The organism is Pseudomonas fluorescens, from assembly GCF_005938625.1.
Lineage (GTDB): Bacteria > Pseudomonadota > Gammaproteobacteria > Pseudomonadales > Pseudomonadaceae > Aquipseudomonas > Aquipseudomonas fluorescens_BD.
In genome coordinates this window covers 56,784-111,605 of sequence record NZ_VCNJ01000005.1, presented here as the reverse complement: position 1 = coordinate 111,605, position 54,822 = coordinate 56,784, and the positions used below count along the sequence as shown (strand labels likewise).

Below are 54,822 nucleotides of genomic sequence, written 5' to 3'. Positions count from 1 at the left end.
GCGATGTGGTTTTGTACGACGACGGTCCCGGTGCCTACGCCGCGCGGGCGTGGTGGTTGCTGGCGTGGCTGGGCAAGCGCGATGGCGTGTTCATTCTCGATGGCGGACTCAAGGCGTGGCATGCGGCGGGGCTGCCGCTGAGCCTGGATGCGCCGACGGTCATGACGGGCAACTTCAGTGGCCAGCCGGATGTGCAACTGCTGCTTAACGCCGAGCAATTGCAGCAACGCCTTGGGCAGCCAACGCTGACCCTGCTCGACGCCCGCGCCTTGCCGCGCTTCAAGGGGGAAGTTGAGCCGATCGATCCAGTGGCGGGACATATTCCCGGCGCGCAATGCGCGGCGTTCACCGACAACCTCGGCAGCGATGGGCGATTCCTGCCAGCGGAGCAACTCAAGCAGCGTTTTGCCGCGAAGCTCGGTGAACGTTCGCCAGCGGATCTGGTTGCCTATTGCGGGTCTGGGGTGACGGCGTGTCACAACCTGTTTGCCTTGTGCCTGGCGGGTTATCCATTGGGTTCGTTATACGCCGGGTCGTGGAGCGAGTGGATCAACGAGCCTTCGCGCGGTATCGCCATCGGCGAATAAGATCAAAAGATCGCAGCCTTCGGCGGCCCCTGCATTGGAATGCATTTTCCTGTAGGAGCTGCCGAAGGCTGCGATCTTTTAGCTTTCCATCCGGGCGCTGCGGTACGCGGCGGGTCCAACGCCATAAGCCTGCTTGAACTGCCGGCTCAAATGGCTCTGGTCGGCAAACCCCAATTGTGTGGCGACCTCCACCGGCAGGCAGCCGTGCTGCAGAAGTGCGCGCGCCTGAGCGATACGTTGCTGCATCAGCCAGGTGTGCGGCGGCATGCCGGTGGCGCGGCGAAACACCCGGGCGAAATGGAAGGGCGACAGATTGACCGCTGCCGCCAGTTCTTCCAGTGACGGTGGCGCCGCCAGTTGCGCGTGCAGCAATTCTTTGCCCAACAGCACCGCGCGGTGTTCCTTGCCGGTTCGACCGGGCACCGGCACTGCCGCATGGCGCTGCAACAGCAGCAACATCATTTCGCGCCACACTGTTTGCTGTTGCAGCGCGGTGGCCGGGCTTTCGAGCAAACGGTGCAACTGCGCGAACCCGTTGACCAGATCCGCATCCCTATACAACGTGGCGCCGAACGCCGGCAGGTTGGTGGTGGACAGCTCTAGCTCATCCAGCAACGAAACGATCTGTGAGGTATCGGGATAAAACGCCCGATACAGCCAGCCATCCTCGGTGCCCTTATGCCCGGTGTGCAGTTCGTCGGGATTGATCAACACCAGCGTGCCGCTGCCGGCCAGATGTTCGGCGCCGCGATAGCGATAACGCTGGGCGCCGGCCATGATCATGCCGATCACGAATCCGTCGTGCACATGCGGGGCGAAGCGCTGCTCGATGTAGCGCGCCGAGAGCAACTCGACCCCGGCCAGCGGCGCGGTTTGCCAGAAACGGATCGACTCGCCCTGATCGCTCATGCGGGCACGCGCGCCAGCCACTGCGGGATGCGTCGTTCCAGGTAATAACCGGGCTGACGAATCGAGCCGTCGACGAAGCCGACATGCCCGCCGCGTGCCTGCAATTCAAAGGCAGTCGAGGCCGACAGCTCACTGGCCTGCGGCAAGCTGTGCGGGAACACGAACGGATCGTCCGCCGCCTGAATGATCAGCGTCGGCGTGCGGATCTCGCCAAGGAAGTAACGGCTCGAAGCGCGCCGGTAGTAATCCTCGGCATCATTGAAACCGTGCAACGGCGCGGTCACCCGGCCATCGAAATCCCAGAAGGTGCGCATGTTTTCCAGCGAGCCGAGGGCTGCCAGCGCGGCGAGTCCGTCTTCGCGACCGTCATGCTGAAACTGCCGTTGCTTGTTCTTGATATAGGCGACCATCTCGCGCATGAAGTGCGCCTGATAGACCTTGGAAAAGCCTTGGCCGATGCGGTCGGCGCATTGATCAAGGCGAAACGGCACCGACACCGCCACAGCGCCGAGCACGCCACTGGCGCTACCGGTTTCGCCCAGATGTTTGAGCAGCACATTCCCGCCCAACGAATAGCCAACGGCATACAACGGTGCCAGCGGCCGCTTGGCGCGCAGGTGTCTGATGGTTTCGGCGAGGTCTTCACTGGCACCGGAATGGTAGCTGCGCGGCAGCAGATTCGGTTCGCCGGAGCAGCCGCGCCAGTTCAACGCGACACTGGCCCAGCCTTGATCGGCCAAGGTCTTTTGGATACCCGCTACATAAGGTGAATTGGAAGAGCCGGTCAGCCCATGCAGCACCAGCACCAGAGGCGCATCGGCGGTGTGCGGGCCGTGCCAGTCGAGATCGAGGAAGTCGCCATCTTCAAGCCACAGGCGTTCGCGTTCACGCTCGATATGCACGGTTTTGCGCCACAGCGGCCCCCACAAGGTTTGCAGGTGCGGATTGCCGAGGCCGAAGGCGGGGGTGAAGCGTTCTGAAGGAGGGGACACGATGATTCTCGATGCAGCGCGGCGGCCTCGTTCGAAGCGCGCCGCTTGTTCAAACCGGTCGGTTAACCGGCGATCTCTGCCGTACGTTGCCACAGCGCGTAATAAACCCGGCCGGATTTCTGTTCGCGGTGCAGGCGCCAGTTGCCCGGCAGGCCCAGCGTCGATGGTGCCGTTTCGCTTTCAGTGTAGATCCACGAGTCGGGCGCCAGCCACTGACGCTCTTCGAGCAAGGTGCAAACGGCCGGCAGCAGGTTCTGGTTGAACGGCGGGTCAAGGAACACCAGGTCGAACGCGCTGGCGGTCTGGGTTTCCAGATAACGCAGGGCGTCGGCGGTTTGCACCTGGCCGTTGCTGCAGCGTAGGGTGCCGAGATGTTCCTTCAGGCTGGAGACAGCGATGTTGCTCGCGTCCAGCGCCTGCCCCATGGCCGCGCCACGGGACAGTGCTTCGAGAAACAGCGCGCCGCTGCCGGCGAATGGATCAAGGACCTTGGCCCCTTCAACGTAAGGTGCGAGCCAGTTGAACAGGGTTTCACGCACGCGATCCGGCGTCGGGCGCAGGCCCGGTGCGTCGGGAAAGCTCAGCTTGCGACTGCGCCATTGACCGCCAATGATGCGCAACTGGTTCACACCGTTGTGGACGTTATGCGCAGGTTTTTTAGGGGAACGAGTTGCCATTAATGCTCCGGAACCCCGAGCGGTTGCTCGGCAGGTTTATCAGATGGGGCCGGTAACGGCTTTTGCGGCACGGTTGGACCCGCGGTAACAATGACCATTTTGTCCGTGCTCAGGTGTTTGTTCAGGGCGTCGCGGACTTGCTCCACCGTCAGGCTCTGCGACTGACGCATGAAATCATCCAGGTAGCTCAGCGGCAGATTATAGAAGCCCATGGCGCCGAGTTGGCCGACGATATCGGCGTTGCTCGCGGTGGACAGCGGGAAGCTGCCGGCCAGCTCGCGTTTGGCGTCATCGAGTTCTTTCTGCGTCGGCCCGGTTTTCAGGTAGTCGGCGAGCACGTCCTGCACCAGTTTCAGGGTGCCTTCGCTCATTTCCGCGCGGGTCTGCAGATTGATCATGAACGGGCCACGTGCCTGCATCGGGCTGAATGCCGAGTACACGCCGTAGGTCAGGCCGCGCTTCTCGCGCACTTCGCTCATCAGGCGCGTACCGAAACCGCCGCCACCGAGGATCTGGTTGCCCATCGACAGCGCCGCGTAATCCGGGTCGTCACGGTCGATGCCCAGTTGCGCGAGCATCAGGTTGGTCTGCTTCGACGGGAATTCGATATGGTTGACGCTGGCTTTCGGTTCCTGCGGCTGAGCGATCTTTGCCAGCGCCGGGCCTTTGGGCAGGGCGCTGGAGACCTGATTGGCAATTGCCTCGGCCTCCGCACGCGACAGGTCGCCGACCAGCGCGATTACCACGTTGCCAGCCGCGTAGGCTTTGGCGTGGAACTCACGCAATTGCGCGAGGGTAATCTTCGGCACGCTTTGCGGATTGCCGTCGCTGGAATGCGCGTACGGGTGATCGCCGTAAAGGCGCTTCATCATCTCAAGGCTGGCGAGTTTGCCGGGGTTCTGTTTCTGGTACTCGAAACCGGCGAGCATCTGGTTTTTGATGCGCGCGAACGAGTCGGCCGGGAAGGTCGGTTTGCCGATGACTTCCGAGAACAGCTTCAACGCCGGTTCACGCTTGTCGGCAGCACTCAGGCTGCGCAACGAGGCCAGCGCCATGTCCTTGAACGCACCGTTGCCGAAATCCGCACCGAGGCCTTCAAAGCCCTGAGCGATGGCGCCGACGTCTTTGCCGGCGACACCTTCGTTGAGCATTGCGTTGGTCAGTACCGCCAGCCCCGACGCGTTGCCGTCCTGGCTGCTGCCGGCAGCGAAGATCAGGCGCATGTCGAACATCGGCAACTCATGGGCTTCGACGAACAGCACTTTGGCGCCTTCGGCGGTGTTCCAGGTCTGTACGTCGAGTTTGCGGCTGGCCGGGGCCTTGCCGTCGAGTTCGGTCAGCGATTGCAGCTTCTGGCTGGACTTGGCGTTGTCCAAGGCTTCGCTGGCATTGCTGTCAGCGCCTGGCGACAGGTACAGAGCGGCAGAGCCGATCACCGCCACGGCGATCAGGCCGAGCAGCAGGCGTGGGGATTTGCGCTTACTCATGAGTCGTCTCCAGTGGCAGGACGTGGGCGACGCTGAGACGTTCGCGGGTGAAATACAGCTTGGCGGCGTTCTGGATGTCTTGCGGGGTCACGCTTTCCAGATCGGCGAGTTCGGTGTCCATCAGTTTCCACGACAGGCCGACGGTTTCCAGTTGGCCAATCGCCGTGGCCTGGCTGGTGATCGAATCACGTTCGAAGACCAGGCCGGCGATTACCTGCGCACGCACGCGCTCCAGTTCTGCGGCGGACGGCGCGGTGGTTTTCAGCTGTTCGAGCAGCTTCCACAGGCCGGCCTCGGCTTGCGCCATGGTCTTTTTCTTCTGCGTGTTCGGGGTTGCCGACAGGGTGAACAGGCTGTCGCCACGGGTGTAGGCGTCGTAGCTCGACGAACCGCCGGAAACCAGTTCCTCGCCGCGCTCCAGTTGTGTCGGGATGCGCCCGCTGTAGCCGCCGTCGAGCAGCGCCGAGATCAGGCGCAGGGCGTTGACCGAGCGCTTGTCTTCAGCGGTGGCGATGCTTGGCACGTTGAAACCGAGCATCAGGCTCGGCAATTGCGTCTGCACGTGCAGAGTGATCTGGCGTTCGCCGGGTTCGGCCAGTTCCAGTGGTTTTTTCGCCGGTGGCACGTCGCGCTTGGCTATCGGGCCGAAGTAGCGTTGGGCGAGGGTTTTCACTTCATCCGGGGTGACATCGCCGACCACCACCAGCGTGGCGTTGTTCGGCACGTACCAGGATTGGTACCAGTGGCGCAGCTCTTCGACTTTCATGCGGTCGAGGTCGGCCATCCAGCCGATGGTCGGCGTGTGGTAGCCGCTGGCCGGGTAGGCCATGGCCTTGTAGCGCTCGTAGGCCTTGGACATCGGCTTGTCATCGGTGCGCAAGCGGCGCTCTTCCTTGATGACTTCGATTTCCTTGGCAAACTCGTCGGCCGGCAGGCGCAGATTGGCCATGCGATCGGCTTCCAGTTCGAAGGCAACGCCCAGACGGTCGCGGGCCAGCACTTGGTAGTAAGCGGTGAAGTCGTCGCTGGTGAAGGCGTTCTCTTCGGCGCCCAGATCACGCAGGATCAGCGACGCTTCGCCGGGGCCGACTTTCTCGCTGCCCTTGAACATCATGTGCTCAAGCGCGTGAGACAGACCGGTCTGGCCCGGAGTTTCGTAGCTGGAACCGACCTTGTACCAGACCTGCGACACCACCACCGGCGCGCGATGGTCTTCGCGCACGACGACCTTGAGGCCATTGTCGAGGGTGAATTCGTGAGTCGGTTGCGGGTCGGCCGCCAGGGCCGAAAGGGGCAGGCAGACTGTGCTGAGCAGCAGGCCTGCAGCGCGGCGGGCTAGAGCATTCATTCGTTTTTTAACCTGTTGGGCTGCCCGCTTGGTCTTAGCGTCGGCGGGCGAGAGGGTGCTAGGATACTGATCCGTTTTACTGGCGGCCACGCCTATCAAGCCACTGATCGGTCGATAGGTTGTATGGGTTCCCGGCAGAAGCTTTGAGTTTGTCAGCTAAACTCTGCGTTTTCGCCGACGATGCCGTTCCAGTCCTTCGTATTAATCGACCTTTGAGGTGCCTCTGGCGCCTCGACAAAATGTTGCGCGTGAACAAGCTGGATGAAACACAGTCTGTTCTGCATCGAATATTTATTTGCCGGGGCGCCCTTATGGCGCGTCGCTACCGTGAGATAGCCGTCCTCCATGTTTGGTTCCAACGACGACAAGAAGACCCCAGCTGCGGCTGGCGAGAAGAAAAGCCTGTTCGGATGGCTGCGTAAGAAACCGCAGGAACCCGTCGTCGAACAGCCGCCCGCGATTCCTGAACCCGCTCCCGCGCCGGCTCCGGTAATAGAAGAAGAGCCGGCACCGATTGTGCTGCCGCTTGCCGAACCGGTGTTGCAACCGGCTGAGCCAGAGTCTGAAGCGCCTGTCGCGGCCGAACTGCCGCTGACCCCGGCGGCCGAGCCGTGGCTGACCTTGCCGGTGGCGGAAGAGCCGGTGGCATTGGTTGAAGAGGCTGCGCCACACGTTACGCCAGTGATTCCTGCGCCTGCTGCGTTTGTGGCCGAAGTTGCTCCGGCTGTTATTGAGCCGCTGGTCGAGCCTGCGCCGGTTGTTGCAGAACCTGTAGTCGCTGAAACTATTGTTCCCGAGCCTGTTGCTCCAGTAGTTGTCGCCCCTGTTGCCCCGGTCATTCAACAGCCCGAGCCTGCACCTGCACCTGCACCTGCACCTGCACCTGCACTTGTCGCCGCTGCGCCAGTCGAAGTGGTTGCAGAAGCGCCCGTCGAAGCCCCGCGCACTGAAGAAACCAAAGCCGGCTTCTTCGCCCGCCTCAAGCAAGGCCTGTCGAAAACCAGCGCCAGCATCGGCGAGGGCATGGCCAGCCTGTTCCTCGGCCGCAAAACCATCGACGACGATCTGCTTGATGACCTCGAAACCCGTCTGCTGACCGCTGACGTCGGCGTCGAAGCCACCACGCAGATCATCCAGCGCCTGACCCAGAAGGTTGCTCGTAAGGAATTGGCCGACGCCGACGCGCTGTACAAATCCCTGCAGGCCGAACTGGCCGCGATGCTCAAACCGGTCGAACAACCGCTGAAAATCGTCTCGCAGAACAAGCCGTTCGTGATTCTGGTGGTGGGCGTCAACGGCGCCGGCAAAACCACCACCATCGGCAAACTGGCGAAGAAGCTGCAACTGGAAGGCAAGAAAGTCATGCTCGCCGCCGGTGACACCTTCCGCGCCGCCGCTGTGGAGCAATTGCAGGTCTGGGGCGAACGCAACAAGATTCCGGTGATCGCCCAGCACACTGGCGCCGACTCGGCTTCGGTGATCTTCGACGCCGTGCAGGCCGCCAAGGCCCGTGGCATCGACGTATTGATCGCTGACACCGCCGGTCGTCTGCACACCAAAGACAACCTGATGGAAGAGCTGAAAAAGGTTCGCCGGGTCATCGGTAAGCTCGACGCCGACGCGCCGCACGAAGTGCTGCTGGTGCTCGACGCCGGTACTGGCCAGAACGCGATCAACCAGGCCAAGCAATTCAACCAGACCGTCGAACTGACCGGCCTGGCGCTGACCAAACTCGACGGTACCGCCAAGGGTGGGGTGATCTTCGCCCTGGCCAAGCAGTTCGGCCTGCCGATCCGCTACATCGGCGTCGGTGAAGGCATCGACGATTTGCGTACCTTTGAAGCCGAACCCTTTGTCCAGGCACTGTTTGCCGAGCGGGAGCGTTCATGATTCGTTTCGAACAGGTCGGTAAACGCTACCCGAACGGTCACGTCGGCTTGCATGAGCTGAGCTTTCGAGTCCGTCGTGGCGAGTTCTTGTTTGTTACCGGCCACTCCGGTGCCGGTAAATCCACCTTGTTGCGCCTGTTGCTGGCGATGGAACGTCCGACCAGCGGCAAACTGCTGCTGGCCGGGCAAGACCTGAGCACCATCAGCAACGCGCAGATTCCGTTCCTGCGCCGGCAGATCGGCGTGGTGTTCCAGAATCACCAGTTGCTGTTCGATCGCACGGTGTTCAACAACGTCGCCTTGCCGCTGCAGATTCTTGGCTTGTCCAAGGCCGAAATCGCCAAGCGTGTCGATTCGGCACTTGAGCGCGTGGCGCTGTCGGATAAAACCGATCTGTACCCGGGCGATCTGTCCACCGGTCAGCAACAGCGCGTCGGCATCGCCCGCGCCATCGTGCACCGCCCGGCCTTGCTGCTGGCGGACGAGCCGACCGGTAACCTCGACCCGCGTCTGGCGGCCGAGATCATGGGCGTGTTCGAAGACATCAACCGTCTGGGCACCAGCGTGCTGATCGCCAGTCACGACCTGGCGCTGATCGCGCGCATGCGTCACCGCATGCTGACCCTGCAACGCGGCCGATTGATTGGCGACGGGGAGGCCGGAGAATGAGTGCGACACGCAGTCCGAAAGTTTCCGAGCGCGTGGCCCCGAAAGCCGCCGATCCGCAGCCGCCGAAGAAGAAAAAACACGACGAAGACGATGGCCCGGACTTCGCCACGCTGTTCCGCGCCTGGGTCGAAAGCCATCGCGCCAGCCTGCTCGACAGCCTACGTCGCTTGGGCAAACAGCCGATCGGTAGCTTCTTCACCTGCATGGTGATGGCGGTCGCACTGAGCCTGCCGATGGGGCTTTCGCTGTTGCTTAACAACGTCGAGCGTCTCGGCGGTTCGTGGCAGCGGGCGGCGCAGATATCCTTGTATCTGCAACTCGACGCTAGCCCGGCGCAAGGCGAGTCGCTGCGCGAGCAGATCAAAGGCATGCCCGGCGTAGCTGATGCAGAATATGTCGGCCGTGATCAGGCGCTGGAGGAGTTCCAGCAACAGTCCGGACTGGGCGAAGCCCTGCGCGAGCTGCCGGAGAACCCGTTGCCGGGCGTGGTGCTGGTTACCCCGAACGAAGTCGACAAGCCAACGCTGGAAGCATTAAGACAAAAACTTTCCGAGCTGCCCAAGGTACAACAGGCGCAACTTGATCTAGTCTGGGTCGAGCGTCTGGCTGCCATCCTCAAGCTTGGCGATCGTTTTGTCTTCGGTCTGACGGTGCTGCTGGTTTCTGCATTACTTTTGGTGATAGGCAATACCATTCGTCTTCATATTGAAAACCGCCGCACAGAGATAGAAGTGATTAAACTCGTCGGCGGCACTGACAGCTATGTGCGGCGCCCCTTCCTTTATATGGGCGCGCTATATGGCTTCGGTGCGGGACTATTGTCCTGGGGTGTATTGGCGTTCGGCCTGAACTGGCTGAACGATGCGGTGGTTGGACTGGCCGGCTTGTACGGCAGTGATTTCGCGCTGGCCGGAGTGCCAGTTGCCGACGGTCTGTCGCTCTTGCTTGGCGCGGTGCTGTTGGGTTATATCGGTGCATGGATTGCAGTCGCACGTCATCTCAGGGAGTTGGCGCCGAAGTAGAATCTTTTTTGCGCGTGATTGACCTCACGGTTTTTTTGGGAACTTGTACTTGAGTTCCCGGTCAATTTTTCGCAGTGCCGAGAGGCACGAGTATGTAAGTGGGAGGTTTTTTCGTATGACCAATTCTTTGCAGCCTGCGTATGCGTTGGTTCCGGGTGCGAACCTGGAAGCTTACGTGCACACCGTCAACAGCATTCCATTGCTGACGCCGGAGCAGGAGCGTGAACTGGCCGAGAGTCTCTACTATGAGCAGGATTTGGGGGCGGCTCGGCAGATGGTGCTCGCCCACCTGCGTTTTGTCGTACATATCGCCCGTAGCTATTCCGGCTACGGTCTGGCTCAGGCTGACCTGATCCAGGAAGGTAACGTCGGCCTGATGAAGGCCGTAAAGCGCTTCAACCCGGAAATGGGTGTGCGTCTGGTGTCGTTCGCCGTGCACTGGATCAAGGCGGAAATTCACGAGTTCATCCTGCGCAACTGGCGCATTGTGAAAGTCGCGACCACCAAGGCCCAGCGCAAGCTGTTCTTCAACCTGCGCAGCCAGAAGAAGCGTCTGGCGTGGCTGAACAACGAGGAAGTCCACCGTGTGGCGGAAAGCCTCGGCGTTGAGCCGCGGGAAGTGCGCGAGATGGAAAGTCGCCTGACCGGCCATGACATGGCCTTCGACCCGGCTGCTGAAGCCGACGACGACAGCGCTTTCCAGTCGCCGGCCAACTACCTGGAAGACCACCGGTACGACCCGGCGCGTCAACTGGAAGATGCCGACTGGAGCGACAACTCCAATCACAACCTGCACGAAGCGCTGGAAGTGCTGGACGAGCGTAGCCGCGACATCCTCTACCAGCGCTGGCTGGCAGAAGAAAAAGCCACGCTGCACGACCTGGCGCAGAAGTACAACGTGTCGGCCGAGCGGATCCGTCAGCTCGAAAAGAGCGCGATGAACAAGCTCAAGTTGTCGATCGCCGCATAACCGGCGAGCAGGCAATAAAAAACGCCCCGATCAGCGATGATCGGGGCGTTTTTCATTTCTGGCTTCACACAAAACCTATGTGGGAGCGAGCTTGCTCGCGAAGGCGGAGTGTCAGTCACCGCCACTGCTGAATGACCCACCGCCTTCGCGAGCAAGCTCGCTCCCACAGGGATCTTCAGGGTTTGGAAGATCTTTGATCGGTTATCGAGACCACGGTGCTCGCCGCGAATCATTGAGCCCCAGCAGATAGCTATCCCCACCCAACTGGCTCATCTGCTGCCGAATCCACCCGGCCCGGCGCGAGACATAAGCGGTCGGATGGCTGGCACTCCAGACGCGAGGATTCGGTAGAACAGCCGCCAGATAACTCGCCTGCTGCCGCGACAACGATTTCGCGCTCACGCCAAAGTGATGTCGGGCCGCAGCTTCCGCGCCAAACACCCCGTCATCCCACTCGACGCTGTTCAGGTACACCTCAAGAATCCGCTGCTTGGGCCAGAATACTTCGATCAGCGCGGTAAACCAGGCTTCCAGGCCTTTACGCAGATAGCTGCGACCCGCCCACAGAAACAGGTTTTTCGACACTTGCTGGCTCAAGGTGCTGGCCCCGCGAATCGAGCCGCCGAGTTCGTTATGGGCGAGCGCTGCCTGGATCGCACTGAAGTCAAAGCCCCAATGCTCAGGAAACTTCTGATCCTCACCGGCCATGACTGCGACTTTGAGATCGTCCGAGATTTCGTCCCACGGCTTCCAGGTGCGCTGCAGATCAATCGGCTCGCCATCGACCCAGGATTCGACCTTGCGCTCGACCATTAACGCCGTGCCCGGCGGCGGCACGAAGCGAAACACCAGCACCAGCAAGATGCTGCCGCCGGCGAACCAGAGCAGGGCCTTCGTAAGACGACGGAAAATAGTACGCAGCATAGAGATGGCTTGGCCGAACCGGTGGAGCGAGCCATTATACAGACCCTGCCGATCGCGTCTGACTGGAGTTCCCAATGCTGCGTGGCTTTTTGATGCTGGCTGCTTTTTTCGGTTTCACCGGTGTTGTGTTGGGCGCATTCGCCGCCCATGGCCTGAAAAACCGCCTGACGCCCGAGTATCTGGCGATTTTCCATACCGGCGTCACTTATCAACTGGTGCACACTTTGGCGCTGTTCGGTGTAGCGCTGTTGGCCACGCAAATTCAGGGGCGACTGGTCGCGTGGGCCGGTTTTTCCTTCGCTGCGGGCATCCTGTTGTTCTCCGGCAGCCTCTACGTGCTGACCATGACCGGTATCAGCAAGCTTGGCATCATCACCCCGTTCGGCGGTCTGGCATTTCTGGCCGGTTGGGTTTGCCTGGGTCTCGCCGCCTGGCGCTTGCAACCAACCGCTTGACGCTTGGTGCTGACCTTTAGGTCATGATCGGGCTAGAATGCCAGCCCCTAAAAATGATGGCGGCGTTGTGCATGCGCATTCAATTGAACGGCGAATCCCTTGAACTGCCCGACGGCGAGACCGTTGCGGCCCTGATCACCCGTCTGGAACTGACCGGACGCCGGGTGGCAGTCGAACTCAATCTGGATATCGTCCCGCGCAGCCAGCATGCCGACACCACGCTCAATGACGGTGACAACGTCGAAGTCGTGCACGCCATCGGCGGCGGCTGATTGTGCGGCCCGCAAGGGCACAGAATTCTGCAAGACCCTCACCCCTAAAGAGGATTCCCCATGAGCATCGTTCGTAGCGACAAGCCTTTTGTGCTGGCCGGTCGTACTTACCAGTCGCGTTTGCTGGTCGGTACCGGCAAGTACCGTGACATGGAAGAAACCCGTCAGGCCATCGAAGCCTCGGGTGCCGAGATCGTCACCTTCGCTGTGCGCCGCACCAACCTGGGCCAGATCGAAGGCGAGCCGAACCTGCTCGACGTGCTGTCGCCGGAGCGCTACACCTTCCTGCCGAACACCGCCGGTTGCTACGACGCCATCGAAGCCGTGCGCACCTGCCGCCTGGCCCGTGAGCTGCTCGATGGCCACAACCTGGTGAAGCTGGAAGTACTGGCCGACCAGAAAACCCTGTTCCCTAACGTCATCGAAACCCTCAAGGCTGCCGAAACGCTGGTCAAGGAAGGTTTCGACGTGATGGTGTACACCAGCGATGACCCGATCATTGCTCGTCAACTGGCAGAAATCGGCTGCATCGCGGTCATGCCGCTGGCCGGTCTGATCGGTTCCGGTCTGGGGATTTGCAACCCATACAACCTGCAGATCATCCTCGAAGAAGCCAAGATTCCTGTGTTGGTCGATGCCGGTGTCGGCACTGCCTCCGACGCCACCATCGCCATGGAACTGGGTTGCGATGCGGTGCTGATGAACTCGGCGATCGCCCACGCCCAGCAGCCGGTGATGATGGCTGAAGCCATGAAACACGCCATCGTTGCAGGCCGTCTGGCCTACCTCGCTGGCCGTATGCCGAAAAAACTCTATGCCAGCGCCTCTTCGCCGCTGGATGGTCTGATCAAGTAAGAGCCATTGATGACTGAATCGAACGACACGCCTATCCAGACGGAAGAAGGCGACGAGCGCCAACACCGCCGCATCAAGAGTTTCGTGATGCGTGCCGGGCGCATGACCGAAGGCCAGCAACGCGGTCTGGATCAGGGCGCGCCGCTGTACGTGCTGCCGCTGGCCGACGCCCCGGTGGATTACGATCAAGTGTTCGGCCGTGCGGCACCGCGCTCGCTGGAGATCGGTTTCGGCATGGGCCACTCGCTGCTGGAAATGGCCACGGCGGCCCCGGAGCAGGATTTCATCGGCGTGGAAGTTCACCGTCCGGGTGTCGGCGCGCTGCTCAATGGCGTGCTGACGCAGGGCCTGACCAACCTGCGGGTCTACGATTGCGACGCGATCGAAGTGCTTAACCGCTGCATCGCCGACAACAGCCTCGATCGCCTGATGCTGTTTTTCCCGGATCCATGGCACAAGAGCCGTCACCACAAGCGCCGTATCGTTCAGGCGTCGTTCGCTGAACTGGTGCGCAGCAAGTTGAAGGTCGGCGGCATTCTGCACATGGCCACCGACTGGGAACCGTACGCCGAATACATGCTGGAAGTGATGAGCGTCGCTCCGGGCTATCGCAACCTCGCCGAAGACGGCAAATGCGTGCCGCGCCCGGCCGAACGCCCGATCACCAAGTTCGAACGCCGCGGCGAACGTCTTGGCCATGGCGTGTGGGATCTGAAGTTCGAAAAACAGTCCTGAGTCCTAGGCAATACCCCCCTCTAGGAGCTGCGGCACGCTGCGATCTTTTGATCCTGATTTTCAAGATCAAAAGATCGCAGCGTGCCGCAGCTCCTACAGTTGTTTTGAGTACCCGAGAATTACACGGGCGAAAGAAATCGAGCAGGCACCTGCTCAGTCAGCCAGACGCCATTCTCGGCCTGATAGAACTTGAAGCCCTGCTCGTCCATCTGCTGCGCCGCAACCTGCAGAACGACTAACGTTCCGTAGCGTTGACCCACGGCCGAGGCGGTGGCGATCTCCTCGGACAAGTGCACGTGATGGCGTTGCCCGGGAATCAGTCCCTGTTCGTGGATCGAGTCGAGAAAACGCGTCGCGGTCCCGTGGTACAGCGTTTGCGGTGGCTGTTTCTGCTCGAATTGCAGGTCAACGCTTTTCGTCGAGTGCCCCTGAACCGCGCGGATAGAGTGGCCGTCTGCAGAAATCGCAAAACGCTTCTTGTCACTGCTGGCCACGACGCTTTCAATCAGCTCGCGACTCAACTGCCTGCCGTCACCCGCAGCCCCGCTGATGAGGGTGTCGATACTCGCCCAGCCCTCAGCACTAAGCGCCAAGCCGATCGCCTGAGGTTCGTGACGCAACACGAAGCTGAGAAATTTGCTTGTCTCGTCCAGCAACTTTTTACTCATGAACGTCTCTGATTCCCGGCAAAAAATAGAACGCCAACCCTTGTAGGAGCTGCGGCACGCTGCGATCTTTTGTTCCTGATTTTCAAGATCAAAAGATCGCAGCGTGCCGCAGCTCCTACAGTTGTTTTGTGGTGTTAGCGGCGGTCGGCGACTACGCCGATGAGGACGAGGACTACCAGCAGCACCGGCGCCAGGCTGTAGTTGTTGAACTGGCTCAGGCCTTTGATTACCCACGGCGTGGCGTAGATCAGCGCCGCGCCGCTGCCGATCACGCACAGCAGCGACATCAGCGGTATGCGCAGGGCGCCGGCGATGCTGCCCAGGCGTTGCTCGACCCAGCCTTTGAAGTCGGCGCCGAACAGCACCAGCAGGCAGCCGACCAGCGCCAAGGCGATTTCCGAGAGGTTGCTGCGGCTCCAGCGGGAGACGGTGGCGAGCAGGTCGAGTATCAAATCCATGGGTTTTCCTTGGGGCTGAAGTTGAGGGTTGGGCTCAGTTCAGAAATTGTTGCAGCAAGTCGTTGAGGAACAGCTGTCCGCGCTCGGTGGCCGCCAGACGTGACGGTTCGACCTGCAACAGACCGCTTTGTTCTGCCGCTGCCCGGCCTTCGGCGAGGCTTTGCAGCGACAGGCCAGTGCGCTGCGGATACAGGCGCGATTCGACGCCAGCGGTCAGGCGCAAGGCGTTCATCAGAAACTCGAACGGCATTTCGTCATTGGTTAGCGCTTTCTCGCCGGCCTGAAAGCTTTTCACCGGATTGAGATAGTCCTTCGGCAGACGGGTCTTCCACGTACGCACAATGCGCCCGTCCGGATGGCTGAGCTTGCCATGCGCACCCGCACCAATGCCGATGAAGTCGCCGAAACTCCAGTAATTGAGGTTATGTCGCGCCGGGCGTCCGGCCTGTGCATAAGCCGAGACTTCGTATTGCGCGTAACCGTGCTCGGCCAACAATGCCTGCCCGGCTTCTTGAATGTCCCACAGCGTATCGTCCTCTGGCAGCACCGGCGGCTGATTCCAGAACACTGTGTTCGGCTCCAGCGTCAGTTGATACCAGGAGATGTGCGTCGGATTCAGCTCGATAGCCTGGCGCAGGTCGCTCAAGGCATCGTCCAGCGACTGATCGGGCAAGCCGTGCATCAAGTCGAGGTTGAAGTTATCGAACCCGGCCTGACGCGCCATGCCTGCCGCGCGCACCGCTTCGTCCCCGTTGTGAATTCGGCCCAGCGCTTTGAGCTTTTCCTGCTGGAAGCTCTGGATACCAATCGACAGGCGATTGATCCCCAGTTTGCGGTAGGCGACAAACTTCTCTTGCTCGAACGTTCCCGGGTTGGCTTCCAGAGTGATTTCGATGTCGTCAGCAAACGGGATCCGCTGCTCGACGCCTGCCAGCAAACGCCCAAGCGCTTCGGCGCTGAACAGGCTCGGCGTGCCGCCACCAAAAAAGATCGAGCTGATTTCACGCCCGTAAACCGCGTGCAGATCCTGATCGAGATCGGCCAGCAAGGCGTCGACGTATTCCTGCTCTGGCAAAACCGGACTGGCGGTGTGCGAGTTGAAATCGCAATACGGGCATTTGCGTACACACCACGGGATGTGGATGTACAGCGCCAGGGGCGGCAGCGTTGGCAACGGCGCCCGAGGCGAAGAGGCGGCGCCGCCGACAATCAGCGACGACGCAGAAGAGTCACGGGTCATTTCAAGCCCAGACGCTGGCGCAGCAGATCCATTGCACGGGCGCGGTGGCTGATCTGGTTCTTGTCGGCCGGGCTCAGCTCGGCGCTGGACACGTCGCGTTCCGGCACCCAGAACAGCGGGTCATAGCCGAAACCGTGCTCGCCGCTGGCGGCAGTGAGGATGCGCCCGTGCCACAAGCCTTCGCAGAGGATCGGCAACGGGTCATCGGCGTGACGTACCAGCGCCAGCACGCAAACAAACTGCGCGCCGCGCTCGGCTTCCGGCACATCCTTCAGCGCGTCGAGCAGTTTGGCGTTGTTCGCCGCATCGCCCTTGCCGTCGGCATAACGCGCCGAATAGATGCCCGGCGCGCCGCCGAGGAAATCCACCGCCAGACCGGAATCGTCGGCCAGCGCCGGCAACCCGGAAATCCGTGCGGCGTTACGCGCCTTGAGAATCGCGTTCTCGACGAACGACAGACCGGTTTCTTCCGGTTCGACCTTGCTCCACTCGCCAATCGAGCGCAGTTGCACCGAGTCGCCGAGCATAGCCTGGAGTTCTTTGAGTTTGCCGGCGTTATGGCTGGCCAGTACGAGCTGCTTGATGTTCATCATTCGCCGGGAAAGAGTTCTTGGTTGAAATTGATGGTGTTGATCTTGTCGCCGTTCTGCACCTTGATTTCAAAGGTGCGGGTTTCCTGCTGTTCCACCGGGTACTGAGCGATGTAGTAGATCGCGCCCTGTTCGGTGATCTGGCGGAAGTTCAGCGGCACGCTCTGGCTGGTCAGGTCTTTGACCGTGCCGGTGACGCTGGCGATCAATGGTTTGCCGTCCTTGATCACCGAAACGTTGATCACGCCCTGATTCTTGCTACGCACCAGCTCTGCGGCCTTGGCGATGTCCGGTTGCAGGAACGTCGAGTTGAAAGTGTTGTAGTGCACCGTCACGTCGCCAAAGGTTTCTTTGCGCTCACCTTTGATGACGTCGGCCGCCAGAGCGCTGGCGCTCAGGCAGGCAGTCAATAACAACAACGCTAAACGACCCATGATCGTGCTCCTCGAAATGACGGGATTCAGACCGCGACTTTGTGGTCTGCAAGCTGCGGGCTGCTGACGCGGTAGATACCGATCTCACCTAACAGATTAGGCCATAGCTTACTGGCCCACCCGTGACGGTGCTGTTGATCCACAGCAAGCCGATCAATGACCTTCGCATCACGTTCGCGGCAAAGTTCTTCAAAGTCTTCGAAGGTGCAGAAGTGGATGTTCGGCGTGTTGTACCAGGTATACGGCAGAAACTCGGACACCGGCATGCGGCCCTTGCTCGCCAAGTACCAGCGGCAGCGCCAGTGGCCGAAGTTCGGGAAAGTGATGATGCACTGACGGCCGACCCGCAGCATTTCGTCGAGGATCTTGTCCGGGTAGTGCACGGCTTGCAGGGCCTGGGTCATGACGACGATGTCGAAACTGTTGCTGGCGAAGTTGCCCAGCCCCTTGTCTAGATCCTGCTCGATGACGTTGATGCCTTTGGCCACGCACTCGGCGATGTTGTCGGCGTCGTTTTCCAGGCCATAACCGGTGACGTTCTTGTTGTCGCGCAGCCAGGTCAGCAGCTCGCCGTCACCGCAACCGAGGTCGAGGACGCGGCTGCCGGCGGGGATCCATTCCTGGATGATTTCCAGATCAGCTCTCATGGCTTTCTCACAGCGTGATGCGGTTCATGTAATTGCCGAACGCCTGCAAGTAGCGAGGGATCGGAATCAGGAAGGCGTCGTGGCCCTGCGGTGCGTCGATTTCCAGATAGCTGACGTCTTTGCGCGCCGCCATCAACGCATCCACCAGTTCCCGCGAACGGGCCGGGGAGAAACGCCAGTCGGTGGTGAACGACATCACGCAGAACCTGGCCGTGGCGTTCTCGAAGGTTTTCGCCAGGTTATCGTCGAAGTTCGCCGCCGGATCGAAGTAGTCCAGCGCCTTGGTCATCAACAGATACGTGTTGGCGTCGAAGCGTCCGGAGAACTCTTCGCCCTGATAACGCAGGTAGCTTTCGACCTGGAACTCGACACTGTGGAAGTCGTAGTTGAGCTTCTCGCTCTTCAGGCCACGGCCGAATTTCTCGCCCATCGAGTCGTCGGACAGGTAAGTGATGTGCCCGACCATGCGCGCCAGCATCAAGCCGCGCTTGGGGATCACGCCCGCTTCCTGGAACGAACCACCGTGGAATTCCGGGTCTGTGAGAATTGCCTGACGCGCGACTTCGTTGAAGGCGATGTTCTGCGCCGACAGCTTCGGTGCCGAGGCGATGGCCAGACAATGACGCACGCGATCCGGGTAAGTGATGGTCCATTGCAGCGCCTGCATGCCGCCGAGGCTGCCGCCGATCACTGCTGCCCACTGGCCGATGCCGAGCAGGTCGGCGAGACGCGCCTGGCTGTGCACCCAGTCTTCCACGGTGAGCACCGGGAAGTCGGCACCGAACGGTTTGCCGGTCTCCGGGTTGATACTGCTCGGGCCGGTGGAGCCGTTGCAGCCGCCGAGGTTGTTCAGGCTGACCACGAAGAACTTGTTGGTGTCGATCGGTTTGCCGGGGCCGATGCAGCTGTCCCACCAACCGGGTTTACGGTCGTCGACGCTGTGATAGCCGGCAGCGTGGTGATGGCCGGACAAGGCGTGGCAAATCAGCACGGCATTGCTCGCCTGCGCGTTCAGCGTGCCGTAGGTTTCGTAGATCAGGTCATAGGCGGCCAGCGACCGGCCACAGGCCAAGGCCAGCGGTTCGCTGAAGTGCGCGGTTTGCGGCGTCACCAGACCAACAGAATCGGGGGGAAAGGCAGTTGGCATCGACCCTGCTCTCGTTGAAATGAGGCGTAAGTCTAAAGACCGGGGGGGTTAGCGGCAAGCAACTACCTGCGCTCGTTCCCACGCTCTGCGTGGGAATGCCTCATTGGACGCTCTGCGTCCGCTTCGGCGGGGGACGCGGAGCGTCCCGGGATGCATTCCCACGCGGAGCGTGGGAACGATCAGCGCACCAGGTCAGGCAAATCCGGCAACTTCTTCGGCGAACAAATCTTCACCCGCTTCTGCCGGTTCAACTCACCGCTGAGCAAACTCACCTGGCTCTTGGACACCCCAAACGCCTTGGCCAGAAAGCCCATCAGATAAGCATTGGCCTTGCCCTCGACCGGCGGTGCGGTCAGACGGATCTTCAGGCGATCCCCGTGCAGCCCGGCGAAGTCATCGCTACGGGCTGCCGGTTGCAGGTGACACTCGAGGATCAAGTCGTCACCGTCCCAACGAAACCAGCTCACATCAGCAGACGGAGGATTTCCGGCATCATCGTCATCGCCGCCAGATTATTGATCACCAACATGTCGATCAGCTTCAGCGCGAGGAAGGCGAAGATCGGCGACAGATCCAGACCACCAAGATTCGGCAGGAATTTGCGGAACGGCGCCAATGCCGGCTCGCAGATCTGGTTGACCAGTTCAGCGCCCGGATTGTGGCTGCCCGGTGCAACCCACGACAGAATCACGCTGATGATCAGGGCGAAGAAGAAGATCTTCAGGAACAGCGCGGTCACGCCGATCAGCGACCAGATAAACAGTTGCAGCGGATTGCCGGTGGTGCCGTAAGTCAGCAGCAGGGTCAGCGCCATCAGCGCCAGTTGCACCAGAATCGCCAGCACCAGCGACGACATGTCCAGACCGAACATGCTCGGAATGATCCGGCGCAGTGGTTTGAGCAGTGGCTGGGTCGCTTTGACGATGAACTGGCACAGCGGGTTGTAGAAGTTCGCCCGCACCAGTTGCAGCACAAAACGCAGCAGCACAATCAGCAGGTACAGGCTGCCGAGGGTTTGCAGCACGTAAACCGCTGCAGTGTTCAATCCAATCATGTAAGGCTCCTTATTTGCCCAGTTGTTCGGCCATTTCGGCCGAGCGGTGCGCGGCGGCGCCGAGTGCGGTTTCGACCAGGGCTTCAAAGCCATTGGCCTGGAATGATTTGATCGCGGCTTCGGTGGTGCCATTTGGCGAGGTCACGCGGCGACGCAGTTCGGCAGCATCGACATCACTGGATACGGCCATGTGTGCCGCGCCCAACGCCGTTTGCAAGGTCAGTTGTTCGGCGATTTCCTTCGGCAGACCGAGTTTGACGCCGGCGGCGGTCATGGCTTCGATCAGCAGGAAGAAGTACGCCGGGCCGGAACCGGAAACGGCAGTGACCGCGTCCAGTTGCTGCTCTTCGTTGAGCCACAGGGCAATGCCGACGGCGGACAGCAGCTCTTCGGCTTGCTGACGCTGCTCGGCGGTCACTTCGCTGGTCGCGTACAAACCACTGACGCCCTGACGCAGCAGCGCCGGGGTGTTCGGCATGCAGCGCACGATTGGCTGCTCACCCAACCACGCGGTCATGCTCGCGCAAGTGATGCCGGCGGCAATCGACACCACCAGTTGATTTGGTTTCAGGCTCGGGCGCAGGGCTTCGCACACCGCTTTCATGGCTTGCGGCTTGACCGCCAGCACGATCACATCGACGCCGTCGATGGCCTGGGCGTTATCGGCAAAGGTTTCGATGCCGTGCTCGGCGCTGACCTTGGCGCGGGTTTCTTCGCCCGGATCACTGGCGCGGATCTGCGCCGCTTCCAGCCCTTTGGCGCGCAGGCCGCCAATCAGACTGGCCGCCATGTTGCCCGCACCGATAAACGCAATACGTGTGTTGCTCATGTGTGGTCCTTATCTGGAAACGTTCAAGATTGGGAATAGTCGCGCGCGCCAAACAGGGCCGTACCGATACGCACCCAGGTGGCGCCTTGGGCGATGGCCGACTCAAGGTCGTGGCTCATGCCCATTGAAAGTGTGTCGAGCGGTAGTTCGAGGCTGGCCTGCAATTTCTGCACGGCGGCGAAGGCCGCGTCTTGCTCGGCGCGGTCGTCGGTTGGCTCCGGAATCGCCATCAAGCCACGCAGTTTCAGACGCGGCAATGCGCTGATGGCAGCGGCCAATGCCGGCAGATCGTCAGGCGTGCAGCCGGATTTACTCGCCTCACCGCTGACGTTGACCTGAATGCAGATGTTCAGCGGCGGCAGTTCAGCCGGGCGCTGTTCGGACAGACGTTGAGCGATTTTCAGGCGATCCACGGAATGCACCCAGTCGAAATGCTCGGCAATCGCGCGAGTCTTGTTCGATTGAATGGGGCCGATGAAGTGCCAGATCAAGGGCAGATCCGCCAGTTCGAGCTGTTTGCTCAAGGCTTCCTGCAGATAGTTCTCGCCAAAGTCGCGCAGGCCGGCGGCATACGCTTCACGCAGCGCCTCGGCGGGTTTGGTTTTGCTCACGGCGAGCAACTGGACGCTGTTTTCAGGACGGTGTGCGGCTTGGGTCGCGGTCTGGATGCGCGAACCAACGTGGAGAATGTTGTCTGCTATCGTGGACATCAAGAGGCGCCGGCGGTCTGAAGGTTCGCGGCATTCTACTGGAATTGAGGAGCGCTATGGATATCACTGAATTGCTGGCCTTCAGCGCCAAACAGGGCGCTTCCGACCTGCACCTGTCGGCCGGTCTGCCGCCGATGATCCGTGTTGATGGCGATGTGCGGCGGATCAATCTGCCGGCGCTGGATCACAAGCAAGTGCACGAATTGATCTACGACATCATGAACGACACCCAGCGCGTCGACTTCGAGAAACATCTGGAAACCGACTTTTCCTTTGAAGTGCCGGGTGTCGCGCGTTTCCGGGTTAACGCCTTCAACCAGAACCGTGGCGCCGGGGCGGTGTTTCGTACCATTCCGTCGAAAGTGTTGAGCATGGAAGACCTGGCCATGGGCGACGTCTTCCGCAAGATCACCGATGCGCCGCGTGGGCTGGTGCTGGTCACCGGGCCGACCGGTTCCGGCAAATCGACCACGTTGGCGGCGATGATCGATTACCTCAATACCCACCGTCATCACCATATCCTGACCATTGAAGATCCGATCGAATTTGTCCACGAATCGCGCAAATGCCTGATCAATCAGCGCGAAGTTCACCGTGATACTCGCAGTTTCGCCACCGCGTTGCGTTCAGCGTTGCGCGAAGACCCGGATGTGATTCTGGTTGGCGAAATGCGCGATCTGGAAACCATTCGTCTGGCGCTGACTGCCGCTGAGACCGGACATCTGGTGTTCGGCACGCTGCACACCACTTCAGCGGCGAAAACCATCGACCGCGTGGTCGACGTGTTCCCCGGGGACGAGAAGTCGATGGTCCGTTCGATGCTGTCGGAGTCGTTGCTGGCGGTGGTTTCGCAGACTCTGATCAAGAAGACCGGCGGCGGGCGGGTGGCGGCGCACGAGATCATGCTGGGGACGTCGGCGATCCGTAACCTGATCCGCGAGGACAAGGTCGCACAGATGTATTCGGCGATTCAGACGGGTGGGTCGTTGGGGATGCAGACACTGGACATGTGCCTGAAGGATCTGGTGACCAAGGGTTTGATCAGCCGCGAGCACGCGCGGGAGAAGGCGCGGACGCCGGATAATTTCTGAGGGAGTGATCGTTCCCACGCTCTGCGTGGGAATGAAGCCCGGGACGCTCTGCGTCCCTGCCGAAGCGGACGCGGAGCGTCCATTGAGGCATTCCCACGCGGAGCGTGGGAACGATCGGTATGGTGTTAGCGCTGAACCACGCGCATCTGGCTCTGCTCTTTCGGCAACACACGCTTGGCAACCACGTAATGCTGCTGCCAGTACGGCTTGTTCAGCGTATCGATGCTCACTGCTTTGCCACGACGAGGCGCGTGGATGAAGCGGTCGTTACCCAGGTAGATGGCAACGTGGTTGACCCGACGGCTCTTGATGTTGAAGAAAATCAGGTCGCCTGGCTTCAGATCCTTGCGCTCGACTTTCTCGCCGTGGCCGCTGGCCATGGCGTTCGAGGTGCGTGGCAGGTCGAACGTAGCGTCGTTGAACGCGTATTTCACCAGACCGCTGCAATCGAAGCCTTTACTTGGGCTGCTGCCGCCCCAACGATAAGGTGTACCGAGAACGTTTACCGCACGGCTCAGCACATTGCTGCTTTCCTTGCTGGCCATCGGTGGCACCAGCTTGCTGTGGCTCTTGCTGCTCAGCGTGGTGGTTTTGCTTTTGCTGCTTTTGCTCGAAGGAGCCGAAGCATGGGATTTAGGGGTGAAGCCGTTAACGTTGGGAAGACGTTGCTCACGATTGGTGGCGTGGGCGGCCAGTGGCATTAATAGGCAGATGGTTAGCCATGTCTTGAAAAATGGTCGCATTAGGCGTGGCTCTTCAGTGATAGCGCGCAACTTTATAACAGAGTTTTTTTTCATTCCGAGTCCGTTGGTCGATTCAGTTGGCGGCCAACGGAACCAAATAAGCGGCAAATGGACGCAATTGTCGGACAGAAGTCAGGTGCTATAAGGCTTTGACGGTAGCAACGGTAACATTTGCCGTACGTCGGCTACCTGTAAAAAAGTCACAAAGAATTCAAGAATATTTATCTATCGCGTGAATCGAGGTCTTCATGAACCCCTATCAACAAATTGGTCAGCCGCAAGATACGCACAGCAAAATCATCGGTTATCTGCTGTGGATTTTCGGTTTTACCGGCGCCCACCGCTTCTATTACGGTAAACCGGTGACCGGGACGATCTGGTTCTTCACCTTCGGTTTGCTGGGCATTGGCTGGTTGATCGACCTGTTTCTGATCCCGGCGATGGATCGCGAGGCGGATCTGCGTTTTACCGCCGGGCCGATCGAGTACAACGTGGCGTGGATTCTGCTGACGTTCCTTGGTGCGCTGGGCGTGCACCGGATGTATCAGGGAAAGTGGATCAGCGGGCTGATCTATCTGCTGACAGGCGGGTTGTTCTTTCTGGGGGTGTTGTATGACTTCTGGACGCTGAATGATCAGGTGTCGGTGCGTAACGCTGAAGGTAGAGGCGCCTTCCAGTAAAGCTTCGCGAGCAAGCTCGCTCCCACAGGGTTCGCGGTGATCCTTGTGGGAGCGAGCTTGCTCGCGAATGGGGGCAACCCGGTATCAAACCTGGTGACTGATCCGCCCGTCCACCAGGGTGTAGCGAACCACACCCGGCAAAGTGTGCCCAATGAACGGGCAGTTCTCACCCTTCGACAACCAGTTTTCACCGGCCACCGTCGACGCCTGTGGATCGAACAGCACGATATCCGCCGCCCCACCCACGGCCAGTTTGCCAGCCGGCAGACGTAGCGCTTCCGCCGGGCCTGCGCTCAAACGCGCCAGCAAGGTCGGCAGATCGAGCAAACCATCCTCCACCAGCGTCATCGCCAATGGCAGCAACAGCTCAACGCTGCTGATGCCCGGCTCTGTCGCGCCGAACGGCGCCAGTTTGGCATCGCGTTCGTGCGGCTGGTGATGGCTGGAAATCGCCGAAACCACGCCGGACTTCACCGCTTCACGCAAGCCATCACGGTCAGCACGCGTACGCAGCGGCGGCTGCACGTGATACAGGCTGCTGAAGTCGATCAGCGCTTCGTCAGTCAAAATCAGCTGATACAACGCCACGTCCGCCGTCACCTTCAAACCACGGGCCTGAGCCTGAGCAATCAGGGCAACACCGCGAGCGCTGGTCAACTGACTGAAATGCGCACGAACGCCAGTCTGCTCGACCAGCAACAGATCACGGGCCAATGCTACGGTTTCAGCGGTTTCCGGAATCCCCGGCAGGCCGAGGAAACTGGCAACCGCGCCTTCATGGGCCAAACCACCTTCAGCCAGATCATGATCCTGCGAGTTGAAAATCACCGTCAGGTCGAAAGTTGCTGCGTATTCCAGTGCCCGGCACAGCGTGCGGGTATTGCGGAAGCTCTCCAGACCATTGCCGAACGCCACGCAACCAGCGTCGCGCAATGCAACCAGCTCAGCCAGTTGCTCGCCATCCAGGCCTTTGCTCAGCGCGCCAATCGGAAACACCTTGGTGTTGCCGGCTTCGCGGGCGCGGTCGAGGATCAGTTCGGCGACGGCGGAGGTGTCGAGCACCGGTTTGGTTTTCGGCGGGCAGCACAGGCTGGTCACACCACCGGCGGCCGCTGCGCGGGTTTCGCTGATGATCGAGCCTTTGCGGCTGTAACCCGGCTCGCGCAGGGCCACGTTCAGATCAACCAGGCCCGGAGCGGCGACAAGGCCTTGGGCATCAATGGTTTCTACTGCCGTGAAACCCGCTGGGGCGGCGCCGAGGGCGACGATCTTGCAGGCTTCAACATGAATGTCGGTAACTTGATCCAGGCCACTGCTTGGATCGATGACGCGTGCGCCGAGAATGCTGAGCTTCACTGGGCGTTCTCCTGCTCGAATTGACGCTGCGCGGTTTGCCCGCTCATGGCCATGGACAGCACGGCCATACGAATTGCGATGCCGTAGGTGACCTGATTGAGGATCACCGAGTGCGGGCCGTCGGCCACTGCGGACTCGATCTCCACGCCACGGTTGATCGGCCCCGGGTGCATGACGATGCAATCGGGTTTAGCCCCGGCCAGACGCGCGGTGGTCAGGCCGAACAGGCGGTAGAACTCGCCTTCGCTCGGCAGCAGGCCGCCGGTCATGCGTTCACGCTGCAAGCGCAACATGATCACCACGTCGACGTCCTTCAGACCTTCGGTCATGTCGGTGTAGACCTTGACGCCGTATTGCTCGATGCCGATCGGCAGCAGCGTTTTCGGCGCAATCACGCGGATGTCCGGGCAACCGAGGGTTTTCAGCGCGAGCATGTTCGAGCGCGCGACCCGCGAGTGCAGGATGTCGCCGACGATGGCCACCGAGAGGTTTTCAAAGCCGCCCTTGTGCCGACGGATGGTGAGCATGTCGAGCATGCCCTGCGTCGGGTGGGCGTGACGGCCGTCGCCGCCGTTGATGATCGCCACTTGCGGGCACACGTGCTCGGCTATGAAGTGTGCGGCACCGGAATCACCGTGGCGCACGACGAACATGTCGGCGGCCATGGCTTCGAGGTTGCGCAGGGTGTCGAGCAGGGTTTCGCCCTTGCTGGCCGACGAGGTCGACACGTTCAGGGTGATCACGTCCGCCGACAGCCGCTGGGCCGCCAGTTCGAAGGTGGTGCGGGTGCGCGTGGAGTTTTCGAAGAACACGTTGCACACGGTCTTGCCGCGCAGCAACGGGACTTTCTTCACCGCCCGGGCACCGACTTCGAGGAACGAGTCGGCAGTGTCGAGGATTTCCGTCAGCAACTCACGACGCAGGCCGTCGAGCGAGAGGAAGTGGCGCAGCTGGCCCTGATCATTGAGCTGCAGCGGGCGCTTGGTATCTAGAGGCGTCATCGCGAAGGGGACTCTCAATAGGGCGGATTAAAGGTTGAAGTCTTGCAGTTCGAGCGTCAGCGGCTCAGGGCCGGACAGCTTCACCCGCTCGTGGGCGGCCAGCGACAAGGTCGCGCCAACCACGTTGGGGCGGATCGGCAGCTCGCCGGCGTCGAGGTCCAGCAGGCAGACCAGGGTCACGCTGGCAGGGCGGCCGTAGTCGAACAATTCGTTCATGGCGGCGCGGATGGTGCGGCCGCTCATCAGTACGTCGTCGATCAGCACCAGATGCTGGCCTTCGATTTCGAAGGGCAGGGCGGACGGGCGCACTTGCGGGTGCAGGCCGTTCTGGCTGAAGTCGTCGCGGTAGAAGGAAACATCCAGCGTGCCCAGTGGCGCGTCGCTGCCCAATTCCTTGAGCAAGGCCTGCGCGACCCAGATGCCGCCGGTGCGAATGCCGATGTAACGCGGTTCAGTGATGTCACGCTGGACAAGGTGCGCCTTGAGGCGGGTCGCCATCTGGCTGATCAGATCGGCGGGATTTGGCAGGCTCATGGTTGCTCCTTGTTGGGGGCGAGCCGGGTCCTTGGACGCGGCTCGGTTTTTCACTCAAAAGAAAAGCGCCGAAGCGCTTGTCAGGATTCAAACAATGCAGAGTTTTCATCGAGCCAGCCCTGCAACAGCAGAGCGGCGGCGATGGCGTCCACCGGGTTGTCGCGGTAACTGCCTTTCTGGCCGCCACGGGCCAGGCGCTCGCCTTTGGCTTCGAATGTGGTCAGGCGTTCGTCGTGGGTATAGAAGGGCAGGTTGAAGCGGCCATTGAGGCGGCGGGCGAATTTTTCCGCGCGTACGCACATGTCGCTCGGTGTGCCGTCCATGTTCAGCGGCAGGCCGACGACGACGGCGTCGGGTTTCCATTCTTTTATAAGGGCTTCGACCTGGTTCCAGTCCGGCACGCCGTTCTGTGCCTTCAAGGTGCACAGCTCGCGGGCCTGGCCGGTAATCACCTGGCCGACTGCGACGCCGATCTGTTTGGTGCCGTAGTCGAAGCCGAGAATCAGGCGCAGGGCCATCAGGCGTGACCTGCCTGGCTGGTCAGCAGGCTGAGGTTGATCCCCAAATGCCTGGCCGCCGCTTCCAGACGCAGTTCGCTGCTGGTGTTGAACAGGATGTCGGCGTCGTACGGGCAGTTCAGCCAGGCGTTGTCGGCGAGTTCTGCTTCCAGTTGCCCGGCTTCCCAACCGGCGTAACCGAGGGCAATCAGGCTTTTCGCCGGGCCGACGCCGTCCGCGATGGCGAACAGCACGTCCTGCGAGGTCGACAGCGCCAGATCGCCGTCCAGTTGCGCGGTGGCCTGGAAGGTCTTGCCCGCCGGGTGCAGGACGAAGCCGCGATCTGTCTGCACTGGTCCGCCGATGAAAATCGGTACGTGCTGGCAGAGTGCTGGCGGGTCGATGTCCGGGCGCAATTGCTCAAGGATGTCGGCCAGATTCAGCTCTTGCGGCCGGTTGACCACAATCCCCATAGCGCCATTGGCCGTGTGCTCGACGATGTAGGTCAAGGTGTGGGCAAAGTTCGGGTCGGCCATGTGAGGCATGGCGAGCAGGAATTGATGCTTGAGGTAGCTGGGGCTGACGTTTTTCATGTGCGCTAGTGTGGCGTCGAAGGGGCAAACTGACAAGCTGAGGATCAGAGAACAACGCAGATCAAATGTGGGAGCGACGGTGCGACGATTCGACTTGCTCGCGAAGGCGCCAGGTCAGGCAATATCAATGGTGCATGTGCCGGCCTCTTCGCGAGCAAGCTCGCTCCCACAAGGTTTCTGTGGTGTGTCAGTTGCTCGAGAGCTTGTCGCCCCGGGCGAATTTCCAGGTACGAATGATTTCCAGGCGGTCGATATCCGACAAGTCCCCGGTAAACGGGGCAAACGGTGCCGCCAACCGGACAATGCGCTGCGCCGCCTGATCCAGCAACGGCTGCCCGGAAGACTCCAGCACCAGCACTTCATACAACGAACCGTCGCGGTTGATCGAGACCATCAGGCGCAAATTGCCGTAGATCTGCTTGCGCCGTGCTTCTTCGGGGTAATTGAGGTTGCCGATGCGCTCGACCTTCTTGCGCCAGTCGTCCTTGTACCAGGCACCCTTGTCGCGCATGGTCGACGCCGCGCTCAAACGGTGAATCCGTGGGCGCTTGGCGTACAGCTGTTGTTCCTTGGCCAGTTCGGCTTCGAGGCTGGCGATGTCGCTGGACAGCTGCGAGCTGTCGAATTCTGGCGCGTCGACTGTCGGTTTGACTTCGGTTTTGGTTTCTTCTTTCTTGGTCGGCGCTTTTTTCGGCTTCGGTGCAACCGTGGTCACCGCAGCCTTCGGGGCGGCTTCCTGCACTTCCGGCTTGGCGGCCGGTGGCGGGGTGACTTTCTTGACCTGATTGTCCTGGAACGGCGCGACCTCAGTGGTCTTCGGGATCGCCTTCTTGTCCAGCGTGCCGCTGCCTTCCTGATTTTCCTGTGCGAGAAAGTCAGCCTTCTGCGGCTTCTTTTCGCTCTTGAAGGTGGCGAGGGTGATTTCCAGGGTTTTGCTGATCTGCTTCGGCTCGACCATCGTGAAGCCGACGCCGAGCAGCAGCGCCAAATGGATCAGCGCTGCGAGAAACAGGGTAAATCCGAGGCGATCGGCCGGGCGCACGCCACGGTGGGCGAGTTCTGCGGGCAGATCGGACGGGAGGGTCATGACAGAAAAACCAACATCGCGTTTTTACGGGCTCGGCATGATAACGCAATGTTGGTTTTTAGCTGCAAGCTTCAAGCGGCAAGCGACATAAGGGCAGCTGCAAGTTTTCAGCGGCAAGCTGCAAGTAAAGCTTGTAGCTCATGGCTTTCGGCTTGTAGCTGGCCGTCAGGCTTGCTGCTTACGGCTCGAGGCTTGCAGCTTCTTCTCGATCGCATCCATCAACATGCCGCCGATATCGGTGCCGAAAGCATTGTCGATTTCACGGATGCAGGTCGGGCTGGTGACGTTGATTTCGGTGAGGCTTTCGCCGATCACATCGAGACCGACGAACAGCAGACCTTTCTCACGCAAGGTCGGGCCGACCTGAGCGGCGATCCAGCGATCCTTTTCAGTGAGCGGACGCGCTTCACCACGGCCGCCGGCGGCGAGGTTGCCACGGGTTTCGCCCTGCGCCGGAATCCGCGCCAGGCAGTAATCCACCGGCTCGCCGTCGATCATCAGGATGCGTTTGTCGCCGTCCTTGATTGCCGGCAGGTAAGCCTGGCCCATGATCTGCTGGCCACCGAGGGCGGTCAGGGTTTCCAGAATCACCGACAGGTTCGGATCGCCCGCGCGGTGACGGAAGATCGACGTGCCGCCCATGCCGTCCAGCGGCTTGAGGATCACGTCGCCATGCTTGGCGGCGAACTCACGCAGCACGTCGGCGCGGCGGCTGACCACGGTTGGCGGTGTGCACTGCGGGAACAGCGTGGCGAACAGTTTTTCGTTGCAGTCGCGCAGGCTCTGCGGCTTGTTCACCACCAGCACGCCAGCGGTTTCGGCCTGTTCGAGCAGGTAGGTGGAGTAGACGAACTCCATGTCGAACGGCGGATCCTTGCGCATCAGGATCACGTCCAGATCGCTCAGCAGGTTGTCCTGCTCGGCGTCGAGTTCGAACCATTTTTCCGGGTTGGCGAAGACTTTCAGCGGCTTCATGCGCGCGCGGGCCTGACCTTCGCCCTGATACAGGTCGCGCTGTTCCATATAGAACAGTTCCCAGCCACGCTTCTGCGCGGCCAGCAGCATGGCCAGCGAGCTATCCTTTTTATAGGAGATGCTGGCGATAGGGTCCATGACAATCCCGACGCGAACGCTCATTGGGTTTTCCTCGAAAATTGGCTACCGGATCGGTATTGAAAAAGTGCCGCCAGAGTGGCGCCGGGCGGGTTTTCGGTCAAGGAAAAACCCGTCGATAGATTGCATCTGGAGACTGTGCTAAAAAGGCTGGCGTAGCGTGCTGGCCCTTGAGCATCAAGGGTTTCGAGCCATTCATAACCGCAAAACGGACAAATTGATTCGCAAAGGCGACGGTAGAGCCCTCTTATGGAACAGCAGTCCAGCGCCTTGAAGGTCATGGTGATCGACGACTCGAAAACGATTCGTCGCACCGCCGAAACATTGTTGAAGAATGTCGGTTGCGAAGTGATCACGGCGATCGACGGTTTCGACGCCTTGGCGAAGATCGCCGACAACCATCCCGGGATCATTTTTGTCGACATCATGATGCCGCGTCTGGATGGTTATCAGACCTGCGCTTTAATCAAGAACAACAGTGCGTTCAAAGCGACGCCGGTGATCATGCTGTCATCGCGTGACGGGCTGTTCGACAAGGCCAAGGGGCGGATTGTCGGATCTGATCAATTTTTGACCAAGCCTTTCAGCAAGGAAGAACTGCTCAACGCGATCCAGGCCCATGTTCCGGGCTTCGCCGCCGTTTTGCCGCAGTAAGACACGTACAGTGACGCTCGGCCAGCGGGCCGGGCGTCGACAAGAAAAATGGGGAAAACCATGGCACGTATCCTGATCGTCGATGATTCGCCGACTGAAATGTACAAACTCACCGGCATGCTCGAAAAGCACGGCCATGAAGTGCTCAAGGCCGAAAACGGCGCCGACGGCGTGGCCCTGGCCCGTCAGGAAAAACCCGACGCGGTATTGATGGACATCGTCATGCCCGGCCTCAACGGTTTTCAGGCCACCCGCCAGCTGACCAAGGATGCCGACACCAGCCACATCCCGGTGATCATCATCACCACCAAGGATCAGGAAACCGACAAGGTCTGGGGCACTCGTCAGGGCGCCAAGGACTACCTGACCAAACCGGTCGACGAAGACACCCTGATCAAGACCCTGAACAACGTGCTCAAAGGCTGATCGCGCAACCATGAGCGAATCGCTGACCGCGTTCGAACTGCTCTGGCAAATCGACCAGCGCTGCCGCTTGCTGGCGGCGGATCTGCCGTCGCAACCGGCGCGTCAGGATCGCTGGAGCGGCATCGGCTTTCGCCTCGGGGAGCATTGGTATGTGGCGCCGATGGGCGAAGTCAGCGAAGTGCTGCACGAACCGCGCTTCACGCAATTGCCCGGGGTCAAGCCGTGGGTCAAAGGCGTGGCTAACCTGCGCGGGCGCCTGCTGCCGATCATGGATCTGTGCGGTTTCTTCGGCCATGAGCTGTCGCCGTTGCGTAAACAGCGGCGGGTGTTGGTGGTGGAACATGGGGAAGTGTTTGCCGGGCTGATGGTCGATGAGGTTATTGGTCTGCAGCATTTCGAGCAGGACAGCTTCGAACCGATCTCGATCAGCAAGCGCCAGGGTTCCAAGGCCGAGTTCGTCAAAGGCTATTTTCGGCGCGAGCAGAACTGGCGAGTGTTCAGCCTGTTTGCCCTGGCCAAATCTCCGGTGTTCATGAGCGTCGCGATATAGCCGTTACAACAAAGATCCCTTGTAGGAGTGAGCCTGCTCGCGATTCAGGCACCGCGGTGTATCAAGTACACCGCGTTATCGTTCAATCGCGAGCAGGCTCACTCCTACAGGTTCTACCGGTGAGCTTCAAACAGGCGAGGACCGATGACAAAAGCAAAAACAGGCAAGCCGGCGGAAGGATCGCGCAGTCGCTCGCAGATCATCGTGCTGTTCATCGCACTGATCGTGTTCATCATGCTGCTGTTCGCCAATTTCGCTTACCTCAACACCCAGGCGAACTACGACAAACAGTACATCGGCCACGCCGGTGAGCTGCGTGTGCTCTCGCAACGCATTGCCAAGAACGCCACCGAAGCCGCCGCCGGTAAGGCTGCCGCGTTCAAATTACTCAGCGATGCACGCAACGATTTTGCCCAGCGCTGGGGTTACCTGAAGAAGGGCGACCCGGTTACCGGCCTGCCGCCAGCGCCCGCCACCGTGCGCCCGGAAATGCGCGCCGTGCAGCTCGACTGGGAACGCCTGCTGAAAAACACCGACGCGATTCTCTCCAGCGAACAGACTGTGCTGTCGCTGCATCAGGTCGCCGCGACCCTGGCCGAAACCGTGCCACAGTTGCAGATCGAATACGAAAAAGTCGTCGAAATCCTCCTGCAACGTGGCGCCCCGGCGGCGCAGGTCGCCATGGCCCAGCGCCAATCGCTGCTGGCTGAGCGCATCCTCGGCGCGGTCAACACCGTGCTTGCCGGCGACGAAAACTCGCAGCAAGCCGCCGACGCCTTTGGCCGCGACGCCACGCGTTTTGGCCAAGTGCTCAACGGCATGCTGCAAGGCAACCCGACGCTGAAAATCAGCCAGGTCGAAGACCGCGACGCCCGCGCGCGTTTGAGCGAAATCTCCGAGCTGTTCCAGTTTGTCTCCGGCTCGGTGGATGAAATCCTTGAAACCTCGCCCGAGCTGTTCAAGGTTCGTGAATCGGCGAGCAACATCTTCAGCCTCTCGCAAACCCTGCTCGATGAAGCCTCGCACCTGGCCACCGGTTTTGAGAACCTTGCCGGTGGGCGCAACACCGACACCATCGGCGGCTATGTCCTTGGTTTGCTGGCGCTGGCGTCGATCATCCTCATCGGTCTGGTGATGGTCCGGGAAACCAATCGCCAGTTACGCGAAACCGCCGAGAAGAACGAGCGCAACCAGAACGCGATCATGCGTCTGCTCGACGAGATCGAAGACCTCGCCGACGGCGACCTCACCGTGACCGCCTCGGTGACCGAGGATTTCACTGGCACCATCGCCGATTCGATCAACTACTCCGTCGACCAACTGCGCGATCTGGTTGCGACCATCAACCTCACCGCCGGCCAGGTCGCCGCTGCGGTGCAGGAAACCCAGGCCACCGCGATGCACCTGGCCCAGGCCTCCGAGCATCAGGCCCAGCAGATTTCCGAAGCCTCGACGGCGATCAGCGACATGGCCGAATCCATCGATCAGGTCTCGGCCAACGCCGCCGAGTCTTCGGCAGTCGCCGAGCGCTCCGTGGAAATCGCCAACAAGGGCAACGAGGTGGTGCACAACACCATCCATGGCATGGACAATATTCGCGAACAGATTCAGGACACCGCCAAACGCATCAAGCGCCTGGGCGAGTCATCGCAGGAAATCGGCGACATCGTCAGCCTGATCGACGACATCGCTGACCAGACCAACATCCTCGCCCTCAATGCGGCGATTCAGGCGTCGATGGCCGGCGATGCCGGGCGCGGTTTTGCTGTGGTGGCCGACGAAGTGCAGCGCCTCGCCGAACGCTCCTCCGCCGCCACTCGGCAGATCGAAACCCTGGTGCGGGCAATTCAGACCGATACCAACGAAGCCGTGATTTCGATGGAACAAACCACCACCGAAGTGGTGCGCGGCGCGCGACTGGCGCAGGATGCCGGTGTGGCCCTGGAAGAAATCGAAGGCGTATCGAAGACCCTCGCGGCGCTGATTCAAAGCATCTCCAACGCGGCGCAGCAGCAGACGTCTTCGGCCGGGCAGATCTCGCTGACGATGAACGTGATCCAGCAGATCACTTCGCAGACGTCGTCCGGCTCCACGGCCACTGCGGAAAGCATCGGTAACCTGGCGAAAATGGCCAGTCAGTTGCGGCGTTCGGTGTCCGGATTCACCTTGCCGGCGGCGACAGATAAAGCGTGAGTGGAGTGGTTATGGGTGATCGGCACGACTATGTGGCCCTCGAATGGGTCAAAGGCGAAATTGCCGAAACGCTGAGGCAGGCGCATCAGGCGATTGAAGCCGTGCTCGACGATCCGCAGGCCTTCCCGGGGCTGGACGAGTGCCTGGCGTATATCCATCAGGTCCACGGCAGCCTGCAGATGGTCGAGTTCTACGGCGCCGCTTTGCTCGCCGAAGAAATGGAACATCTGGTCGAAGCCTTGCAGCACGAGCGCGTCAGCCATCGCGACGAAGCGCTGCACTTGTTGCTGCAAGCCCTTGGGCAATTGCCGATCTACCTCGACCGCGTGCAGAGCGCCCGCCGAGATCTGCCGTTGGTGGTGTTGCCGCTGATCAACGATCTGCGTAGTGCTCGTGGTGAAAGCCTGCTCTCGGAGACCAGCCTGTTCAGCCCGCAACTGCCCGAGCTACCGCCCTTGAGCGCTGATGCGCTAGCGCTGCTTGAACCGGCAGAGCTGCCGAACGTGCTGCGTAAGTTGCGCCAGATGCTGCAAATGGCTTTGGTCGGTTTGCTGCGCGAACAGGATGACCGGACGCATCTCGACTATCTGGCGAAAGTTTTTACCCGCCTCGAAGCGCTGAGCGGCGATTCACCCCTGAGCCCGTTGTGGCAGGTCGCTTCGGCGCTGGTCGAAGGCATGCGCGAAGGCGTGATTGCCAACAGCCCGGCGCTGCGCAGCCTGTTCAAGGACGCCGACAAAGAGCTCAAGCGCCTGCTCGAACAAGGCCTGTCCGGCCTCAATCAGCCGGCGCCGGCGGAGCTGCTGAAAAGCCTGTTGTTCTATATTGCCAAAGCCGAACATCCCACCGGGCAGATGCTGACCATGAAAGATCGCTACTCGCTGGACGACGCGTTGCCCGACAGCGCGATGGTCGACGAAGAACGCGCACGCCTGGCCGGCCCCGACCGCGATGCGATGCGCTCGGTGCTGGCAGCTCTGTGCGAAGAACTGGTGCGGGTCAAGGAACGCCTCGACCTGTTCGTGCGCAGCGACCGTCAGCACACTTCGGATCTGGAGAGTTTGCTGGCGCCGTTGCGGCAGATCGCCGACACCCTCGCCGTGCTCGGTTTCGGCCAGCCGCGCAAAGTCATCATCGATCAATTGGCCGTGGTGCTCAGCCTTGCCCAGGGCCAGCGCGAACCGAATGACGCAATCCTGATGGACGTCGCCGGCGCCTTGCTCTACGTCGAAGCGACGCTGGCCGGCATGGTCGGCACCGTCGAGCCGGAAAGCCCGGAAGACGAGCGCCTGCCGACCACCGACCTGACGCAGATCCATCAGATCGTCATCAAGGAAGCACGCATCTGCCTGCAACAGGCCAAGGACATGATCGTCGACTACATCGACGCCGATTGGGATCGCCAGCACCTGCAAGCGTTGCCGGCGCTGCTGACTCAAGTACGCGGTGCGCTGGCGATGATTCCGCTCAGCCGCGCGGCGAGTCTGGTCGAAGCGTGCAACGGGTTTATCCGCGAACATTTGCTGCTCGACCCGCACGAGCCGGGTTGGGAGCAACTGGATCGTCTGGCCGATGTCATCAGCAGCCTTGAGTACTACCTCGAACGCTTGAGCGACGACCCGCAGGCACCGGGCGAACAATTGCTGGATGTCGCGCAGAAATCCCTTGCCAGTCTGGGTTTCTTTCCAAATGAACCGCACGTGCCTGTGCTCGAAGATGTGCTCAGCCCCAGCGAAGCGCTGGTGATGCAGGACATGCAGGCGCTCGATGATCCGGAAACCGTACAGTCGCTGGCCGACGTTCTGGCCAGCCCGGTGTCAGCGCTCAATCCGCCTGCATTGATGACGCCCGGCAGTCTGATGCCGCCGCCGGCCGGTGAAGAACCGGTCGACGATGAACTGCGCGAAGTGTTCCTTGAAGAGACCGACGAGGTCCTCGAAGTTCTCCACGAATACTTGCCGCGCTGGATCGCCAATTCGCAGGACCGCGATGCGCTGACTGAACTGCGCCGGGCCTTCCACACCTTGAAGGGCAGCGGGCGCATGGTCCGCGCGCTGATCCTCGGCGAGCTGGCGTGGTCGGTGGAAAACCTGCTCAACCGCGTGCTCGAACAAAGTGTCGAGCCGGGCTCGGTGGTGCAGCAAGTGCTGACCGACACCGTGCTGTTGCTGCCCGAGCTGATCAGCGAATTCGCCACTAACAGCCAACGGCAGCGCAGCGATGTCGATCAACTCGCTGCCCGTGCCCACGCCTTGGCCAAAGGTGACGAGCCGCTGGCTGCCGAAGACATCGGCGATGTCGCGGCACTCGATCCGCTGTTGCTGGAGATCTTCCGCAAAGAGGCCGAGACCCACCTCGCCAGCCTCAATCGCTTTCTCGATCAAGCCGCCGAGCATGTGCCGTTGCAGGCCAGCGACGAGTTGCAACGCGCCTTGCATACGCTCAAGGGCAGTGCGTCGATGGCCGGCGTATTGCCGATTGCCGAACTCGCGGCACCGCTCGATCAACTGGCCCGCGAGTTCAAGGCGCACCAGTTGCCGCTGGACCTCGACGAAGTGGAGTTGCTACTTGAAGCCGAGGGCCTGTTCCGCGTCGGTCTGCGTCAGCTCAAGCATGATCCGCTGGCACCGATTGTCGGCGCGCAGTCGCTGATCAAACGCTCGGAAACCCTGCTCGCCGAGCGCCTGGCGTCGATCCTCGATGCGCCGCACACCGGCCTGCGGATCAAGCGCGATCCACAACTGATCAACAACTTCCTCGCCCAAGGCATGGACATTCTCCTTGACGCGGAAAATCTCTTGCAGCGCTGGCAGCAACATCCCGGCGAGCGTCAGGAACTCAGTGCGTTGCTGGATGAGCTGACCACCCTCGGCGAAGGCGCGCACATGGCCGACCTGCTGCCGGTCGACGTGCTGTGTGAAGCCTTGCTCGACCTGTATGGCGCGGTGGAAGAAAGCAGCCTGGCGGTCAGCGAACGGTTTTTCCAGGAAGCGCAGAACGCTCACGAAGCGCTGATCAACATGCTCGATGAACTGGCTGCCGGGCAGGAAGTCACGCCGCAACCAGAGCGGATTCGTGCCTTGCATGACCTGCTCGATGAGAGTCTCGACCCATCGTCCATGGGCTTGATCCGCAGCGATGGCAGCCGCACCCTGAGCATCCGCGAACTGGGCAGCGCCACCGCTGAGTTGCAGCAAAAGGCAACGGCGCTTGAGCCCGATGACGAGATTGTCGAGATCTTCCTTGAAGAGGCCGTGGACATTCTCGACAGTTCCGGCCAAGCCCTGCAGCGCTGGCTGAGCGATCCGGACAACACAGCGCCACTGTCCTCGTTGCAGCGTGATTTGCACACCCTCAAGGGTGGCGCGCGGATGGCCGAAGTCGAGGCCATCGGCGATCTGGCCCAGGAGCTGGAAAGCCTTTACGAAGGTCTGGTCGATCGTCGTTATCACTACAGCGAAAGCCTGGGGCGCTTGCTGCTCAAGAGCCATGACCGCTTGGCGCTGTTGCTTGATCAGTTGCAAAACCATCAGCCGCTGACCCCGGCGCTGGATCTGATCGAAGTCATCCGTCAGGTCCGCCAAGGTCAGGTCGTTGCCGAAACGCCGCCAGCAATAACCGAGCACGACAGCGCCGGTCACGATCCCGAGTTGCTGGAGATCTTCCTCGAAGAAGGTTTCGACATCATCGAAAACTCCGGCGCCGCGCTGCTGCGCTGGCAGGCCGAGCCGGGCAATCGTCAGGAAGTGGAAACCCTGCTGCGCGATCTGCACACACTCAAGGGTGGCGCGCGGATGGTCGAGATCGGCCCGATCGGCGACCTCGCCCATGAGCTGGAATACCTTTACGAAAGTCTTTCCAGCGGCGCTTTGCAGCCGTCGGCGGAGCTGTTCGCGCTGGTGCAGCGCGGCCATGACCGTCTGGCGCAAATGCTCGATGGCGTGCGCGCCGGGCAACCGTGCCCGCCGGCGGATCGGTTGATCAACGCGATCCAGAATTTCAGTCATCCGGTAACGGTCGAAACACCGCCAGCGTTGCCGCTGCCCGCCAAGACCGAACCTGCACCGCCGGCTGCCGAGGCTGGCGCGGACATGGTCAAAGTCTCCGCCGAACTGCTTGATGAACTGGTCAATCTGGCCGGGGAAACCTCGATCTTCCGTGGTCGAATCGAACAGCAAGTCAACGACGCACAGATCGCGCTGAAAGAGATGGAAACCACCATCGAACGCATGCGCGATCAGCTGCGCCGTCTCGACACGGAAACCCAGGGGCGGATTCTCAGCCGTCAGCAAGTCGACGCCGAACGCCTCGGTTACGAAGAATTCGATCCGCTGGAAATGGACCGCCATTCGCAGTTGCAGCAACTGTCGCGGGCGCTGTTCGAATCGGCCTCCGACCTGCTCGATCTCAAGGAAACCCTCGACCGCCGCAATCACGACGCCGAGAACCTGTTGCAGCAACAGGGCCGCATCAACACCGAGTTGCAGGAAGGCCTGATGCGTACGCGCATGGTGCCGTTCGAGCGCATGTTGCCGCGCCTCAAACGCATCGTCCGCCAGGTCGCTGAAGAGCTGAACAAAGACGTCGCCTTCGTCGTCGGCAACGCCGAAGGCGAGATGGATCGCAACGTACTGGAGCGCATGGCCGCGCCGCTGGAGCACATGCTGCGCAACGCCGTCGACCATGGTCTGGAGTCTGCCGAGGTGCGGCTGGCGGCGGGTAAACCGGCGCAAGGGCAGATCAGCCTCGACCTGTCCCGCGAGGGCGGCGACATTGTTTTCGATATTCGCGACGACGGTGCCGGGGTGCCTCTGGAAGCCGTGCGCAAGAAGGCAATCAAGCGCGGCATGCTCGCGCCGGAAGCCGAGATCAGCGACCGCGACGTGTTGCAGTTCATCCTTCAACCGGGGTTTTCCACAGCGGAAAAGATCACCCAGATTTCGGGGCGCGGCGTCGGCATGGACGTTGTGCACGAAGAGGTGCGGCAGCTCGGCGGCAGCATGAGTATCGATTCGGTGCCGGGGCAGGGCGTGCATTTCCGCATTCGTCTGCCGTTCACCCTGTCGGTCAACCGTGCGCTGATGGTGCAGTGTGGCGAGGATCAATACGCGATTCCGCTGAACACCATCGAAGGCATTGTTCGCGTGTTGCCAAATGATCTGGAAGGGCACTTCCGGGTTGATCCGCCGCGCTACCAATACGGCGGCCAGACCTACGAACTGTGCTACCTCGGCGAACTGCTGAAAACCGCGCCGCGACCGAAACTGTTGGGCCAGAATCTGCCTTTGCCGGTGCTGCTGGTGCACTACAACGACCGGCGCATCGCCGTGCAGGTCGACACCATGGCCGGCACCCGCGAGATCGTGGTCAAGAGCCTCGGTGCGCAATTCGCGGCGGTGCAGGGTGTGTCCGGGGCGACGATTCTCGGTGATGGCCGGGTGGTGCTGATTCTCGATTTGCTCGCACCGATTCGGGCGATGCAAGCGCGGGTTGCGCAGACACCGACGCTGCCGGAAATCGACAGCGAACCACACAAACCGCTACTGGTGATGGTAGTCGACGACTCGGTCACCGTGCGCAAGGTCACCAGCCGTTTGCTCGAACGCCACGGCATGAACGTGCTGACCGCCAAGGACGGTGTCGACGCCATGCTGCTGCTGGAAGAGCACATGCCCGACCTGATGCTGCTCGACATCGAAATGCCGCGCATGGACGGCTTCGAAGTCGCCACCCAGGTGCGCAACGACGAGCGCCTGCAACACCTGCCGATCATCATGATCACCTCGCGCACCGGGCAGAAACACCGCGATCGCGCGATGGCGATTGGCGTCAACGACTACCTCGGCAAGCCGTATCAAGAGTCGGTGCTGCTTGAAAGCATTGCCCAGTGGAGCAAGAAACATGCATGAGCGCCGGCATAATCAGCGCACCAGTCAGCTCACCGGGTTGTTGCTGCCGTTGGCGGATCGCAATTTGATTTTGCCTAACGTCGCTGTTGCTGAATTGATCGATTACCAGGCCAGCGCTTTCGATCTGGATACGCCGCCGTGGTATCTGGGGCGCGTGAAGTGGCGCGAGCGGCAGATTCCGTTGCTCAGTTTTGAGTCTGCGTGCGGGCAGAAAATCGTCATTGGCGAGCGCGCGCGGATTGTCATCCTCAATGCCCTCGGCGGGTTGCCGGAGCTGAAGTTCATAGCGCTGCTGGTGCAGGGGATTCCGCGCTCTTACAAGCTCGACAGTCAGTTGAGCTATGTCGATGTGCCGTTGTGTGGGCTGGAGCAAGCGGCGGTGCAGGTCGGGGAACAGGTGGCGAAGGTGCCGGATTTGTTGGGGTTGGAGAAGTTGTTGGTGGATGCTGGTCTCGTTGACTGATTGATCGTTCCCACGCGCAGCAAAGGAATGCAGCCCGGGACGCTCCGCGTCCCAAAAAGCCGAACGCAGAGCGTCCGTTGAGGCATTCCCACGCAGAGCGTGGGAACGATCATCCGCGGGGTGATCCAGAACTTGCGCTGCTTCGGCTGGCCTCTTCGCGAGCAAGCTCGCTCCCACAGTGGGTTTATGTCGTACACAAAATCTGCGATCTCTGAAGATCTCCTGTGAGAGCGAGCTTGCTCGCGAAGGCGTCAGTCGCTACACCTCAATCCGACAGACAAATCCTCAATCGCTGTGCGCAATAAACACCATCCAGCACATCTGTTTAAAGACACCCGGTGTTACGGCTCCCTGGCCTACAAATCCTTGCGCCGCTGCCTACGCATGTACCAGAATCCGCCGGCTTGTGCGCCTTTGGCATGCTGCGTAACTTGATTCCGTCACTGATTTCCAGTGATCGGGTTTAGTAGCCCGTCATATTTGGGGCGTATAGCTCATCAGACAGTCAGGTACTCCATACCTGCACTTTATGGTGGTTGTGCGCAGGGCGCTTCGGCGCGCCGGTTTCCCAGATCCCCGGTCTACTAACCTGCGCACAGCTGCCTCCACTTCTTTTAGTAGGGAAGCGGTGGCTAGCCCGAATGAGGATCTGGTAAATGTTCAAAGTAACGCCAAACCCGCCGCTCACCGACCCGGCATCCCCCTACGAATCCCCCGATTCGAAGAAATTCCACGAAGCCGCCGAGCGCGCCCTCGATCATTACCTTGGCCCTACCAACGCCGATCTGATGGCCACGCCTTACACCCCCAACACGCTGTACATGGCCAACCCCAACGCCGACACCGAATCCCTGCTGGCCGACGCCAGCGAAACCCTTGGCTCGGCTACGGTGATGCTCAACAACCATGCGGCAATGGTGGAAGGTACGCACCGAAAGACTGTGCAAGGTATTGCGCAGGTAGTGATGGTGGCGGAGATGGCCGTCAACCGTTTGTTGGATAGGTTGGTGCCGACGGAGTGATTTAAAAGCCGACCCTCACCCCAGCCCTCCCGAAACGTCGGACCGCCCGTAGGGAGAGGGGGCCTACCGAGGTGTCTTGCGCTATACATCGACCTGAAAAACCGAGTCGATTATGAGTTTGGTAAACCGAGTCAATTATGGATTCGGTAAAGCACGATCAGGTCGGCGTATCCCTTGAGCATCCCCCAATCGGTCCCCTCTCCCTCCGGGAGAGGGCTAGGGTGAGGGTGCTCTTGATCGTTACGCTCAGCGTAATGATTCACCACCGCGCTTGATTGATGCCCCCACCCCACGCGCCTACCTTAGCTCCACGACAGCGAACCCCGTGGAGTGAGCATGACAACAACAATTTCCCCCGACTCGCGCTGGACGCGGCGGCGCGATGAGAAGCAGCGCCGCCTCGACAAGGTGCGCGCGCTGGCCGACGGTGTGGTGTTGCCCACCGACAAGATCGTCGCCGCGCTCGAAGCGCTGATCCATCCCGGCGACCGTGTGGTGCTGGAGGGTAACAACCAGAAGCAGGCGGATTTCCTTTCGCGCTCGCTGGCCAAAGCCGACCCGGAAAAGCTTCACGACCTGCACATGATCATGCCAAGTGTTGGCCGCTCTGAGCATCTGGATCTGTTCGAACGCGGCATCGCTCGCAAACTCGATTTCTCCTTCGCCGGCACCCAAAGCCTGCGCATCAGCCAATTGCTCGAAGACGGCCTGCTGGAAGTCGGCGCGATCCACACTTACATCGAACTCTACGCCCGGCTGGTGGTGGACCTGATCCCCAACGTCGTGCTCTCGGCCGGGTTCATGGCCGACCGCGCCGGTAACATCTACACCGGCCCCAGCACCGAAGACACCCCGGCACTGATCGAACCGGCCGCGTTCAGCGACGGCATCGTCATCGTCCAGGTCAACCAATTGGTCGACGACGTCAGCGAGCTACCGCGCGTGGACATTCCCGCGTCGTGGGTCGATTTCGTCGTGGTCGCCGACAAGCCGTTCTACATCGAACCGCTGTTCACCCGCGACCCACGCCACATCAAACCTGTACACGTGCTGATGGCGATGATGGCGATTCGCGGCATCTACGAAAAACACAACGTGCAGTCGCTCAACCACGGCATCGGTTTCAACACCGCCGCCATCGAGCTGATCCTGCCGACCTACGGCGAATCCCTCGGCCTCAAAGGCAAGATCTGCCGCAACTGGACGCTCAACCCGCACCCGACGTTGATCCCGGCGATTGAAAGTGGCTGGGTCGAAAGCGTGCATTGCTTCGGCACCGAACTGGGCATGGAAAACTACATCGCCGCGCGCCCGGACGTGTTCTTCACCGGCCGTGACGGCTCGTTGCGTTCCAACCGAATGTTCTGCCAACTGGCCGGGCAATACGCGGTGGATCTGTTTATCGGCGCGACGTTGCAGGTCGATGGCGATGGCCATTCCTCAACCGTCACCCGTGGCCGCCTCGCCGGTTTCGGCGGTGCGCCGAACATGGGCCACGACCCGCGCGGTCGCCGTCACGGCACCCCGGCGTGGCTGGACATGCGTCACGACGACTCGCAGCAGCCGATGCTCGAACGCGGCAAAAAACTCGTGGTGCAAATGGTCGAGACGTTCCAGGAGGGCGGCAAACCGACCTTCGTTGAAACCCTCGACGCGGTAGAAGTGGCGAAGAAAAGCGGCATGCCGCTGGCGCCGATCATGATTTACGGCGACGACGTCACCCACCTGCTCACCGAAGAAGGCATCGCCTACCTGTACAAGGCACGCTCGCTGGAAGAGCGCCAGGCGATGATCGCCGCGGTCGCCGGCGTCACCGCCATCGGCCTGCGCCACAACCCGAAAGACACCGAACGCATGCGCCGCGAAGGCCTGATCGCTTTGCCCGAAGACCTCGGTATCCGCCGCACCGACGCCACCCGCGAATTGCTCGCGGCGAAAAGCGTGGCCGATTTGGTCGAGTGGTCTGGTGGCCTGTACAACCCGCCCGCGAAATTCAGGAGCTGGTAATGCACGCATTTAACCTGCAAGCGAAACCGCTGTCCCTGGCTGATCGATTGGCCGACCTGGCGGTGGACGCGTTGATCGACGAGGCCGATCTGTCGCCGAAACCGGCACTGGTCGACCGTCGCGGCAATGGCGCGCACACCGATTTGCACTTGGGCCTGATGCATGCTTCCGCGCTGGCGTTGTGGCCGGCGTTCAAGGAAATGGCTGAAGCGGCGGTTGCAATCGGTGAAGTCGATTCAACGTTGCGCGAAGCGATTGGCCGGATCGGTCGTGAAGGCGAGCAAGCCATGCTCACGACCACCAACGGCGTGAACACGCATCGCGGGGCGATCTGGGCCTTGGGATTATTGGTGACCGCCGCTGCACTGGAACCGCAATCCTCCAGCGCCAATGCCGTGACCCTACGCGCCGCACGTCTGGCCTTGCTGGACGATCGCCACGCACCCAAACCCTTGAGCCACGGCGCGCAAGTCGCCCTGCGTTACGGCGCACGCGGTGCTCGTGAAGAAGCGCAACTCGGCTTCCCTTCGGTGCTGCAACGCGGCCTGCCACAACTCAAACGCAGCCGTGCCCAAGCAAGCGGCGAACAAAACGCCCGGCTCGACGCCTTGCTCGCAATCATGACCAATCTGGCCGACACCTGCGTGCTCTACCGCGCCGGTGAAGAGGGCCTGCACGCCATGCAGTCCGGCGCGCAAGCCGTGCTCGACGCCGGTGGCAGCGCCAGCCTCAGCGGTCGTCGTCGCTTGCACGAACTGGATCAACAACTCATCGCATTGAATGCCTCGCCCGGTGGCGCCGCCGACTTGCTCGCCGCCACGCTGCTGCTCGACCGTATCGAGCGCGACGGCAACTCTCAGGGAGCGTTTTGATGGAAAGCCTATCGTTTGAATTCCCCGCCGGGCAGCCGCCACGCGGTCGCGCGCTGGTCGGTTGTGTCGGCTCGGGTGATCTGGAAGTGCTGATCGAACCGGGCCTGGCCGGCAAGCTGACGATCAATGTGCAGACCTCGGTCAACGGCGCACAACTGCGCTGGCAGCATCTGTTTGCGCGGATGTTCGACGGCACCACGCCGCCGGCAATGGCCATCGATATCCACGATTTCGGCGCGACGCCGGGGGTGGTGCGCTTGCGTCTGGAACAAGGTTTCGAGGAGATCGGCCATGACTGACAGCGCAGCGCTTTTGAACAAACACAGCTTCGTCGAACTCGGCGCGCGGCAACGGGCGAAAGCCTTGCTCGATGCCGGCAGCTTTCGTGAGTTGCTCGATCCGTTTCAACGGGTGATGTCGCCGTGGCTCGAACGTCAGGGCGTGGTGCCGCAGGCCGATGACGGTGTAGTGATCGCCAAGGGCAGCCTCGACGGTTTGCCGGTAGTCATTGCCGCAATTGAAGGCGCATTTCAGGGCGGCAGCCTTGGCGAAGTCGGCGGGGCGAAGATTGCCGGCGCGCTGGAACTGGCGGCTGAAGACAACCGCAAAGGCATTCCGACCCGCGCGGTGTTGCTGCTGGAAACCGGCGGTGTGCGCTTGCAGGAGGCCAATCTCGGGCTGGCGGCGATTGCCGATATTCACGCAGCGATTGTCGATTTGCAGCAGTACCAACCGGTGGTCGGTGTGGTTGCGGGCAGCGTTGGGTGTTTCGGCGGCATGTCGATTGCTGCCGCGCTGTGCAGCTATTTGTTGGTGACTCAGGAAGCGCGCCTCGGCTTGAACGGCCCGCAGGTTATCGAACAGGAAGCGGGGATCGAAGAATACGACTCCCGCGACCGGCCATTCATCTGGAGCCTGACTGGCGGCGAGCAGCGTTTTGCCAGTGGTCTGGTGGATCGTTACGTCGCCGATGACGTGGCGAAGATTCGTCAGCAGGTTGGTGAATTACTGCAGCAGGGTTTGCCAGCGAAACCACGCAGCCAGCGCGCCGAGTGGTTTCTGCAACGCCTCGGCAATCTGAACACTGACCCGCAAATCGAACCGTCGGTGGTTCGCGATCTGTATCAAGGAGAGCGCTCATGAGCGGTTATTCGCTGCGCGGTTTGAACTGGTTCAACGCCTTGAGCGCGGGCGCTGTCGCGGTCGAAGGGCTGCCGCCATCGTTGAAGGTGGGTGACGGTGAGCTGGGGCGTTTTATCGCTGTGGTCGCTGACCCGGACAATCGTTTCCCGCGCGCTCGTAATGGCGAAGTCGGTTTGCTCGAAGGCTGGGGTCTGGCCAAGGCTGTGGATGATGCGATCAGCGTTGATCGCGATAAAGCGCAGAAGCGCCCGATCATCGCCATCGTCGATGTGCCGAGCCAGGCTTATGGTCGGCGCGAAGAAGCCCTCGGCATTCATCAGGCGCTGGCCGGTGCGGCGGACAGTTACGCCCGTGCGCGTTTGGCCGGGCATCCGGTGATTGCGTTGTTGGTCGGTAAAGCGATGTCCGGGGCGTTTCTGGCTCATGGTTACCAGGCCAATCGTTTGATCGCGCTGCGTGATCCGGGCGTGATGGTGCATGCGATGGGCAAGGCGTCGGCGGCGCGGGTGACCTTGCGCAGTGTTGAAGAACTGGAAGCGCTGGCCGCCAGTGTGCCGCCGATGGCTTATGACATCGACAGTTATGCGAGCCTCGGATTGCTCTGGGAAACCCTGTCTGTGCAGCAGATTGAACAGCCGACCACAGAGGATCTGGCGCGGGTGAACGAATGCCTGAAACAGGCCATCGGCGATATCGCCAGCACTGACTTGAGCAATCGCCTCGGCGCGAAAAATCGTGCGGCCTCCAGCAAGGTTCGCGAACTGTTGAGGGCGCAGTGGTGAGCACGCCTCTGGCCCACGATCTGCTCTGGGGCATGACCCCGGCGCAGTTGCCGGCGGATGCGCCGCTGTGGGCAGTCGAGTCATTGGCCGCCGGGCAACCGGTGGTGGTGCGGCGGGCGTTGAGTGCAGAAGGTTTTGTCGCGGTCGGCGTGCGCGGTGTGTTGCGCGAACAGCGGCTGGCAGCGTTTATGGCGGTCGATTCGATTGCCTGTCGGGTCAGTCCGGAAGCGCTGTGTCACGTCGACAGCGAGCGCGATCTGCCGGTCATGCAGGCACTCAAACAACTGCGGCCAATGCTCGACGATTGCGGTTGGGTCTGGGGTGTCAGCGGCAGTGTCGGGTTTGAATTGGCCAGTGGTTTTACCGCGATGCACGCGGTCAGCGACCTCGATTTGATTCTGCGTACACCGCAACTGATCACCCGTAATCAGGCACGCAAATTCGTCGCGATTTTCGATCAAGCCGTGTGCCGGATCGACATGCAGTTGCAGACGCCGTTCGGTGCGGTCGCATTGCGCGAGTGGGCCAGCGGATCGGCACGCGTGCTGCTGAAAAACGAGTATCAGGCCTGTTTGGTGACTGACCCGTGGAACCCGCAGGAGCAGGCAGCGTGAGCAGTCTGCTGGTATTCCCCGGCCAGGGCGCGCAGCAAGCGGGCATGCTGCAGCGCTTGCCTCGGGAGTCGTTGACCGAGGCCAGTGATGTGCTCGGTGAAGATGTATCGCTGCTGGATTCCAGCGCAGCGTTGCGCACGACAAGGGCGGTTCAGCTCTGTCTGCTGATCGCCGGCGTCGCTGCTTCGCGGCAGTTGTTGCAGGACGGACTGACGGCGGACTACGTCGCAGGCCTGTCCATCGGTGCTTACCCGGCAGCGGTGGTCGCCGGGGCCTTGAGCTTCAGCGATGCGCTACATCTGGTCAGCCTGCGCGGCGAACTGATGCAACAGGCTTATCCACAAGGCTACGGCATGACCGCGATCATCGGCCTGCAGTTATCCACAGTCGAAACGCTGCTGGCGCAGGTGCACAGTGAAGATTCGCCGGTGTATCTGGCCAACATCAACGCCGACAATCAGGTGGTGATTGCCGGCAGTGACAAGGCCATGCAAGCGTTGGCCGAACTGGCGCGCAGTCGTGGCGCCGGTCTGGCAAAACGTCTGGCGGTAAGCGTGCCGTCGCACTGCCCATTGCTGGACAAACCGGCGCAAACCCTCGCCGAAGCTTTCGCCAAGGTCGAACTGAAAACCCCGAAAATCGCTTACCTGAGCGGCAGTCGCGCACGCCCTGTGACCAAAGTAGAAGCGCTGCGCGACGACCTCGCCTTCAACATGTGTCGCGTAGTGGATTGGCGCGGCACCGTGCAAAGCGCTTATGAGCGCGGCGTGCGTTTACAGATCGAACTGCCGCCCGGTGCGGTGCTGACCGGGCTGGCGCGCCGGGTGTTCGAGCAAGGCACGGTCACAGCCTTCGACAGTGCGCGCCTCGACACCCTGCAAGCGCTTTTGCGTGAGGAGGGTGGCCGCCAACTCTAAAACCGCCGACTCAAGCTTCGAACAACAAAAACAACATTCGACGATGCACTTTGAGGACTACAACAATGATTATTTACGGTGTGGCGCTGCTCGCGATCTGTACGCTGGCAGGGGTGATCATGGGTGACATGCTCGGCGTGTTGTTGGGCGTCAAATCCAACGTCGGCGGGGTCGGCATCGCCATGATCCTGCTGATTTGCGCGCGGTTGTGGATGCAGAAGCGTGGCGGCATGACCAAGGAATGCGAGATGGGCGTCGGCTTCTGGGGCGCGATGTACATTCCGGTGGTGGTGGCCATGGCCGCGCAGCAGAACGTCGTCACCGCGTTGCATGGCGGTCCGGTGGCCGTGCTGGCGGCGATCGGTTCAGTGGTGGTCTGTGGCTGCACGATTGCCTTGATCAGCCGCACCCATAAAGGCGAACCATTGCCTGACGAGCCGGCGGAAATCTCCCCGGTCGGCACGCCAGTAGGAGGCCGCTGATATGTGGGATCTCATCGAGAAAGGTCTGGAACACAACGGCTTGGTCACTGCCTTCGCTTTTGTCGGCGTGATCATGTGGGTGTCGGTGATTCTGTCCAAACGCCTGACGTTCGGACGCATTCACGGCTCGGCGATTGCCATCGTCATCGGTCTGGTTTTGGCATGGGTCGGCGGCACCATGACCGGCGGGCAGAAAGGCCTGGCGGATCTGACTTTGTTCTCGGGTATCGGCCTGATGGGCGGGGCGATGCTGCGTGATTTTGCGATTGTGGCCACCGCGTTTGAAGTGCAGGCGACCGAGGCGAAGAAGGCCGGGTTGATCGGTGTCATTGCCTTGCTGCTGGGCACGATCCTGCCGTTCATTGTCGGCGCGTGCATGGCCTGGGCGTTCGGTTATCGCGATGCGGTGAGCATGACCACCATTGGCGCGGGAGCGGTGACTTATATTGTTGGGCCGGTGACTGGCGCGGCGATTGGCGCGACCTCGGATGTGATGGCGCTGTCGATTGCCACCGGGTTGATCAAGGCGATTCTGGTGATGGTCGGCACGCCGGTCGCGGCGCGTTGGATGGGGCTGGATAACCCGCGTTCGGCGATGGTATTTGGTGGCTTGGCCGGGACTGTCAGCGGCGTGACTGCTGGGCTGGCGGCGACGGATCGACGGTTGGTGCCTTATGGGGCGTTGACGGCTACGTTTCATACCGGGCTTGGGTGTTTGCTTGGGCCATCGCTGTTGTTCTTCATCGTTCGCGGGATTGTTGGCTGAAGATCAAAAGCCCCTCACCCTAGCCCTCTCCCGGGGGGAGAGGGGACTGACCGGGGTGGATGGAGGAGGTACATCGACCTGAAATTTCTGAGTGGAACTCAGGTTCTGAGAAGCCCCCGATCTGCTCCCTTTCCCCCTCTACCCCTTGGGGGAGAGGGCTGGGGTGCGGGGGTTGCTCTTGATCTTGATCTAAGCCCCAGCCTGCCGATTCGCATACATCCGACACTCCGCCAACAACGCCAGCAAATTCGGATCGCGCTCCTTGGCTTTCAAAAACACTACGCCAATGTGCTGCTGCAACCGGTACTTCTCCTGCAACGGAATCAGCTTCACCCGATTCTCATACACCGCCGCAATCCTTCCTGGCAGCAACGCATAACCCACCCCCGAGCTGACCATGCTCAGCAGCGTGAAGATGTCATTCACCTGCATCGCCACTTTCGGCTCGAACCCCGCTTGCTTGAACACCCGGTTACCGTCCTGATGGGTCGCGAAGCCCTGAGTCAGGGTGATGAAGGTTTCATCGCGCACTTCGGCCAGATCCACTTCATTGCGCTGGGCGAACTTTGAATCTGCCGGGGTGGCGAGGAAGATGTCATCGGAAAACAGTGCAATCTGCTCGCAATCCGGGTCGTTGATGCTGTCGTCCAGCGACACCAGTATCGCGTCGACTTCCATGTTCTTCAGCTTGTAGAGCAGGTCGATGTTTGAGCCGAGTATCAGGTCGATGTTGAGTTCGCTGCGGCGGATTTTCAGGCCCATGATCAGTTGCGGTACGGTTTTCACCGTCAGCGAATACAGGGAGCCGAGTTTGAAGCGTTCAGCCGAGAACCCTGCGGCTTCGCGGGTCAGGCGTACGCTTTCGACGACGTCGTTGATCAGCTTCTGTGCGCGCTCTTCGAGTACATAAGCACTTTCCAGCGGCGTCAGGTTGCGCCCTTCGTGTTTGAACAGCGGGCAGCGCAGGGCGCTTTCCAGCGAGTGAATCGCGCGGTGCACGCTGACGTTGCTGGTCTGCAGCTCGGCAGCAGCACGGGCGAGGTTGCCGGTGCGCATGAAAGCGAGGAACACCTCGAGTTTTTTCAGGGTCAATTCTTCGTCGATCAGCATGGCGCGGACTCTTTTTGGAATGCGTCGATTGTGCCTTGAAGATCAAAAGATCGCAGCCTTCGGCAGCTCCTACATTGGAATGCGTTCGAAGGTAGAAGCTGCCGAAGGCTGCGATCTTTTGATTGCGCTTTTACGCCCAAGGCCCGAGCCTTGCGCGCTGCGGTAATGAATATGAGGTATGCGATACATGTATCACGGAGAACGATTGAACGCCTGGACCCATCTGGTCGGGGCAGTGGCGGCTTTTGTCGGCGGCGTGTGGATGTTGGTGATCGCCTGCCTGGATGGCAGCCCGTGGAAGATTGTCAGTGTGGCGATTTACGCGTTTACCCTGCTGGTGCTCTACAGCGCATCAACCGTGTACCACAGCGTGCGCGGGCGCAAGAAAGCGATCATGAAGAAGGTTGATCACTTTTCGATCTACCTGTTGATTGCCGGCAGCTATACACCGTTCTGCCTGGTGACCCTGCGCGGGCCGTGGGGCTGGACGTTGTTCGGGATTGTCTGGGGGCTGGCGCTGATCGGCATTCTGCAAGAGATCAAACCGCGTTCGGAGGCGCGGATTCTGTCGATCGTGATTTACGCGGTGATGGGCTGGATTGTGTTGGTGGCGGTCAAGCCGCTGATTGCGGCGCTGGGTACGACCGGGTTTGCCTGGCTGGCGTCAGGCGGGGTTTTGTACACGGTGGGGATTATCTTTTTTGCCCTCGATCACCGGTTGCGGCATGCGCATGGGATTTGGCATTTGTTCGTGATTGCCGGGAGTTTGCTGCACTTTGTCGCGATTCTGTTTTATGTCCTGTAGCCCGGCTTACTGATCGTTCCCACGCTCTGCGTGGTAACGCCTCCTGTGACGCTCTGCGTCACGCTGTTTGGGACGCGGAGCGTCCCGGGCTGCATTCCCACGCAGAGCGTGGGAACGATCAGTCCGGCAAAAAGGTTTAGAAATCACCCCAAAGCTGCTGAGCCACCGCCAGTGCAACCACTGGCGCGGTCTCGGTGCGCAACACGCGAGGGCCGAGGCGGGCGGCGTGGAAGCCGTTGCCTTTGGCCTGCTCGACTTCGGCGTCCGTCAAACCACCTTCAGGCCCGATCAGGAACGCCAGCGTCGCCGGTTTGGCATGACTCACTAACGGCTCGGCCACCGGGTGCAACACCAGCTTCAACTCGGCTTCAGTCTGCTTGATCCAGTCCGCCAACAACACCGGCGGATGAATCACCGGCACCCGCGAACGCCCACATTGCTCGCAAGCGCTGACCGCCACCTGACGCCAGTGCAGCAGGCGCTTGTCGGCACGTTCGTCCTTGAGGCGGACTTCGCAGCGATCACTGAAGATCGGCGTAATTTCATTCACGCCCAGTTCGGTGGCTTTCTGAATCGCCCAATCCATCCGCTCGCCACGGGACAAGCCCTGGCCGAGGTGGATGTGCAGCGGCGATTCGACCTGGCCGGCGAATTGCTCGTCGATCTGCACGGTCACGCGTTTCTTGCCGACTTCCAGCAGAGCGCCGCGAAACTCATGCCCGGAACCGTCGAACAACTGCACTGCATCGCCCTCGGCCATGCGCAGCACGCGGCTGATGTAATGCGCCTGAGCCTCCGGCAATTCGTGTTCGCCGGTGCTCAGGGGGGCGTCGATAAAGAAGCGGGACAGTCTCATTTCGGGTCTCTGGAAAGATTAGATCGTTCCCACGCTCTGCGTGGGAATGCCTCGATGGACGCTCTGCGTCCGCTTTGGGACGCGGAGCGTCCTGGGCTGCATGCCTTTGCTGCGCGTGGGCACGAGAAGTTGGTTAGCCCGGATCGCGGAAACCGGGATGGAAGTCTTTCGGCACGGCCACACTGACGCTGTCACGCGTAGCAATGTCGATGCCTTCGCTAGCCACTTCGGCGAGGAAGTCGATCTGCTCCGGGGTGATCACGTACGGCGGCAGGAAATACACCACGCTGCCCAGCGGCCGCAGCAATGCGCCACGCTCCAGCGCATGCTGGAACACCTTCAAACCGCGACGCTCCTGCCAAGGGTAGGCCTCTTTGGTGGCTTTATCCTTGACCATCTCAATGGCCAACACCATGCCGGTCTGACGCACTTCAGACACGTTCGGGTGATCGACCAGATGCGCCGTCGCCGAAGCCATGCGCTGGGCCAATGCCTTGTTGTTCTCGATGACGTTGTCCTGCTCGAAGATATCCAGCGTCGCCAATGCCGCCGCGCACGCCAGCGGGTTGCCGGTGTAGCTGTGCGAATGCAGGAACGCGCGCAGGGTTGGATAGTCGTCGTAGAACGCGCTGTAGACCTCATCGGTGGTCAGGCACGCCGCCAGCGGCAAATAGCCGCCCGTCAGGGCTTTCGACAGGCAGAGGAAGTCCGGGCGGATGCCGGCCTTTTCGCAGGCAAACATCGTCCCGGTGCGACCGAAACCAACGGCGATTTCGTCGAGGATTAAATGCACGCCGTAACGGTCGCAGGCTTCGCGCAGCAACGTCAGGTACACCGGGTGATACATGCGCATGCCACCTGCGCCCTGAATCAGCGGCTCGACGATCACTGCCGCGACACTGTCATGGTTCTCGGCCAAGGTCTGTTCCATGGCCGCGAACATGTTGCGCGAATGCTCTTCCCAGCTCATGCCCTCGGGGCGGCCGTAGCAATCCGGGCTCGGCACTTTGATGGTGTCCATCAGCAGCGCTTTGTAGGTTTCGGTGAACAGCGGCACGTCGCCGACCGCCATCGCCGCCATGGTTTCGCCGTGGTAGCTGTTGGTCAGGGTGACGAAGCGCTTTTTGTTCGGTTGGCCGCGATTGAGCCAGTAATGAAAACTCATTTTCAGCGCGACTTCGATACAGGACGAACCGTTATCGGCGTAGAACACCCGGTTCAGCCCTTCCGGGGTCATCTTCACCAGACGCTCGGACAGCTCGATCACCGGTTGATGGCTAAAGCCGGCCAGAATCACGTGCTCAAGTTGATCGACCTGATCCTTGATGCGCTGGTTGATGCGCGGGTTGGCGTGGCCGAATACGTTGACCCACCACGAGCTGACCGCGTCGAGGTAGCGTTTGCCTTCGAAGTCTTCGAGCCAGACGCCTTCACCGCGCTTGATCGGGATCAGCGGCAGCTGTTCGTGGTCTTTCATCTGGGTGCAGGGATGCCACAACACCGCGAGGTCGCGTTGCATCCACTGGTTATTCAGGCCCATTTACAGTCTCCTCGAGGCGGCTCGCGTCAGGCGCGGGCAAACAATCGCGCAAGCCTATGCAATGCGTCGCGCGGGGACAACCCATTGTGTCGATTGAGCTACTTTGTATGAGCCGATAGACGTCGCTGGCGGCGTTTTGATGGCTAACGTATTCTTCGCGGTTCTTTGGGTCGTCTGACCCGCAAAACTGCTTTTTCCTACGTGTATTTCCGGAGTTCGCTGAATGTCTGTCGGTTGGCTGCGCGCCTGTGCGCTGGTGATGTTGGGGCTGTTCAGCGTTACAGCGCTGGCCAAGGATAAAACCGCAATCGTGATCGGCGGCGGCCTGTCGGGCCTGACTGCCGCTTATGAACTGCAAAACAAAGGCTGGCAGGTCACCCTGCTGGAAGCCAAGCCGAGCATGGGCGGACGCTCGGGCATGGCCACCAGCGAGTGGATCGGCAACGACAAGACCCAGCCGGTGCTGAACAAGTACGTTTCGACGTTCAAGCTCGGTACCACGCCGGCTCCGGAATTCGTGCGTACCCCGGGCTACCTGATCGACGGCGAGTATTTCTCTGCCGCCGATCTAGCCACCAAGCAACCGGCTACTGCCGATGCCCTGAAGCGCTATCAGAAAACCCTCGACGATCTGGCGCGCTCGATCGACGACCCGCAGAACCCGGCGGCGACCGCCACCCTGCACGCGCTGGACCAGATCACCGTGTCGAGCTGGCTCGACAAGCAGAATCTGCCGGCCACCGCGCGCCAGTTGATCAACCAGGACATCCGCACCCACTACGACGAACCTTCGCGTTTGTCGCTGCTGTACTTCGCGCAGCAGAACCGTGTCTATCGCGGCATCTCCGACCGTGATCTGCGCGCTTCGCGTCTGGTCGGCGGCAGCCAGGTGCTGGCGCAGGCGTTCGTCAAACAGATCAAGACGATCAAGACCAATTCGCCAGTGTCGGCGATCAATCAGGACAAGGACGGCGTGACCGTCAAGGTCGGCAGTGTTGGATACCAGGCTGATTACGTCGTACTGGCCGTGCCATTGCGCGCACTGAACAAGATTGCGCTGACGCCGGCGCTGGATGCCCAGCACATGGCCGCGATCAAGGGCACCAACTACGGTTGGCGCGACCAGATCATGCTGAAGTTCAAGACGCCGGTGTGGGAAAGCAAGGCGCGCATGTCCGGCGAAATCTACAGCAACACTGGTCTGGGCATGTTGTGGATCGAGCCTGCCCTGAAGGGCGGCGCCAACGTGGTGATCAACCTGTCCGGCGACAATGCCCGCGTGATGCAGGCGTTCGGCGACAAGCAGATGGTCGATCAGGTGCTGATTCGTCTGCACGCGTTTTATCCACAGGCCCGTGGCTCGTTCACCGGCTATGAAATTCGTCGCTACAGCACCGACCCGTCGATGGGCGGCGCGTACCTGGCTTATGGCCCGGGCCAGATCAGCA

58 protein-coding genes (2 of these 58 running past the window's edge) are annotated in these 54,822 nt (G+C 60.9%); 29 read left to right on the top strand and 29 right to left on the bottom strand.

Annotated elements, in window-relative coordinates; translation table 11 throughout:
* A protein-coding gene (locus FGA82_RS05195) for a sulfurtransferase (RefSeq protein ID WP_141126264.1) crosses the window boundary here: on the top strand, positions 1 to 587 show its 3' portion. It extends 268 nt beyond the left edge of the window; the window shows 587 of its 855 coding nt (coding positions 269–855); the start codon falls outside the window, past its left edge; it ends in the stop codon at positions 585 to 587.
* 78 nt (positions 588 to 665) lie between these two features.
* On the opposite strand, the gene FGA82_RS05190 is transcribed toward FGA82_RS05195, so the two are convergent.
* The 6 genes from FGA82_RS05190 to FGA82_RS05165 all read right to left on the bottom strand — a co-directional run bounded on the left by FGA82_RS05190 (position 666) and on the right by FGA82_RS05165 (position 6,347).
* Complete coding sequence (locus FGA82_RS05190; RefSeq protein WP_141126263.1) at positions 666 to 1,496, bottom strand: AraC family transcriptional regulator; 831 nt, start codon at positions 1,494 to 1,496, stop codon at positions 666 to 668.
* A complete protein-coding gene (locus tag FGA82_RS05185) occupies positions 1,493 to 2,488 on the bottom strand; it encodes a hydrolase (protein ID WP_141126262.1) in 996 nt (331 codons plus the stop codon). Before FGA82_RS05185 ends, FGA82_RS05190 begins: the two co-directional genes overlap by 4 nt.
* A 62-nt stretch (positions 2,489 to 2,550) precedes the next feature.
* Complete coding sequence (gene rsmD / locus FGA82_RS05180; RefSeq protein WP_141126261.1) at positions 2,551 to 3,165, bottom strand: 16S rRNA (guanine(966)-N(2))-methyltransferase RsmD; 615 nt, start codon at positions 3,163 to 3,165, stop codon at positions 2,551 to 2,553.
* Positions 3,165 to 4,652: a M16 family metallopeptidase gene (locus FGA82_RS05175; RefSeq protein ID WP_141126260.1), complete on the bottom strand. Its 1,488-nt coding sequence runs from the start codon at positions 4,650 to 4,652 to the stop codon at positions 3,165 to 3,167. Before FGA82_RS05175 ends, rsmD begins: the two co-directional genes overlap by 1 nt.
* On the bottom strand, positions 4,645 to 6,000 hold the full coding sequence (locus FGA82_RS05170; protein ID WP_141126259.1) for a M16 family metallopeptidase: 1,356 nt from the start codon (positions 5,998 to 6,000) through the stop codon (positions 4,645 to 4,647). The genes FGA82_RS05175 and FGA82_RS05170 overlap by 8 nt, the downstream gene beginning before the upstream one ends.
* A gap of 152 nt (positions 6,001 to 6,152) precedes the next feature.
* Entirely contained in the window at positions 6,153 to 6,347 is a 195-nt protein-coding gene (locus tag FGA82_RS05165; RefSeq protein ID WP_141126258.1) for a hypothetical protein, read from the bottom strand.
* Between FGA82_RS05165 and ftsY the strand changes: the two genes are divergently transcribed.
* From ftsY to rpoH, 4 genes are all read left to right on the top strand, one after another.
* Positions 6,346 to 7,890, top strand: a complete 1,545-nt coding sequence (gene ftsY / locus FGA82_RS05160; RefSeq protein WP_141126257.1) for a signal recognition particle-docking protein FtsY — start codon at positions 6,346 to 6,348, stop codon at positions 7,888 to 7,890. The genes FGA82_RS05165 and ftsY overlap by 2 nt on opposite strands.
* Positions 7,887 to 8,558: a cell division ATP-binding protein FtsE gene (ftsE, locus tag FGA82_RS05155; RefSeq protein ID WP_008065082.1), complete on the top strand. Its 672-nt coding sequence runs from the start codon at positions 7,887 to 7,889 to the stop codon at positions 8,556 to 8,558. The genes ftsY and ftsE overlap by 4 nt, the downstream gene beginning before the upstream one ends.
* Positions 8,555 to 9,580 (top strand): permease-like cell division protein FtsX, encoded by a 1,026-nt coding sequence (ftsX, locus tag FGA82_RS05150; protein ID WP_141126256.1) that lies wholly within the window; start codon positions 8,555 to 8,557, stop codon positions 9,578 to 9,580. The genes ftsE and ftsX overlap by 4 nt, the downstream gene beginning before the upstream one ends.
* Before the next feature lie 115 nt (positions 9,581 to 9,695).
* A complete protein-coding gene (gene rpoH, locus FGA82_RS05145; protein ID WP_003229146.1) occupies positions 9,696 to 10,550 on the top strand; it encodes an RNA polymerase sigma factor RpoH in 855 nt (284 codons plus the stop codon).
* Between the two features lie 201 nt (positions 10,551 to 10,751).
* Here the strand turns inward: rpoH and mtgA are convergent, their stop codons facing one another.
* Positions 10,752 to 11,474 carry a monofunctional biosynthetic peptidoglycan transglycosylase gene (gene mtgA, locus FGA82_RS05135; RefSeq protein WP_016983236.1) on the bottom strand — a complete coding sequence of 241 codons (723 nt, stop codon included), beginning with the start codon at positions 11,472 to 11,474 and terminating at the stop codon, positions 10,752 to 10,754.
* Between the two features lie 74 nt (positions 11,475 to 11,548).
* On the opposite strand from mtgA, the gene FGA82_RS05130 reads away from it, so the two are divergent.
* The 4 genes from FGA82_RS05130 (at position 11,549) to trmB (ending at position 13,791) form a co-directional block, all read left to right on the top strand.
* Positions 11,549 to 11,929, top strand: coding sequence for a DUF423 domain-containing protein (locus FGA82_RS05130; protein ID WP_141126255.1), 381 nt, complete (start codon positions 11,549 to 11,551; stop codon positions 11,927 to 11,929).
* 71 nt (positions 11,930 to 12,000) lie between these two features.
* Positions 12,001 to 12,201, top strand: coding sequence for a sulfur carrier protein ThiS (gene thiS, locus FGA82_RS05125; protein ID WP_122604433.1), 201 nt, complete (start codon positions 12,001 to 12,003; stop codon positions 12,199 to 12,201).
* Between the two features lie 60 nt (positions 12,202 to 12,261).
* A complete protein-coding gene (locus FGA82_RS05120) occupies positions 12,262 to 13,056 on the top strand; it encodes a thiazole synthase (protein WP_007913621.1) in 795 nt (264 codons plus the stop codon).
* A gap of 9 nt (positions 13,057 to 13,065) precedes the next feature.
* Positions 13,066 to 13,791 (top strand): tRNA (guanosine(46)-N7)-methyltransferase TrmB, encoded by a 726-nt coding sequence (trmB, locus tag FGA82_RS05115; RefSeq protein ID WP_141126254.1) that lies wholly within the window; start codon positions 13,066 to 13,068, stop codon positions 13,789 to 13,791.
* Between the two features lie 119 nt (positions 13,792 to 13,910).
* On the opposite strand, the gene FGA82_RS05110 is transcribed toward trmB, so the two are convergent.
* The 11 genes from FGA82_RS05110 to FGA82_RS05060 form a co-directional block, all read right to left on the bottom strand.
* Positions 13,911 to 14,459 (bottom strand): RNA 2'-phosphotransferase, encoded by a 549-nt coding sequence (locus FGA82_RS05110; RefSeq protein ID WP_141126253.1) that lies wholly within the window; start codon positions 14,457 to 14,459, stop codon positions 13,911 to 13,913.
* A 134-nt stretch (positions 14,460 to 14,593) separates the two neighbouring features.
* On the bottom strand, positions 14,594 to 14,917 hold the full coding sequence (locus FGA82_RS05105; RefSeq protein ID WP_034153666.1) for a DUF3392 domain-containing protein: 324 nt from the start codon (positions 14,915 to 14,917) through the stop codon (positions 14,594 to 14,596).
* Between the two features lie 34 nt (positions 14,918 to 14,951).
* A complete protein-coding gene (hemW, locus tag FGA82_RS05100; protein ID WP_141126252.1) occupies positions 14,952 to 16,157 on the bottom strand; it encodes a radical SAM family heme chaperone HemW in 1,206 nt (401 codons plus the stop codon).
* Positions 16,154 to 16,750, bottom strand: a complete 597-nt coding sequence (rdgB, locus tag FGA82_RS05095) for an RdgB/HAM1 family non-canonical purine NTP pyrophosphatase (protein ID WP_064116272.1) — start codon at positions 16,748 to 16,750, stop codon at positions 16,154 to 16,156. Before rdgB ends, hemW begins: the two co-directional genes overlap by 4 nt.
* Positions 16,747 to 17,181, bottom strand: coding sequence for a DUF4426 domain-containing protein (locus FGA82_RS05090; RefSeq protein WP_141126251.1), 435 nt, complete (start codon positions 17,179 to 17,181; stop codon positions 16,747 to 16,749). The genes rdgB and FGA82_RS05090 overlap by 4 nt, the downstream gene beginning before the upstream one ends.
* A 26-nt stretch (positions 17,182 to 17,207) precedes the next feature.
* Entirely contained in the window at positions 17,208 to 17,828 is a 621-nt protein-coding gene (gene metW / locus FGA82_RS05085; protein WP_008083798.1) for a methionine biosynthesis protein MetW, read from the bottom strand.
* Positions 17,829 to 17,835: 7 nt separating this feature from the next.
* Entirely contained in the window at positions 17,836 to 18,975 is a 1,140-nt protein-coding gene (metX, locus tag FGA82_RS05080) for a homoserine O-succinyltransferase MetX (RefSeq protein ID WP_123593598.1), read from the bottom strand.
* 179 nt (positions 18,976 to 19,154) lie between these two features.
* On the bottom strand, positions 19,155 to 19,442 hold the full coding sequence (locus tag FGA82_RS05075) for a DUF167 domain-containing protein (protein ID WP_095121519.1): 288 nt from the start codon (positions 19,440 to 19,442) through the stop codon (positions 19,155 to 19,157).
* Positions 19,439 to 20,029 carry a YggT family protein gene (locus FGA82_RS05070; RefSeq protein ID WP_095186992.1) on the bottom strand — a complete coding sequence of 197 codons (591 nt, stop codon included), beginning with the start codon at positions 20,027 to 20,029 and terminating at the stop codon, positions 19,439 to 19,441. Before FGA82_RS05070 ends, FGA82_RS05075 begins: the two co-directional genes overlap by 4 nt.
* 10 nt (positions 20,030 to 20,039) lie before the next feature.
* Positions 20,040 to 20,858: a pyrroline-5-carboxylate reductase gene (gene proC, locus FGA82_RS05065; RefSeq protein WP_141126250.1), complete on the bottom strand. Its 819-nt coding sequence runs from the start codon at positions 20,856 to 20,858 to the stop codon at positions 20,040 to 20,042.
* A gap of 23 nt (positions 20,859 to 20,881) precedes the next feature.
* The gene (locus FGA82_RS05060; RefSeq protein ID WP_141126249.1) at positions 20,882 to 21,568 is read right to left on the bottom strand and encodes a YggS family pyridoxal phosphate-dependent enzyme; all 687 of its coding nucleotides are present in this window, start codon (positions 21,566 to 21,568) and stop codon (positions 20,882 to 20,884) included.
* 56 nt (positions 21,569 to 21,624) lie between these two features.
* On the opposite strand from FGA82_RS05060, the gene FGA82_RS05055 reads away from it, so the two are divergent.
* Positions 21,625 to 22,659 carry a type IV pilus twitching motility protein PilT gene (locus tag FGA82_RS05055; protein ID WP_141126248.1) on the top strand — a complete coding sequence of 345 codons (1,035 nt, stop codon included), beginning with the start codon at positions 21,625 to 21,627 and terminating at the stop codon, positions 22,657 to 22,659.
* A 125-nt stretch (positions 22,660 to 22,784) separates the two neighbouring features.
* On the opposite strand, the gene FGA82_RS05045 is transcribed toward FGA82_RS05055, so the two are convergent.
* The gene (locus tag FGA82_RS05045) at positions 22,785 to 23,402 is read right to left on the bottom strand and encodes a C40 family peptidase (RefSeq protein ID WP_016985978.1); all 618 of its coding nucleotides are present in this window, start codon (positions 23,400 to 23,402) and stop codon (positions 22,785 to 22,787) included.
* Between the two features lie 248 nt (positions 23,403 to 23,650).
* Between FGA82_RS05045 and FGA82_RS05040 the strand changes: the two genes are divergently transcribed.
* Positions 23,651 to 24,082, top strand: a complete 432-nt coding sequence (locus FGA82_RS05040) for an NINE protein (RefSeq protein ID WP_141126246.1) — start codon at positions 23,651 to 23,653, stop codon at positions 24,080 to 24,082.
* Between the two features lie 84 nt (positions 24,083 to 24,166).
* On the opposite strand, the gene FGA82_RS05035 is transcribed toward FGA82_RS05040, so the two are convergent.
* The 7 genes from FGA82_RS05035 to gshB form a co-directional block, all read right to left on the bottom strand.
* Entirely contained in the window at positions 24,167 to 25,438 is a 1,272-nt protein-coding gene (locus FGA82_RS05035) for a dihydroorotase (RefSeq protein ID WP_141126245.1), read from the bottom strand.
* Positions 25,435 to 26,439 carry an aspartate carbamoyltransferase catalytic subunit gene (locus tag FGA82_RS05030; RefSeq protein ID WP_007913665.1) on the bottom strand — a complete coding sequence of 335 codons (1,005 nt, stop codon included), beginning with the start codon at positions 26,437 to 26,439 and terminating at the stop codon, positions 25,435 to 25,437. Before FGA82_RS05030 ends, FGA82_RS05035 begins: the two co-directional genes overlap by 4 nt.
* A 27-nt stretch (positions 26,440 to 26,466) precedes the next feature.
* Positions 26,467 to 26,973: a bifunctional pyr operon transcriptional regulator/uracil phosphoribosyltransferase PyrR gene (gene pyrR / locus FGA82_RS05025; RefSeq protein ID WP_141126244.1), complete on the bottom strand. Its 507-nt coding sequence runs from the start codon at positions 26,971 to 26,973 to the stop codon at positions 26,467 to 26,469.
* Between the two features lie 80 nt (positions 26,974 to 27,053).
* On the bottom strand, positions 27,054 to 27,491 hold the full coding sequence (gene ruvX / locus FGA82_RS05020) for a Holliday junction resolvase RuvX (protein WP_141126243.1): 438 nt from the start codon (positions 27,489 to 27,491) through the stop codon (positions 27,054 to 27,056).
* Positions 27,491 to 28,063, bottom strand: a complete 573-nt coding sequence (locus FGA82_RS05015; protein ID WP_141126242.1) for a YqgE/AlgH family protein — start codon at positions 28,061 to 28,063, stop codon at positions 27,491 to 27,493. The genes ruvX and FGA82_RS05015 overlap by 1 nt, the downstream gene beginning before the upstream one ends.
* 187 nt (positions 28,064 to 28,250) lie before the next feature.
* Entirely contained in the window at positions 28,251 to 29,150 is a 900-nt protein-coding gene (locus FGA82_RS05010; protein ID WP_141126241.1) for an energy transducer TonB, read from the bottom strand.
* Positions 29,151 to 29,315: 165 nt separating this feature from the next.
* Entirely contained in the window at positions 29,316 to 30,287 is a 972-nt protein-coding gene (gene gshB / locus FGA82_RS05005; RefSeq protein WP_141126240.1) for a glutathione synthase, read from the bottom strand.
* 225 nt (positions 30,288 to 30,512) lie between these two features.
* On the opposite strand from gshB, the gene pilG reads away from it, so the two are divergent.
* The 16 genes from pilG (at position 30,513) to madM (ending at position 49,063) form a co-directional block, all read left to right on the top strand.
* A complete protein-coding gene (gene pilG / locus FGA82_RS05000; protein WP_007913673.1) occupies positions 30,513 to 30,917 on the top strand; it encodes a twitching motility response regulator PilG in 405 nt (134 codons plus the stop codon).
* Between the two features lie 60 nt (positions 30,918 to 30,977).
* Positions 30,978 to 31,343 carry a twitching motility response regulator PilH gene (pilH, locus tag FGA82_RS04995; protein WP_007913674.1) on the top strand — a complete coding sequence of 122 codons (366 nt, stop codon included), beginning with the start codon at positions 30,978 to 30,980 and terminating at the stop codon, positions 31,341 to 31,343.
* Between the two features lie 10 nt (positions 31,344 to 31,353).
* Complete coding sequence (locus FGA82_RS04990; RefSeq protein ID WP_141126239.1) at positions 31,354 to 31,893, top strand: chemotaxis protein CheW; 540 nt, start codon at positions 31,354 to 31,356, stop codon at positions 31,891 to 31,893.
* 144 nt (positions 31,894 to 32,037) lie between these two features.
* Positions 32,038 to 34,086, top strand: a complete 2,049-nt coding sequence (locus tag FGA82_RS04985) for a methyl-accepting chemotaxis protein (RefSeq protein ID WP_141126238.1) — start codon at positions 32,038 to 32,040, stop codon at positions 34,084 to 34,086.
* A gap of 11 nt (positions 34,087 to 34,097) precedes the next feature.
* The gene (locus FGA82_RS04980) at positions 34,098 to 39,995 is read left to right on the top strand and encodes an Hpt domain-containing protein (protein WP_141126237.1); all 5,898 of its coding nucleotides are present in this window, start codon (positions 34,098 to 34,100) and stop codon (positions 39,993 to 39,995) included.
* Positions 39,988 to 40,458 (top strand): chemotaxis protein CheW, encoded by a 471-nt coding sequence (locus FGA82_RS04975; protein WP_141126236.1) that lies wholly within the window; start codon positions 39,988 to 39,990, stop codon positions 40,456 to 40,458. The genes FGA82_RS04980 and FGA82_RS04975 overlap by 8 nt, the downstream gene beginning before the upstream one ends.
* Positions 40,459 to 41,114: 656 nt before the next feature.
* A complete protein-coding gene (locus FGA82_RS04970; protein WP_141126235.1) occupies positions 41,115 to 41,480 on the top strand; it encodes a DUF6124 family protein in 366 nt (121 codons plus the stop codon).
* Between the two features lie 336 nt (positions 41,481 to 41,816).
* Positions 41,817 to 43,487: a malonate decarboxylase subunit alpha gene (mdcA, locus tag FGA82_RS04965; RefSeq protein ID WP_141126234.1), complete on the top strand. Its 1,671-nt coding sequence runs from the start codon at positions 41,817 to 41,819 to the stop codon at positions 43,485 to 43,487.
* Entirely contained in the window at positions 43,487 to 44,359 is an 873-nt protein-coding gene (locus FGA82_RS04960; protein ID WP_141126233.1) for a triphosphoribosyl-dephospho-CoA synthase, read from the top strand. The genes mdcA and FGA82_RS04960 overlap by 1 nt, the downstream gene beginning before the upstream one ends.
* A complete protein-coding gene (locus FGA82_RS04955; protein ID WP_141126232.1) occupies positions 44,359 to 44,658 on the top strand; it encodes a malonate decarboxylase subunit delta in 300 nt (99 codons plus the stop codon). The genes FGA82_RS04960 and FGA82_RS04955 overlap by 1 nt, the downstream gene beginning before the upstream one ends.
* On the top strand, positions 44,651 to 45,502 hold the full coding sequence (locus FGA82_RS04950) for a biotin-independent malonate decarboxylase subunit beta (protein WP_141126231.1): 852 nt from the start codon (positions 44,651 to 44,653) through the stop codon (positions 45,500 to 45,502). Before FGA82_RS04955 ends, FGA82_RS04950 begins: the two co-directional genes overlap by 8 nt.
* On the top strand, positions 45,499 to 46,284 hold the full coding sequence (gene mdcE, locus FGA82_RS04945) for a biotin-independent malonate decarboxylase subunit gamma (RefSeq protein ID WP_141126230.1): 786 nt from the start codon (positions 45,499 to 45,501) through the stop codon (positions 46,282 to 46,284). The genes FGA82_RS04950 and mdcE overlap by 4 nt, the downstream gene beginning before the upstream one ends.
* Positions 46,278 to 46,898 (top strand): malonate decarboxylase holo-ACP synthase, encoded by a 621-nt coding sequence (locus FGA82_RS04940; protein WP_141126229.1) that lies wholly within the window; start codon positions 46,278 to 46,280, stop codon positions 46,896 to 46,898. The genes mdcE and FGA82_RS04940 overlap by 7 nt, the downstream gene beginning before the upstream one ends.
* Positions 46,895 to 47,815 (top strand): malonate decarboxylase subunit epsilon, encoded by a 921-nt coding sequence (gene mdcH / locus FGA82_RS04935; RefSeq protein ID WP_141126228.1) that lies wholly within the window; start codon positions 46,895 to 46,897, stop codon positions 47,813 to 47,815. Before FGA82_RS04940 ends, mdcH begins: the two co-directional genes overlap by 4 nt.
* A gap of 65 nt (positions 47,816 to 47,880) precedes the next feature.
* Positions 47,881 to 48,297, top strand: a complete 417-nt coding sequence (madL, locus tag FGA82_RS04930) for a malonate transporter subunit MadL (protein ID WP_038358777.1) — start codon at positions 47,881 to 47,883, stop codon at positions 48,295 to 48,297.
* Between the two features lies 1 nt (position 48,298).
* Positions 48,299 to 49,063, top strand: a complete 765-nt coding sequence (gene madM, locus FGA82_RS04925) for a malonate transporter subunit MadM (protein WP_095049482.1) — start codon at positions 48,299 to 48,301, stop codon at positions 49,061 to 49,063.
* Positions 49,064 to 49,252: 189 nt separating this feature from the next.
* Here madM and FGA82_RS04920 read toward each other — a convergent pair whose 3' ends face one another.
* Positions 49,253 to 50,173, bottom strand: coding sequence for a LysR family transcriptional regulator (locus FGA82_RS04920; protein ID WP_141126227.1), 921 nt, complete (start codon positions 50,171 to 50,173; stop codon positions 49,253 to 49,255).
* A gap of 187 nt (positions 50,174 to 50,360) precedes the next feature.
* Between FGA82_RS04920 and trhA the strand changes: the two genes are divergently transcribed.
* Entirely contained in the window at positions 50,361 to 50,978 is a 618-nt protein-coding gene (gene trhA / locus FGA82_RS04915) for a PAQR family membrane homeostasis protein TrhA (RefSeq protein ID WP_007913708.1), read from the top strand.
* A gap of 136 nt (positions 50,979 to 51,114) precedes the next feature.
* Here trhA and FGA82_RS04910 read toward each other — a convergent pair whose 3' ends face one another.
* Positions 51,115 to 51,834, bottom strand: coding sequence for a 16S rRNA (uracil(1498)-N(3))-methyltransferase (locus FGA82_RS04910; RefSeq protein ID WP_141126226.1), 720 nt, complete (start codon positions 51,832 to 51,834; stop codon positions 51,115 to 51,117).
* Between the two features lie 133 nt (positions 51,835 to 51,967).
* Entirely contained in the window at positions 51,968 to 53,374 is a 1,407-nt protein-coding gene (locus tag FGA82_RS04905; RefSeq protein ID WP_141126225.1) for an adenosylmethionine--8-amino-7-oxononanoate transaminase, read from the bottom strand.
* 223 nt (positions 53,375 to 53,597) lie between these two features.
* Here FGA82_RS04905 and FGA82_RS04900 point away from each other — a divergent pair, with 223 nt between their 5' ends.
* Positions 53,598 to 54,822 carry the 5' portion of a flavin monoamine oxidase family protein gene (locus FGA82_RS04900; RefSeq protein ID WP_141126224.1) on the top strand. The gene runs 545 nt beyond the window's last position, so 1,225 of the gene's 1,770 nt are visible here — the first part of the coding sequence; its start codon is at positions 53,598 to 53,600; its stop codon lies off the right edge, out of view.

What these genes read in the sequence shown, in the direction of transcription:
- ruvX (WP_141126243.1), bottom strand. Translation starts at nt 27,491, where the DNA reads ATGGCCCTGCGCCTGATTCTCGGCTTCGACTACGGCACCAAACAGATC.
- gshB (WP_141126240.1), bottom strand. Translation starts at nt 30,287, where the DNA reads ATGAGCGTTCGCGTCGGGATTGTCATGGACCCTATCGCCAGCATCTCC.
- FGA82_RS05015 (WP_141126242.1), bottom strand. Translation starts at nt 28,063, where the DNA reads ATGAAAAACGTCAGCCCCAGCTACCTCAAGCATCAATTCCTGCTCGCC.
- pyrR (WP_141126244.1), bottom strand. Translation starts at nt 26,973, where the DNA reads ATGAGCCTGCCAAATCCCGCCGATCTGATCAGCCAGATGGCGACCCGC.
- FGA82_RS05120 (WP_007913621.1), top strand. Translation starts at nt 12,262, where the DNA reads ATGAGCATCGTTCGTAGCGACAAGCCTTTTGTGCTGGCCGGTCGTACT.
- FGA82_RS04950 (WP_141126231.1), top strand. Translation starts at nt 44,651, where the DNA reads ATGACTGACAGCGCAGCGCTTTTGAACAAACACAGCTTCGTCGAACTC.
- FGA82_RS05040 (WP_141126246.1), top strand. Translation starts at nt 23,651, where the DNA reads ATGAACCCCTATCAACAAATTGGTCAGCCGCAAGATACGCACAGCAAA.
- thiS (WP_122604433.1), top strand. Translation starts at nt 12,001, where the DNA reads ATGCGCATTCAATTGAACGGCGAATCCCTTGAACTGCCCGACGGCGAG.
- FGA82_RS05175 (WP_141126260.1), bottom strand. Translation starts at nt 4,652, where the DNA reads ATGAGTAAGCGCAAATCCCCACGCCTGCTGCTCGGCCTGATCGCCGTG.
- FGA82_RS05130 (WP_141126255.1), top strand. Translation starts at nt 11,549, where the DNA reads ATGCTGCGTGGCTTTTTGATGCTGGCTGCTTTTTTCGGTTTCACCGGT.
- FGA82_RS05105 (WP_034153666.1), bottom strand. Translation starts at nt 14,917, where the DNA reads ATGGATTTGATACTCGACCTGCTCGCCACCGTCTCCCGCTGGAGCCGC.
- trhA (WP_007913708.1), top strand. Translation starts at nt 50,361, where the DNA reads ATGTATCACGGAGAACGATTGAACGCCTGGACCCATCTGGTCGGGGCA.
- FGA82_RS05165 (WP_141126258.1), bottom strand. Translation starts at nt 6,347, where the DNA reads ATGGAGGACGGCTATCTCACGGTAGCGACGCGCCATAAGGGCGCCCCG.
- FGA82_RS05060 (WP_141126249.1), bottom strand. Translation starts at nt 21,568, where the DNA reads ATGTCCACGATAGCAGACAACATTCTCCACGTTGGTTCGCGCATCCAG.
- madM (WP_095049482.1), top strand. Translation starts at nt 48,299, where the DNA reads ATGTGGGATCTCATCGAGAAAGGTCTGGAACACAACGGCTTGGTCACT.
- FGA82_RS05055 (WP_141126248.1), top strand. Translation starts at nt 21,625, where the DNA reads ATGGATATCACTGAATTGCTGGCCTTCAGCGCCAAACAGGGCGCTTCC.
- madL (WP_038358777.1), top strand. Translation starts at nt 47,881, where the DNA reads ATGATTATTTACGGTGTGGCGCTGCTCGCGATCTGTACGCTGGCAGGG.
- FGA82_RS05110 (WP_141126253.1), bottom strand. Translation starts at nt 14,459, where the DNA reads ATGAGTAAAAAGTTGCTGGACGAGACAAGCAAATTTCTCAGCTTCGTG.
- mdcA (WP_141126234.1), top strand. Translation starts at nt 41,817, where the DNA reads ATGACAACAACAATTTCCCCCGACTCGCGCTGGACGCGGCGGCGCGAT.
- FGA82_RS05170 (WP_141126259.1), bottom strand. Translation starts at nt 6,000, where the DNA reads ATGAATGCTCTAGCCCGCCGCGCTGCAGGCCTGCTGCTCAGCACAGTC.
- FGA82_RS04970 (WP_141126235.1), top strand. Translation starts at nt 41,115, where the DNA reads ATGTTCAAAGTAACGCCAAACCCGCCGCTCACCGACCCGGCATCCCCC.
- FGA82_RS04955 (WP_141126232.1), top strand. Translation starts at nt 44,359, where the DNA reads ATGGAAAGCCTATCGTTTGAATTCCCCGCCGGGCAGCCGCCACGCGGT.
- FGA82_RS04960 (WP_141126233.1), top strand. Translation starts at nt 43,487, where the DNA reads ATGCACGCATTTAACCTGCAAGCGAAACCGCTGTCCCTGGCTGATCGA.
- rsmD (WP_141126261.1), bottom strand. Translation starts at nt 3,165, where the DNA reads ATGGCAACTCGTTCCCCTAAAAAACCTGCGCATAACGTCCACAACGGT.
- rpoH (WP_003229146.1), top strand. Translation starts at nt 9,696, where the DNA reads ATGACCAATTCTTTGCAGCCTGCGTATGCGTTGGTTCCGGGTGCGAAC.
- metX (WP_123593598.1), bottom strand. Translation starts at nt 18,975, where the DNA reads ATGCCAACTGCCTTTCCCCCCGATTCTGTTGGTCTGGTGACGCCGCAA.
- mtgA (WP_016983236.1), bottom strand. Translation starts at nt 11,474, where the DNA reads ATGCTGCGTACTATTTTCCGTCGTCTTACGAAGGCCCTGCTCTGGTTC.
- proC (WP_141126250.1), bottom strand. Translation starts at nt 20,858, where the DNA reads ATGAGCAACACACGTATTGCGTTTATCGGTGCGGGCAACATGGCGGCC.
- FGA82_RS05090 (WP_141126251.1), bottom strand. Translation starts at nt 17,181, where the DNA reads ATGGGTCGTTTAGCGTTGTTGTTATTGACTGCCTGCCTGAGCGCCAGC.
- FGA82_RS05190 (WP_141126263.1), bottom strand. Translation starts at nt 1,496, where the DNA reads ATGAGCGATCAGGGCGAGTCGATCCGTTTCTGGCAAACCGCGCCGCTG.
- FGA82_RS05045 (WP_016985978.1), bottom strand. Translation starts at nt 23,402, where the DNA reads ATGCGACCATTTTTCAAGACATGGCTAACCATCTGCCTATTAATGCCA.
- FGA82_RS04910 (WP_141126226.1), bottom strand. Translation starts at nt 51,834, where the DNA reads ATGAGACTGTCCCGCTTCTTTATCGACGCCCCCCTGAGCACCGGCGAA.
- FGA82_RS04980 (WP_141126237.1), top strand. Translation starts at nt 34,098, where the DNA reads ATGGGTGATCGGCACGACTATGTGGCCCTCGAATGGGTCAAAGGCGAA.
- pilG (WP_007913673.1), top strand. Translation starts at nt 30,513, where the DNA reads ATGGAACAGCAGTCCAGCGCCTTGAAGGTCATGGTGATCGACGACTCG.
- rdgB (WP_064116272.1), bottom strand. Translation starts at nt 16,750, where the DNA reads ATGATGAACATCAAGCAGCTCGTACTGGCCAGCCATAACGCCGGCAAA.
- FGA82_RS04975 (WP_141126236.1), top strand. Translation starts at nt 39,988, where the DNA reads ATGCATGAGCGCCGGCATAATCAGCGCACCAGTCAGCTCACCGGGTTG.
- hemW (WP_141126252.1), bottom strand. Translation starts at nt 16,157, where the DNA reads ATGACCCGTGACTCTTCTGCGTCGTCGCTGATTGTCGGCGGCGCCGCC.
- ftsX (WP_141126256.1), top strand. Translation starts at nt 8,555, where the DNA reads ATGAGTGCGACACGCAGTCCGAAAGTTTCCGAGCGCGTGGCCCCGAAA.
- ftsE (WP_008065082.1), top strand. Translation starts at nt 7,887, where the DNA reads ATGATTCGTTTCGAACAGGTCGGTAAACGCTACCCGAACGGTCACGTC.
- FGA82_RS05030 (WP_007913665.1), bottom strand. Translation starts at nt 26,439, where the DNA reads ATGACGCCTCTAGATACCAAGCGCCCGCTGCAGCTCAATGATCAGGGC.
- FGA82_RS04990 (WP_141126239.1), top strand. Translation starts at nt 31,354, where the DNA reads ATGAGCGAATCGCTGACCGCGTTCGAACTGCTCTGGCAAATCGACCAG.
- trmB (WP_141126254.1), top strand. Translation starts at nt 13,066, where the DNA reads ATGACTGAATCGAACGACACGCCTATCCAGACGGAAGAAGGCGACGAG.
- FGA82_RS04985 (WP_141126238.1), top strand. Translation starts at nt 32,038, where the DNA reads ATGACAAAAGCAAAAACAGGCAAGCCGGCGGAAGGATCGCGCAGTCGC.
- mdcE (WP_141126230.1), top strand. Translation starts at nt 45,499, where the DNA reads ATGAGCGGTTATTCGCTGCGCGGTTTGAACTGGTTCAACGCCTTGAGC.
- pilH (WP_007913674.1), top strand. Translation starts at nt 30,978, where the DNA reads ATGGCACGTATCCTGATCGTCGATGATTCGCCGACTGAAATGTACAAA.
- ftsY (WP_141126257.1), top strand. Translation starts at nt 6,346, where the DNA reads ATGTTTGGTTCCAACGACGACAAGAAGACCCCAGCTGCGGCTGGCGAG.
- FGA82_RS05070 (WP_095186992.1), bottom strand. Translation starts at nt 20,029, where the DNA reads ATGATTGGATTGAACACTGCAGCGGTTTACGTGCTGCAAACCCTCGGC.
- metW (WP_008083798.1), bottom strand. Translation starts at nt 17,828, where the DNA reads ATGAGAGCTGATCTGGAAATCATCCAGGAATGGATCCCCGCCGGCAGC.
- FGA82_RS05010 (WP_141126241.1), bottom strand. Translation starts at nt 29,150, where the DNA reads ATGACCCTCCCGTCCGATCTGCCCGCAGAACTCGCCCACCGTGGCGTG.
- FGA82_RS04920 (WP_141126227.1), bottom strand. Translation starts at nt 50,173, where the DNA reads ATGCTGATCGACGAAGAATTGACCCTGAAAAAACTCGAGGTGTTCCTC.
- FGA82_RS04905 (WP_141126225.1), bottom strand. Translation starts at nt 53,374, where the DNA reads ATGGGCCTGAATAACCAGTGGATGCAACGCGACCTCGCGGTGTTGTGG.